The 57,671-nt window shown below is 63.3% G+C and carries 47 protein-coding genes, 2 tRNA genes and 1 other RNA gene (1 of these 50 running past the window's edge); 25 read left to right on the plus strand and 25 right to left on the minus strand.

Features of this window, described 5'->3' with window-relative positions; all coding sequences use genetic code 11:
• Window positions 1–79 precede the first annotated feature (79 nt).
• From AC5RV2_RS00365 to AC5RV2_RS00375, 3 genes are all read left to right on the plus strand, one after another.
• Complete coding sequence (locus AC5RV2_RS00365; RefSeq protein ID WP_494090697.1) at window positions 80–787, plus strand: DUF6541 family protein; 708 nt, start codon at window positions 80–82, stop codon at window positions 785–787.
• A gap of 88 nt (window positions 788–875) precedes the next feature.
• A complete protein-coding gene (locus AC5RV2_RS00370; protein WP_494090648.1) occupies window positions 876–1,349 on the plus strand; it encodes an OsmC family protein in 474 nt (157 codons plus the stop codon).
• Window positions 1,350–1,389: 40 nt separating this feature from the next.
• Window positions 1,390–1,917: a globin gene (locus tag AC5RV2_RS00375; RefSeq protein WP_494090649.1), complete on the plus strand. Its 528-nt coding sequence runs from the start codon at window positions 1,390–1,392 to the stop codon at window positions 1,915–1,917.
• A 28-nt stretch (window positions 1,918–1,945) separates the two neighbouring features.
• Here the strand turns inward: AC5RV2_RS00375 and AC5RV2_RS00380 are convergent, their stop codons facing one another.
• On the minus strand, window positions 1,946–2,623 hold the full coding sequence (locus tag AC5RV2_RS00380) for a DUF8185 domain-containing protein (protein WP_494090650.1): 678 nt from the start codon (window positions 2,621–2,623) through the stop codon (window positions 1,946–1,948).
• On the minus strand, window positions 2,620–3,150 hold the full coding sequence (locus tag AC5RV2_RS00385) for an acyl-CoA thioesterase (RefSeq protein WP_494090651.1): 531 nt from the start codon (window positions 3,148–3,150) through the stop codon (window positions 2,620–2,622). Before AC5RV2_RS00385 ends, AC5RV2_RS00380 begins: the two co-directional genes overlap by 4 nt.
• 155 nt (window positions 3,151–3,305) lie before the next feature.
• On the opposite strand from AC5RV2_RS00385, the gene AC5RV2_RS00390 reads away from it, so the two are divergent.
• Window positions 3,306–4,190, plus strand: a complete 885-nt coding sequence (locus tag AC5RV2_RS00390) for an acyl-CoA thioesterase (RefSeq protein WP_493999890.1) — start codon at window positions 3,306–3,308, stop codon at window positions 4,188–4,190.
• A gap of 91 nt (window positions 4,191–4,281) precedes the next feature.
• Here the strand turns inward: AC5RV2_RS00390 and ettA are convergent, their stop codons facing one another.
• Complete coding sequence (gene ettA / locus AC5RV2_RS00395) at window positions 4,282–5,964, minus strand: energy-dependent translational throttle protein EttA (RefSeq protein WP_493977427.1); 1,683 nt, start codon at window positions 5,962–5,964, stop codon at window positions 4,282–4,284.
• A gap of 90 nt (window positions 5,965–6,054) precedes the next feature.
• The gene (locus tag AC5RV2_RS00400) at window positions 6,055–6,762 is read right to left on the minus strand and encodes a single-stranded DNA-binding protein (RefSeq protein ID WP_494090652.1); all 708 of its coding nucleotides are present in this window, start codon (window positions 6,760–6,762) and stop codon (window positions 6,055–6,057) included.
• A gap of 82 nt (window positions 6,763–6,844) precedes the next feature.
• Here AC5RV2_RS00400 and AC5RV2_RS00405 point away from each other — a divergent pair, with 82 nt between their 5' ends.
• The 7 genes from AC5RV2_RS00405 (at window position 6,845) to AC5RV2_RS00435 (ending at window position 17,136) form a co-directional block, all read left to right on the plus strand.
• Entirely contained in the window at window positions 6,845–7,699 is an 855-nt protein-coding gene (locus AC5RV2_RS00405; RefSeq protein ID WP_494090653.1) for a hypothetical protein, read from the plus strand.
• Between the two features lie 313 nt (window positions 7,700–8,012).
• Window positions 8,013–8,085: transfer RNA gene (locus AC5RV2_RS00410), tRNA-Arg, on the plus strand.
• A gap of 268 nt (window positions 8,086–8,353) precedes the next feature.
• Window positions 8,354–8,809, plus strand: coding sequence for a hypothetical protein (locus tag AC5RV2_RS00415; protein ID WP_494090654.1), 456 nt, complete (start codon window positions 8,354–8,356; stop codon window positions 8,807–8,809).
• A 321-nt stretch (window positions 8,810–9,130) separates the two neighbouring features.
• Entirely contained in the window at window positions 9,131–10,666 is a 1,536-nt protein-coding gene (locus AC5RV2_RS00420) for an endonuclease/exonuclease/phosphatase family protein (RefSeq protein ID WP_494090655.1), read from the plus strand.
• Window positions 10,667–10,862: 196 nt separating this feature from the next.
• Entirely contained in the window at window positions 10,863–12,764 is a 1,902-nt protein-coding gene (locus AC5RV2_RS00425) for a glycosyltransferase (protein ID WP_494090656.1), read from the plus strand.
• 316 nt (window positions 12,765–13,080) lie between these two features.
• On the plus strand, window positions 13,081–15,888 hold the full coding sequence (locus tag AC5RV2_RS00430) for a GH25 family lysozyme (RefSeq protein ID WP_494090657.1): 2,808 nt from the start codon (window positions 13,081–13,083) through the stop codon (window positions 15,886–15,888).
• Between the two features lie 42 nt (window positions 15,889–15,930).
• On the plus strand, window positions 15,931–17,136 hold the full coding sequence (locus AC5RV2_RS00435; RefSeq protein ID WP_494090658.1) for a CDP-glycerol glycerophosphotransferase family protein: 1,206 nt from the start codon (window positions 15,931–15,933) through the stop codon (window positions 17,134–17,136).
• Here the strand turns inward: AC5RV2_RS00435 and AC5RV2_RS00440 are convergent.
• Window positions 17,133–20,495: a CDP-glycerol glycerophosphotransferase family protein gene (locus AC5RV2_RS00440; protein ID WP_494090659.1), complete on the minus strand. Its 3,363-nt coding sequence runs from the start codon at window positions 20,493–20,495 to the stop codon at window positions 17,133–17,135. The genes AC5RV2_RS00435 and AC5RV2_RS00440 overlap by 4 nt on opposite strands.
• A 77-nt stretch (window positions 20,496–20,572) precedes the next feature.
• Window positions 20,573–21,805: a stealth family protein gene (locus tag AC5RV2_RS00445; protein ID WP_494090660.1), complete on the minus strand. Its 1,233-nt coding sequence runs from the start codon at window positions 21,803–21,805 to the stop codon at window positions 20,573–20,575.
• Between the two features lie 531 nt (window positions 21,806–22,336).
• Here AC5RV2_RS00445 and AC5RV2_RS00450 point away from each other — a divergent pair.
• Window positions 22,337–24,358 carry an acyltransferase family protein gene (locus tag AC5RV2_RS00450; protein ID WP_494090698.1) on the plus strand — a complete coding sequence of 674 codons (2,022 nt, stop codon included), beginning with the start codon at window positions 22,337–22,339 and terminating at the stop codon, window positions 24,356–24,358.
• Here AC5RV2_RS00450 and AC5RV2_RS00455 read toward each other — a convergent pair whose 3' ends face one another.
• Window positions 24,359–25,816: a glycosyltransferase family 2 protein gene (locus AC5RV2_RS00455; protein WP_494090661.1), complete on the minus strand. Its 1,458-nt coding sequence runs from the start codon at window positions 25,814–25,816 to the stop codon at window positions 24,359–24,361. It abuts the gene before it with no gap.
• Window positions 25,817–25,912: 96 nt separating this feature from the next.
• On the opposite strand from AC5RV2_RS00455, the gene AC5RV2_RS00460 reads away from it, so the two are divergent.
• Window positions 25,913–27,010 (plus strand): acyltransferase family protein, encoded by a 1,098-nt coding sequence (locus AC5RV2_RS00460; protein ID WP_494090662.1) that lies wholly within the window; start codon window positions 25,913–25,915, stop codon window positions 27,008–27,010.
• Window positions 27,011–27,026: 16 nt separating this feature from the next.
• Here the strand turns inward: AC5RV2_RS00460 and AC5RV2_RS00465 are convergent, their stop codons facing one another.
• Together AC5RV2_RS00465 and AC5RV2_RS00470 are read right to left on the minus strand one after the other, a co-directional pair.
• On the minus strand, window positions 27,027–28,313 hold the full coding sequence (locus tag AC5RV2_RS00465) for a polysaccharide pyruvyl transferase family protein (RefSeq protein WP_494090663.1): 1,287 nt from the start codon (window positions 28,311–28,313) through the stop codon (window positions 27,027–27,029).
• A 117-nt stretch (window positions 28,314–28,430) separates the two neighbouring features.
• Window positions 28,431–28,892 (minus strand): FAD synthase family protein, encoded by a 462-nt coding sequence (locus AC5RV2_RS00470; RefSeq protein WP_494026033.1) that lies wholly within the window; start codon window positions 28,890–28,892, stop codon window positions 28,431–28,433.
• Window positions 28,893–29,006: 114 nt separating this feature from the next.
• Here AC5RV2_RS00470 and AC5RV2_RS00475 point away from each other — a divergent pair, with 114 nt between their 5' ends.
• Complete coding sequence (locus AC5RV2_RS00475) at window positions 29,007–30,905, plus strand: stealth family protein (protein ID WP_494090664.1); 1,899 nt, start codon at window positions 29,007–29,009, stop codon at window positions 30,903–30,905.
• 211 nt (window positions 30,906–31,116) lie between these two features.
• Here AC5RV2_RS00475 and AC5RV2_RS00480 read toward each other — a convergent pair whose 3' ends face one another.
• The 8 genes from AC5RV2_RS00480 to mptB all read right to left on the minus strand — a co-directional run bounded on the left by AC5RV2_RS00480 (window position 31,117) and on the right by mptB (window position 40,518).
• The gene (locus AC5RV2_RS00480) at window positions 31,117–33,846 is read right to left on the minus strand and encodes a bifunctional glycosyltransferase/CDP-glycerol:glycerophosphate glycerophosphotransferase (RefSeq protein WP_494090665.1); all 2,730 of its coding nucleotides are present in this window, start codon (window positions 33,844–33,846) and stop codon (window positions 31,117–31,119) included.
• 163 nt (window positions 33,847–34,009) lie between these two features.
• Window positions 34,010–34,912: a glycosyltransferase family 2 protein gene (locus AC5RV2_RS00485; protein ID WP_494090699.1), complete on the minus strand. Its 903-nt coding sequence runs from the start codon at window positions 34,910–34,912 to the stop codon at window positions 34,010–34,012.
• A 5-nt stretch (window positions 34,913–34,917) separates the two neighbouring features.
• Complete coding sequence (locus tag AC5RV2_RS00490; RefSeq protein WP_494090666.1) at window positions 34,918–35,742, minus strand: CDP-alcohol phosphatidyltransferase family protein; 825 nt, start codon at window positions 35,740–35,742, stop codon at window positions 34,918–34,920.
• A complete protein-coding gene (locus AC5RV2_RS00495) occupies window positions 35,739–36,812 on the minus strand; it encodes a glycosyltransferase family 2 protein (protein ID WP_494090667.1) in 1,074 nt (357 codons plus the stop codon). Before AC5RV2_RS00495 ends, AC5RV2_RS00490 begins: the two co-directional genes overlap by 4 nt.
• On the minus strand, window positions 36,812–37,603 hold the full coding sequence (locus AC5RV2_RS00500; protein WP_493999919.1) for an ABC transporter ATP-binding protein: 792 nt from the start codon (window positions 37,601–37,603) through the stop codon (window positions 36,812–36,814). Before AC5RV2_RS00500 ends, AC5RV2_RS00495 begins: the two co-directional genes overlap by 1 nt.
• Entirely contained in the window at window positions 37,587–38,435 is an 849-nt protein-coding gene (locus tag AC5RV2_RS00505) for an ABC transporter permease (protein WP_494090668.1), read from the minus strand. The genes AC5RV2_RS00500 and AC5RV2_RS00505 overlap by 17 nt, the downstream gene beginning before the upstream one ends.
• Before the next feature lie 85 nt (window positions 38,436–38,520).
• Window positions 38,521–38,949, minus strand: coding sequence for a DUF3224 domain-containing protein (locus tag AC5RV2_RS00510; RefSeq protein ID WP_494090669.1), 429 nt, complete (start codon window positions 38,947–38,949; stop codon window positions 38,521–38,523).
• A 36-nt stretch (window positions 38,950–38,985) separates the two neighbouring features.
• Complete coding sequence (gene mptB, locus AC5RV2_RS00515) at window positions 38,986–40,518, minus strand: polyprenol phosphomannose-dependent alpha 1,6 mannosyltransferase MptB (protein WP_494090670.1); 1,533 nt, start codon at window positions 40,516–40,518, stop codon at window positions 38,986–38,988.
• A 211-nt stretch (window positions 40,519–40,729) separates the two neighbouring features.
• Between mptB and orn the strand changes: the two genes are divergently transcribed.
• The 3 genes from orn to def all read left to right on the plus strand — a co-directional run bounded on the left by orn (window position 40,730) and on the right by def (window position 42,253).
• Window positions 40,730–41,344 (plus strand): oligoribonuclease, encoded by a 615-nt coding sequence (orn, locus tag AC5RV2_RS00520; protein ID WP_493977407.1) that lies wholly within the window; start codon window positions 40,730–40,732, stop codon window positions 41,342–41,344.
• 151 nt (window positions 41,345–41,495) lie between these two features.
• Window positions 41,496–41,568, plus strand: a tRNA-His gene (locus AC5RV2_RS00525).
• Window positions 41,569–41,680: 112 nt separating this feature from the next.
• The gene (def, locus tag AC5RV2_RS00530; protein WP_494090671.1) at window positions 41,681–42,253 is read left to right on the plus strand and encodes a peptide deformylase; all 573 of its coding nucleotides are present in this window, start codon (window positions 41,681–41,683) and stop codon (window positions 42,251–42,253) included.
• A gap of 68 nt (window positions 42,254–42,321) precedes the next feature.
• On the opposite strand, the gene AC5RV2_RS00535 is transcribed toward def, so the two are convergent.
• The 4 genes from AC5RV2_RS00535 to AC5RV2_RS00550 all read right to left on the minus strand — a co-directional run bounded on the left by AC5RV2_RS00535 (window position 42,322) and on the right by AC5RV2_RS00550 (window position 47,073).
• Window positions 42,322–42,522 carry a hypothetical protein gene (locus AC5RV2_RS00535; protein WP_494012272.1) on the minus strand — a complete coding sequence of 67 codons (201 nt, stop codon included), beginning with the start codon at window positions 42,520–42,522 and terminating at the stop codon, window positions 42,322–42,324.
• A 198-nt stretch (window positions 42,523–42,720) separates the two neighbouring features.
• Entirely contained in the window at window positions 42,721–44,181 is a 1,461-nt protein-coding gene (locus AC5RV2_RS00540; protein WP_494090700.1) for a glyceraldehyde-3-phosphate dehydrogenase, read from the minus strand.
• Between the two features lie 258 nt (window positions 44,182–44,439).
• Complete coding sequence (locus AC5RV2_RS00545) at window positions 44,440–45,474, minus strand: acyltransferase family protein (RefSeq protein ID WP_494090672.1); 1,035 nt, start codon at window positions 45,472–45,474, stop codon at window positions 44,440–44,442.
• Between the two features lie 63 nt (window positions 45,475–45,537).
• Complete coding sequence (locus AC5RV2_RS00550; protein ID WP_494090673.1) at window positions 45,538–47,073, minus strand: L,D-transpeptidase family protein; 1,536 nt, start codon at window positions 47,071–47,073, stop codon at window positions 45,538–45,540.
• A gap of 426 nt (window positions 47,074–47,499) precedes the next feature.
• On the opposite strand from AC5RV2_RS00550, the gene AC5RV2_RS00555 reads away from it, so the two are divergent.
• From AC5RV2_RS00555 to AC5RV2_RS00565, 3 genes are all read left to right on the plus strand, one after another.
• The gene (locus tag AC5RV2_RS00555; protein ID WP_494090674.1) at window positions 47,500–48,111 is read left to right on the plus strand and encodes a phosphodiester glycosidase family protein; all 612 of its coding nucleotides are present in this window, start codon (window positions 47,500–47,502) and stop codon (window positions 48,109–48,111) included.
• Between the two features lie 85 nt (window positions 48,112–48,196).
• On the plus strand, window positions 48,197–48,952 hold the full coding sequence (locus tag AC5RV2_RS00560; RefSeq protein WP_494090675.1) for an acyltransferase: 756 nt from the start codon (window positions 48,197–48,199) through the stop codon (window positions 48,950–48,952).
• A 168-nt stretch (window positions 48,953–49,120) separates the two neighbouring features.
• Window positions 49,121–49,297 carry a hypothetical protein gene (locus AC5RV2_RS00565; protein WP_494090676.1) on the plus strand — a complete coding sequence of 59 codons (177 nt, stop codon included), beginning with the start codon at window positions 49,121–49,123 and terminating at the stop codon, window positions 49,295–49,297.
• A gap of 157 nt (window positions 49,298–49,454) precedes the next feature.
• Here AC5RV2_RS00565 and rnpB read toward each other — a convergent pair.
• Window positions 49,455–49,846: RNase P RNA component class A (gene rnpB / locus AC5RV2_RS00570), an RNA gene on the minus strand.
• A gap of 127 nt (window positions 49,847–49,973) precedes the next feature.
• Here rnpB and AC5RV2_RS00575 point away from each other — a divergent pair.
• The gene (locus tag AC5RV2_RS00575) at window positions 49,974–50,738 is read left to right on the plus strand and encodes a YaaA family protein (protein WP_494090677.1); all 765 of its coding nucleotides are present in this window, start codon (window positions 49,974–49,976) and stop codon (window positions 50,736–50,738) included.
• Between the two features lie 76 nt (window positions 50,739–50,814).
• Here the strand turns inward: AC5RV2_RS00575 and AC5RV2_RS00580 are convergent, their stop codons facing one another.
• The 3 genes from AC5RV2_RS00580 to AC5RV2_RS00590 all read right to left on the minus strand — a co-directional run bounded on the left by AC5RV2_RS00580 (window position 50,815) and on the right by AC5RV2_RS00590 (window position 54,369).
• The gene (locus AC5RV2_RS00580; RefSeq protein ID WP_494090678.1) at window positions 50,815–52,416 is read right to left on the minus strand and encodes a LicD family protein; all 1,602 of its coding nucleotides are present in this window, start codon (window positions 52,414–52,416) and stop codon (window positions 50,815–50,817) included.
• A gap of 91 nt (window positions 52,417–52,507) precedes the next feature.
• Window positions 52,508–53,248: a zinc ribbon domain-containing protein gene (locus tag AC5RV2_RS00585; protein ID WP_494090679.1), complete on the minus strand. Its 741-nt coding sequence runs from the start codon at window positions 53,246–53,248 to the stop codon at window positions 52,508–52,510.
• A 74-nt stretch (window positions 53,249–53,322) separates the two neighbouring features.
• The gene (locus AC5RV2_RS00590) at window positions 53,323–54,369 is read right to left on the minus strand and encodes a Nif3-like dinuclear metal center hexameric protein (RefSeq protein ID WP_494090680.1); all 1,047 of its coding nucleotides are present in this window, start codon (window positions 54,367–54,369) and stop codon (window positions 53,323–53,325) included.
• Between the two features lie 97 nt (window positions 54,370–54,466).
• On the opposite strand from AC5RV2_RS00590, the gene msrA reads away from it, so the two are divergent.
• The 4 genes from msrA to AC5RV2_RS00610 form a co-directional block, all read left to right on the plus strand.
• Window positions 54,467–54,991, plus strand: coding sequence for a peptide-methionine (S)-S-oxide reductase MsrA (gene msrA, locus AC5RV2_RS00595; protein ID WP_494090681.1), 525 nt, complete (start codon window positions 54,467–54,469; stop codon window positions 54,989–54,991).
• Window positions 54,992–55,075: 84 nt separating this feature from the next.
• Window positions 55,076–56,011, plus strand: a complete 936-nt coding sequence (cysK, locus tag AC5RV2_RS00600) for a cysteine synthase A (RefSeq protein ID WP_494069616.1) — start codon at window positions 55,076–55,078, stop codon at window positions 56,009–56,011.
• Window positions 55,965–56,648, plus strand: a complete 684-nt coding sequence (epsC, locus tag AC5RV2_RS00605; RefSeq protein ID WP_494090682.1) for a serine O-acetyltransferase EpsC — start codon at window positions 55,965–55,967, stop codon at window positions 56,646–56,648. Before cysK ends, epsC begins: the two co-directional genes overlap by 47 nt.
• Window positions 56,649–56,696: 48 nt before the next feature.
• On the plus strand, window positions 56,697–57,671 hold the 5' portion of the coding sequence (locus AC5RV2_RS00610) for a diaminopimelate dehydrogenase (protein WP_494090683.1). 12 nt of this gene lie beyond the right edge of the window; only the first 975 of its 987 coding nucleotides appear in the window; it begins with the start codon at window positions 56,697–56,699; its stop codon lies off the right edge, out of view.

Here is a 57,671-nt window from a genome sequence, read left to right on the forward strand (position 1 = left end):
CCTGCGCAAGCAGGGGGCCACCGGGCTGCTGCCGTCGGTATGATCTGCTTCACAGATTACCCGGGTTTGGGCAACTCGCCTGAAGCGCGGCCCGGAACAGCGCCCCTTCCGCTGGCTCAGCGGCTTCTGGTACACCGACCCGCCCCGGATCGCCCCGCTGGTCCACACTTTCGGCGTCGTCTTCGCTGCCCTGGCCCTGGAGCGGCTGTGCACGCTCCTGGCCGGGCTTATCCGGACCCGCAACCAGGCCCGCTGGCACCAAGCGGTGGCCGCGGCGCTGGCGTTTGCCGTGCTGGCCGCCGTCTTCGTGACCTCCGGCGGCTTCCGGCACGACGTCCGGGTGGAGGCGGCCTCCATCCGCTACGGCATCACCGAGCACCGCGACGGGCGCGCTTTGATGGGCGACGAGCAGGAGTTCATCAACTCCCTGGAACCGCTGCTGCCCGACGACGCGATCGTCATCGGCGACCCCTTCAACGGCCTGCCCTACATCTACTCCCTCACGGGCCACCGGACCGTCTATTTCCAGAACGTCAGCAGCGCCGGCAGCGCGGACAAGGACTACCTGCGGCACTATTTCCGCGACATCGGGTCCGATCCGCAGGTCTGCGGCGCACTGCACAGCACCGGTGCCACCCACCTGTACGACGACCAGCCGATCCGCGGCTACCAACACAGCGAAAAACACCAGTGGCCGGGATTCCAAGACATTGACTTCTCCCGCGGCTTCCGCCTGATCGCGTCCGACGGCACCGCGGCGCTCTACGAAATCACCGCCTGCCGCTGAGACGTCTGCGCCCGGCAGAGGCGGTCTCCGGGCAGGTGCCGTCCCGCCGGTACCGCCGGTCGGCAGGAGCACGGGGTTTAATGGCGGCATGAACCTTTCCGAGCACCGCTACGCAGTTTCCCTCCACTGGACCGGCAACCGCGGCGAAGGCACCGCCAGTTACCGCGGCTACGGGCGGGACCACGTGGTGCGCGCGGCAGGGCTGCCGGAGCTGGCCGGCACCGCCGACCCCACCTTCCACGGCGACAAGGACCGCTGGAACCCGGAACAGCTGCTGCTCACGGCCCTGTCCCAGTGCCACATGCTCTCCTACCTGCACGTCGCGGTGAAGAACGGGCTGGTGGTGACGGCCTACGACGACGACGCCGAGGGCACCTTGCGCCTAAACCGTGACGGCAGCGGCGAATTCACGTCCGTGATGCTGCGGCCCAGGGTGGCGATCGGCGATCCGGGCCAGACCGAACTCGCCCAGCGGCTCCATGCGGATGCCAACAAGGTCTGCTTCATTGCGCGCAGCGTGAACTTCCCCGTCCACCACGAACCCCGGGTCGTCGCGGGCTGAGACAATGGTGCAAGACAGCATCAGCGAACAGAGACCATCAATGAGCGAAACACCCCAAACCCTCGGACAGCCCGCCGCGCCCCCCGGTGCGGCGCAGCCGGCCGACGGCGCGGCCCTTCCGTCCCGTTTCGGCCAGCCGTTGGCCACCCTGACCCCGGCTCCGGCCGCCGCGAACGCGTTCAAGCAGCCCTCGTACACGGACAACTTCTACGACGCCGTCGGCGGGCACGAGACGTTCGTGAAACTCGTGGACGTCTTCTACGACGGGATCGCAGAGGACGACGTGCTGCGCCAGATGTACCCCGAAGAGGACCTCGGGCCGGCCAAGGTCCGGATGCGGATGTTCCTGGAACAGTACTGGGGCGGCCCCGGAACCTACAGCGAACAGCGTGGCCACCCGCGGCTGCGGATGCGACACCAGCCGTTCAAAGTGGACTTCGACGCCCGCGACCGTTGGCTCAAGCACATGCGCCGCGCCGTGGATGCCCTGGAACTGCCGCCGCTGCACGAGCAGACGCTCTGGGACTACTTCGAGCGCGCCGCCCACTCCATGGTCAACAGCGCCTGACCTGCTCCTGCGACGCAGCCGGCTCCCGCTACAGCGAGGCGCCGCTGCGCACCAGCACGTGGCCGCGCCCGGTGCTGAGCCGCAGCCAGCGGCCGTTCCGGTACACCTCCGCCGGGTTCCCGTCGAGGAAGCCCAGCGTGAGGGCGGCAAACGCCGCCCCGGCCGGGAGTTCCACCGATTCCGGCAGTCCGCCGGCAGCGGGCAGCGGCCGGCTCCAGACGGTGCTCCGCGCGTTGTTGACGATGAGCTGTCCGGGGTTGTCCGGCAACGCCTCGGAAATCTCCCGGATGCCCGCCCGGGCAGCCTCCTCCAACACCTCGGCCTGCAGGCCGCCGACGCGCTCCCACCCGGACCGCGGCGGCAGCACACCCGTCCAGGATTCCGTCACGGTCGTGGGGGGAAGGGCCAGGCCGGTTTCCTCGTTCCCCATCCTGGCCAGCCGGTCTCCAACCGAGGCCAGCGTGACGGTCTCCTCGACGGCGGCCGGCGCCGCCAGCGGCATGACCCGCAGCCCCAGGATCGTCGGCGTCGCCTCGCCCAGAATCCGCGGCCGCATCATGCACACGTAGGCGGCCAGCACGCTGCCGAAGGCCTGCAGGTGGATGGCGCCGTCACCGGCGGCACGGGACCGGCTGACGAAGGTCTTCAGGTCGGCCGCTACCTGGACATCGGCCAGCTGCAGGACGGGTGTTCCGGGGGACATCATTCTGCGGCCTCTCCGTTCGTACCGGCTGCGCCGGCACTGTTGCGGAACGGAACCGGCGGCCCGGCCCACAGCTGCAAGGCGGCGCCGTACGCATCGGGCAGCGGCACCGGCCGTCCCGTCGCGGCAGCAACCAGCACCATGGTCGAGGCGCCCAGCGCATGCACGGTGCCCGGCTCCCCGGTGTCGGCATCAACGACCGCGTAGCCCAGGTCGAAGCTCGAAGAACCGATCCTCGTCACCCAGACGCCGACGTGGACTGGTTCCGCACGGTAGTCCAGCGGTACCCGGTATTCGATTTCCTGCCGTCCCACCAGCGTCTGGTTTCCGTCGCCACCGAGTTCACGCAGCGTCGCACCCGGCTTGCGGCCCGCGGTGGCCGGCAGGTCCGGCCGCAGCCGGTGCAGCAGCACTCGGGCCGTTTCCAGATAGCCCAGGTAGGTCACATTGTTCACGTGTCCGTAGGAATCAATGTCGCTGAATCTCAGCTGGATCGGGAACCTCGGGGCATGGTGCGGAACGGTAGGCATGATGCCATCCTCTCAAAGCGCGGGAGCCGCAACTAACCCGCTGCCGGCCCACCGTCGTGCTCCGGCATGCGGGGGCGCCCCGGAGTTGAGCGGTTGAGCGGTGCCAACTACTGTCGGAGGTGTTCGTACCCGCGGGTAATCGGCAAGGAGACTACATGACCGCCATCGAGGAACACGTCGATCCGACGGCGGTGTTGCTGGAGCTGTTGGACCTCTCCGATGCCGACGGCGCGAATACGGACGAGGAAATCTTCGTCGGCGTTTCCGAAAAGCAGCCGCGCGGCCGGGTCTTCGGCGGCCAGGTGCTGGCACAGTCCGTGATCGCGGCGGTACGGACCGTGGAACCGGACCGGCCCATCCATTCCATGCACGGGTACTTCCTGCGTGCCGGCGACGCCGACCTGCCGATTACCTTCGGCGTCGAACGGCTGCGCGACGGCCGTTCGTTCTCCGCCCGCCGCACCCATGCCTATCAGAACGGCGTGCCGATCCTGTCCATGATCGCCTCGTTCCAGACCCCGGCCGAGGGGCTCGAACACCAGGAAGACTTCCCCGACGGAATCCCGGACCCGGAAACCTTGCCGAGCACCGCGGACTTGCTCGGCAAGGTGGACCACCCGGTGGCGCGGCACATGGCCTACCACCGCCCGTTCGACGTCCGCCATGTCCAGGACGCCCTCTATGTCCAGGCCAAGGGCGAACGGCAGGCGGTCAACGCCGTCTGGATGAAGACCAAAGGGCCGCTGCCCGACGACCAGGGCCTGCACCGGGCCGCGCTGGCCTTCGGCAGCGACTACACCCTGCTGGAACCCATCCTGCGCCAGCACGGCGTCAGCTGGGTCACGCCGGGCATGAGCGTCGCCAGCCTGGACCACGCCATGTGGTGGCACCGCCCGGTCCGGGTGGACGACTGGCTGCTCTACGTGCAGTCCTCCCCCAGTGCCTCCGGCGCGCGCGGCCTCGCGGTCGGCAAGATCTTCAACCGGGCCGGCGAACTCGTCGCCACCGTCGCCCAGGAAGGCATGATCCGGATTCCGTAAGCCGGAGTCGCCCGCCTCACGTGCGACAAAAAACGGGCCAAAGAGAACGGCCGGGCTCCGTAGCGGGGCCCGGCCGTTCCATGTGTCCGTGCTAGTCGCGGGTCAGGCGGCGGTGCGTGACGCGGTGCGGCTTGGCCGCGTCCGGGCCGAGCCGCTCGACCTTGTTCTGCTCGTAGGAGTCGAAGTTGCCCTCGAACCAGTACCAGTTCGCCGGCTCTTCCTCGGTGCCCTCGTAGGCCAGGATGTGCGTGGCCACCCGGTCCAGGAACCAGCGGTCGTGCGACACCACCACGGCGCAGCCGGGGAATTCCAGCAGCGCGTTTTCCAGGCTGGAGAGCGTTTCGACGTCCAGGTCGTTGGTCGGCTCATCGAGCAGCAGCAGGTTGCCGCCCTGCTTCAGGGTCAGGGCCAGGTTCAGCCGGTTGCGCTCACCGCCGGAAAGCACGCCGGCCTTCTTCTGCTGGTCCGGTCCCTTGAAGCCGAACGCAGAGACGTAAGCGCGGGACGGCATTTCCACCTGACCGACCTGGATGTGGTCGAGCCCGTCGGAGACGACCTCCCACAGGGTCTTGTTCGGGTCGATGCCGCCGCGGGACTGGTCCACATACGAGATCTTCACGGAATCGCCGATCTTCAGCTCCCCGCCGTCGAGCGGTTCGAGTCCGACGATCGTCTTGAACAGGGTCGTCTTGCCGACGCCGTTGGGACCGATCACGCCGACGATGCCGTTGCGCGGCAGCGAGAAGGACAGGTCCTTGATCAGCTCGCGGTCGCCGAAGCCCTTGAACAGGTCCTTGGCCTCGATGACCAGCTGGCCGAGCCGCGGTCCCGGCGGGATCTGGATCTCTTCGAAGTCCAGCTTCCGGGTGCGCTCCGCCTCGGCAGCCATTTCCTCGTAGCGGGCCAGACGGGCCTTGGACTTGGTCTGTCGGCCCTTGGCGTTGGACCGGACCCAATCCAGTTCCTCGGTCAGGCGCTTGGCCTGCTTGGCATCCTTTTTGCCTTGGACTTCGAGCCGGGCGCGCTTCTTCTCCAGGTAGGTGGAGTAGTTGCCCTCGTACGGGTAGAGGTGGCCGCGGTCCACTTCGGCGATCCATTCGGCCACATGGTCGAGGAAGTACCGGTCGTGGGTCACGGCGAGGACGGCACCCGGGTAGGACTTCAGGTGCTGCTCCAGCCACAGCACGCTTTCGGCGTCGAGGTGGTTGGTGGGCTCGTCGAGCAGCAGCAGGTCGGGCTTCTGCAGGAGCAGCTTGCACAGTGCCACGCGGCGCCGCTCGCCGCCGGAGAGCACGGTCACGTCAGCGTCGCCCGGCGGGCAGCGCAGCGCGTCCATGGCCTGCTCCAGCTGGGAGTCGATGTCCCAGGCGTCCGCGGCGTCGATGGCCTCCTGCAGCTTGCCCATTTCCTCGAGCAGCGCGTCGTAGTCGGCATCCGGGCTGGCCATCTCTTCCGAGATTTCGTTGAAGCGCTGGATCTTGCCGTAGATCTCGCCGACGCCTTCCTGGACGTTGCCCAGGACGGTTTTCTCCTCGTTCAGCGGCGGCTCCTGCAGCAGGATGCCAACGGTGTAACCGGGGCTGAGCCTGGCTTCGCCGTTGGAGGGGGTGTCCAAGCCGGCCATGATTTTCAGGATCGTGGACTTGCCCGCACCGTTGGGGCCGACGACACCGATCTTGGCGCCGGGGAAGAACGACATGCTTACGTCGTCCAGAATGACTTTGTCGCCAACGGCCTTGCGGGCCTTGGACATCGTATAAATGAATTCCGCCATGCCCTCAAGGCTAGTCGCTGCGCGCCACGATCACATATTCTGCCGCACCGCATCCCCTGTCCCGGCGGCTCGGACACCCCGAGCAACAGATCAACTCGCCCGGGACAGCTGCGTCTCCTCCTGCCGGTCCTCGTCGGCGTGGCCGCCGCTGCCGCCCAGGCCTGGCTCGAGGCCGAACTCTCCGTCGGTTGATTCCCCGGAGCCGGCACTGGCACTGGCCAGGGCCATCGCGCGGTAGTCGGCGCCGCCCTGCCCGGTCTCAGCGGCTTCGCGCGAGGCCGCTGCCGGCACAGCGATCTTGGTGAACGAGGCAGAGCCGCGCCGCAGGTCGTGGCCCACTGTGTCGGCGTCGATCTCGGGAGCGGTGCCGCGCCGCCCGTCGTCGGTTGACCACTGCCGCAGCTTGAGCTTGCCGCTGACCACCACCGGATCGCCCTTCGCCAGGCTGCGCCACAGGTTCTCCGCCAGGCCCCGGAACGCCTGGACGGTGTACCAGTTGGTCTGCCCTTTGACCCACTCGCCGGTCTCCCGGTTCAGCCAGTCCCCCGAGCAAGCCAGCCGGAACTCCGCCACGGCATCACCTCCGTGCGTGCGCCGCTGCTGCACCTCGGTACCGACCGTCCCGCGCACCGTAATGTAGTCGCTCATGCTCTTCTCCCGTCTGCTGTAGCGCCGGCGCCCTGCCGACACCATCGAGCCTCGCCGCTCCAGCACCTGCGGTGAAGCGGTCCACGCGGCATGTGCACCGCGGCGCCGGGCGGTGTCCTTGTGGAGGGCGGGTGTGAGCAGCGTCTCCATTAGACAACGGCCGTGCCGGGAACCGTCCGCGGACAGGTATCGTTACCTATCCGTAATAATCTCCGACCGGATTAGGTATCAAATGGCTGACGACTCCGCTGCCGACGACAAGCGCAAGCCGCTTCTCGGACTAAGTGGCACCCAAACTATTGGCTCGGCGCTGGCCGCGGTAACCTCCGCATTGGTGGGGTCCTTTCTCGGCGTCGCCGGAACGCTCATCGGCGCCGCAGTTGGCTCCGTCGTCGCCACCGTTGGCGCCGCGCTCTATGCCCGGACACTGAGTTCGGCCGCCACTGTGGCCATGAAGAAAATTCCCAAGGCTCGAATCGGTGCCCTGCGGGAGGTCGAAAAGGTGGCCGCCAGCGCCCCGTCGGAAGCGATCGAACCGCAGCCTAAACCCGCCCGAAAGCCCATCGCCCCGATGACGTGGGTCAAGGTTGGACTGGCCAGCGCCGCGGCCTTCGCCATCGCGATGGTCAGCATCACCGCGGTGGAGCTCGGCACCAGCCAGCCGATCTCCAGTCTGGTCTCCTCGACTACGGGCATCGACCATGCCTCAAGCGCCCACAAGACGACCCTTGGCGCCCTGGGCGGAGACAAGGATGCCACGGAGCGAACGGACAAGCCGGTCAAGCAGGACGGGGAGCCCGCGAAGACTGGAGATGGTGCCGCCGACGACGCTGCGACCACTGACGATCCCTCGGTCGGCGGGAACAGTTCAACCGAAACTGAAGAGCCTGGAAATAGCGAATCGAACGGCACCGATCAGGCCCCGGCCCCTGCCCCCGACACAAGCCAGACCGCCGAGCCTGCCCCGCAACCGAGCCAGACACCGGAGCCGAGCCAGACACCGGCACCGGAAGACATCCCGGAACAGGGCTTGGATGGGCAGGGCGGCACGGTCGATGGTGGCGCCGACGCCGGAACCGGCCAGTAGCAAGTTCCTTCCGCGGCTGGGCGCCCGCCGAACGCCCAGCCGCGGGAGTCTGTGCGCGCCCGGCGGCGCAGCCTGGCGATGGCGGCAGGACGAAACGGGGTTAGAACTGTACGTCCTTCTTCCCTGTGGCAGTGCGCCGCAGCCCTGGGCGACGACGGACAGCGCGACCGCGGCCGCCATCGCGCCCGGCCCTGAACGAATTGCTAGACTAAGCACCGACCGCATTGGCGTCCACGAGTGTGGGCACTCGCTGGACACATTTGGAGACTCCGGAATTGGAGTGGACAAGTGAGTGAACAGTAGCCGGTCATCAGCCTCGGTAGCTCAGCGGATAGAGCAGGAGCCTTCTAATCTCTTGGTCGCAGGTTCGATTCCTGTCCGGGGCGCAACAAAAGCGGCTCTGCCCAGGCGTTATGCCTGAACCGGGCCGCTCTTTTGGCTCTACTGAGGGTAAGCGGATTCACCGCTAACCCTCCGGATTCGTTCTACACTGGTTTCTCCGACGGCTCCGCTGAATGCGACCACGCAGGTAGGACGCCCCCCTGCTTATCGATCGGCGGATCGATCCCAAAACTACGCGAAGCACATTCAACGGTTATTGCTCGTCGTCGAATTGCCGCTAAAGAGACTTTGAGGAACAGGAGGCCAAACATCGTGGCGGAACCGGTCTTGATACTGCGTCCCCTTTTCATTTCGCGGGCCTCCCTCTTCGCGTTCGTCTTGTTGTTCCTGGTTGTGGCCTTCTACGAGATGCACACCGGTTCTGTCCGGTTTGGGTCATCAGAGGGGCACGAGGCCGGGCTGGCTTTTGATATTGCCGTAGGGATGTTGCTGCTGCTGGCTGGCTGGCGAAACTGGCGCTTGGGCGTTCGGATATCAGCCTCCGAAGTCAGAGTGCTCGGATTCTTTAGGGACCGCACCGTACCCCGGAGTGCTGTCCGGAACATAACCTTGCAGGCCCAACTCGTGTGGGAAGAGGCGGATGGGCAGTTCCGTGTCACGCCTATCACTGCGTTCTCGGACTTGGGAGGACGGCTTGCAGGTTTTGTCGTCCGCCACAACGAGCGAAGCCTGCGGCAGTTGCGGCGTGAGATCCTCACCGACGCCTAGGCAGCCAGGAATGACAACTGTTCAGCCGGAGTGCCACGTCGTCACTTCGTTCCCGACGATTGCGTGCGCCACGACAAATGCCACTCTGGCGGGCAAAAGCAGGCTTCCTTCCAGAAAATCCTTCAGCGGTGGCAGGCCATTTCCGGGACGTTTAGCCCGCTATTGGTAGGTGATAGCGGTGGGCCCGACGCGACGGATGACAACGCTCGGTTGAATCGTTTCGCAATTCCGGAGAGATAGCTCATACTTTTGTGCGGGGGAAGGCTTCGGGGTTTCGACGTGTGTCTCCTGTAAGAGACCGTTCACTCGCCCAGGAGCGTCATGAAGACCACTCCCCTGCGCCGCACCGCGGCCGCACTGCTCGCCGCGTCCCTGCTCGGCGGATTCGTTTCCGGCCCCGCGGCGGCGGCACCCGCCAGCGCAGAGATCCAGGTGGCTGCCAGCCTGGACAGACCCGAACTGGTCTCCGCCGGCCACACCGGCTTCGCACTGGCCTGGGATCCGGTGTCCGGAGCCAACCGTTACGAGGTCCGCTATTCCACGCGCTCCGACATGGCCGGCGCCCCTGTCATCGAAAAGGTCAACAGCCGCTACCTGGGCGACTTGGATGACGCCACGACCTACTACATCCAGTACCGGGCGCTGTACCGGGAGCCGGGCAGTGATTACGGAGAGTACCTCCGCTCGGCCTGGTCGCAGACGTTGAAGGCGACTACCCAGGCCAACTACCCCGGCGCGTTCACCACCCTGAAGGCGGCCGGCGGCACCGACAGCATCACCGTCTCCTGGAACCGGACCGCGAGCACCACCCACTACACCGTAAAGATCGCGGACAACATGGCCATGACCCTGCGGCCGCGCACCTTCTCCAATGTGACGGGCACCAGTCTGAAGATCACCAGGCTCACGCACGGCTCCCGCTCCTCTATGCCCAGCTTCATCCGCGTCTACGCCCACAACAAGACCTACAAAACCCGCACCTCCACCCGGCTCACCGCCTACCCGGCGGCGCCGGCCGTGTCCGGCACTGAGCCATTGACCGTGGCCAGCCAGAACCTGCTCTGCGCCAGCTGCAAAGTCACCGGCGCCCCGCACTGGAACACCCGCAAGATGACCCACCTGCGGACCATCAAGGCGAAAAGCCCGGACGTGCTCCTGCTCCAGGAGGCCCTGAACGTCAATATCCCGGGCACCGCGAACACGAAAGCCATGACCGACTTCCAGCCCCGGCTCAAGTCGCTCGGCTACGCCCTCGACCGAGCCCCGGAAAAGGCCGGCACCAAGCAATACGTGAACCGCATCGCGTACAAGACGTCCAAGTACACATTGGTCGAACGCGGCACCTTCGCCCTGCCCGTCGCCAGGGGCGAGGGCCCGCGCGGCGCGGCCTGGGTGCTGCTGAAGTCCAAGAAGACCGGCAAGCAGTTCTACGCCGTGTCCTTCCACGTCTCCCCCAAGCTGCCGCTGCGCGGCACTGTGTCGAAGACCTCCACCATGGAGACCGTTAACCGGAAGATGAACGCGCTCAACACCCGCAGGCTCCCGGTCGTCGCCGGCGGCGACATGAACAGCAGCTTTTACCAACTGCCCTCGAACGCGCCGCACGAGGCCTTCATCAAGGGCGGCTGGACCGACAGCGCCTCCTCGGCTAGGAAGACCGATTTCCTCTACCCCACGACCAACGGCTACAAGAAGCAGCAGAACTCCACCTTCGGGCGGATCGACTACGTGTTCACAAAGAACATTGCCGGCACCGTCTCCTATGAGAACGTGCTCGACATTGACGCCGCCGGCCGGCTGCGCTCCACCCCGGGCTCGGACCACAACATGGTCGTCGCCAAGATGAAGCTTAAGTAGGCCCGGCCGCAGGGCACCGAGCATCAGGGGCGTTATACCCGCAAGCCAGCGGCATATGAGCTATGTTGAGAGACGACCAAAACCAGCAGCCCCTGATCGCTTGGTCGCAGGTTCGATTCCTGTCCGGGGCGCAAACTTGCCGGCTCAGCCCTCCTAGGCGGGCCGCTTGAGAACGATGGGGACAACAGCTACCGCAATGCAGACACCTGAGCCGATGCCGACGGCGCACTTCCCGGTCAACACGCTCGCGCTGAAGCGCGGCGGTCTGGTCAAGGCCGTGCGGTCCCGCGCCAGCGCCTTGGCCGAGCAGGGCCGTTTCGCTGATGTCTGGATTGAGGTTCTCGGGTTCCAGCCTCGGCTGGAAGCCGACGTAGCCGAGTTGAAGGCCGACGGCCACCTGCACCCCGACGTCAAGGTCCGCAGCGTGCTGGCTTCATTGGACCCGAGCCCGGATCTCGAGACTAGACCCAGCGTCCAGCCGCCCGGCGACGCCGACTTCGTCCGGTTCCCGGTGGGAACGTCCGGTCGAGCCTTCGCCTACTTCCGCAACGGAGTCCAGGAGCACTACGTCCGGTTCCACGCCAGCGGAATCCCGGCGGCCATCGAGGACCTCGGCCCGGACCGGCTGCGCACCCGCCGCTGGGAACTGGACGAGCACGGCCGCGTCGCAAGGATCCTGGACTACCAGCCCGGCTCCGCCACCCCGGCCGCCCAGCGCTACATCGGCCGCGACGGCCAATGCTTTCTCACCATCCTGCAAAACCCCGGCGAGAAGCAGTGGCGCAAGGCGTACCTCTACGGCCCCGAGCCACAACCCTTCGCGTCGATGGGCCAGCTGTACAGATTCGCCTTCGAACGCCTGCTCGCCGGCGAACAGGCGCCGGTCATCACCTCGGAATTCCGGGAAAACCTGCCCAACCTGCCGGCCGAAAACCTCGACGACGTCGTCCATTCGCTCCGCCACCCCAATCTGGGCAAGGTCGCCGCGGTCCACAGCAACCATTTGGAGCACCCCTACACGCTTGGTTCCGGTGTCAGCCCGAGCTGGCGCCGGCTCCTGGGGACCCTTGGCGGATGGGACTCGGTGGTTCTTCTCACGGAAGCCCAGCGGGAAGACATCCGCTCCGAGTTCGGCCACGGCGACCAACTGGCTGTGATCCCCCAGGTGGCGCCGGCGGCAAGGGAGGAAGACAAGGCGGTCGACGCCGACCGGATCGTACTGGTGGCCCGCACCCACCCGAAAAAGCGCGTAGACGAAGCCATGCGCGTCTTTGCCAAGATTCTCGCTTCCCGTCCCAGCGCCCGCCTGGAGGTGTTCGGCTTCGGCTACAGCGACGACGAGGAAACCCGGATTCAGACGCTGATCGACGAACTGGGCATCCGCTCGCACGTCCGTTTCATGCCGTTCGCCAACAGCCCGGATGACATCTACGCAGGGGCATGCTTGACCCTCCTGACCTCACAATCGGAAGGATTCCCGCTGATCCTGCTGGAGAGCATGTCCTACGGCGTCCCGGTGGCAGCCTATGATGCCAACTACGGCCCCCGAGACGTCATCGTGGACGGAGAAAACGGGTGTTTGGTCCCCTTCGGTGACACCGGGCTGCTGGCCGACCGCGCCCTCGCCCTCATGGAGGACGAGGAGCTTCGCCGGAAGATGGGGGAAAACGCAATCCGGACCCTGGGCCGGTTCAACGCCGAAACCTTCGTAGAGTCATGGCAGCAGGTTCTGGCGGCGCCTCCGCGCGCGGCGCGGGTCACCGGGAAGACAGTGGAACGCCTGTTCGAGCGTGCGTGGTGGGAAGGTGACATCCTCCGCCTTGCTCCCCGGCCGGGGATAGTCGAGGCGGCGGAGGTTTTCGTACGCCGAAGGCGCGATAAGGCGACGACCGCCGCCCACCTTCACGACGGAACCTGGCAGCTTCAAATTCCGGAGTCTGCACCGGGCGACATCTTTGACTTCCACGCCCGCCTGGCTGGGAACGACCAAGAACTGCGGCTCGCCTTCAGCACCCTCGAGGTGGAGGCCGGGCCGTCGTACCGGCTCTACGCCACCAAGCATGGTTCCCTGTCGATGAAGCACAAGCCCCAAGACTGACCCGCCGCCCGCCCCCACATCCCGGCCCAGCGGCTCCCGCCCGGGCTGGCGGCCCTTCCGTGCTGCACGCTGCAACGCACATTAACGGCCGGCTAACAGTTGTCGACTTTCGTGGAAACGCGCGCCCTCACTCAGTGTTTCCGCCCCTGCGGCTGATAACGTTTAACCTACCTTGAGCCGACGCTTCACCTTTGCTGACCGGAGGTTGCGGCTCTCTTGACCCGGCCCGTTCGTGCCCTATTGTCCGGAGCATTTCATGCCCAGCTTCCGCAGCCCCGCAGCCTCTCCCAAACGAAACCAGCGAGCCACTGCCCGTGTGGCCAGCGCAACCGCCGTCATAATGGCGCTGGGCCTCCTGATGGCCCCCGGTGCATCCGCACAGGCCCTGCAGCAACCAGCACCGGACTCGCAGGCGTCGACACCCGACGGTGCCCTGCTGCAGGCCCCCGCGGCCACCGGCCTGGGAACTGCGTCACCTTCGCCCTCCGATCCGGCGCCCGGCGACTCGGCCGGCACTGAGCCCCAGAGCGACGGCGAAACCGGACTGCCGCCGGACCTCGAACAACCTTCGGAGGGGACGCAGCCTTCCTCCCCAGCCGTCGCCACGGAGGAACCGACGGCACAGCCCTCCCCCGAAGCCGGCGACACGAGCCTGACGGAAGACGAGCCGGAATCCGTCGAGGTGCCGGTCGAGGAGCTTAGCCAGGAGCAACTCCGCGAGCTCCTGAAGACCCTGCAGGGCGAACACGGCGCCGACATGGGCCAAGGTCTCCAGCAGCGCCGGGAACGTGAGCGGGAACTGGAACAGCCGGAAGTGCTGGCAGAACTCGACGCCCAGCTGGAAGTCCTCGACATCGAACGCACCAGCGTTGCGGCACCCGCGGGGCTCCCCTCGTTCAGCCGCACCAGATGGAAGCCCAGCGGGGTCCAGGGCATGGACGTCAGCAGTCACCAGCCCAACGTCAACTGGAAAACCGAGTGGAACTACGGGGCGCGGTTTGCCTATGTAAAGTCGACCGAGGCCTTGTCGTACAAAAACCCGTTGTTCCCGTCGCAGTACGCCGGTTCCTACAACGCCGGCATGATCCGGGGCGCGTACCACTTCGCCATCCCCAACGTTTCGTCGGGCAAGGCGCAGGCGAACTACATGGTGAACAACGGCGGCGGCTGGTCCGCCGATGGAAAGACCCTGCCGCCCCTGCTGGACATCGAATACAACCCCTATCCGGAACTGGGCAACACGTGCTACAGCATGTCGCCGACGGCGATGGTCAACTGGATCAAGGACTTCTCGAACACCATCAAGGCTCGCACCGGCCGCCTCCCCGCCATCTACACCACCGCGGACTGGTGGAACACGTGCACCGGCAACAGCACCGCCTTCAAGAACCACCCGCTGCACGTCGCGCACTACACCACCGGCACCCCCTGGCTGCCGGCTGGCTGGAATTCCTACGCTATTTGGCAGTACAGCTCCACGGGCCCCTACTCGGGCGACTCGAACGTGTGGCGGGGTTCGTACACCGACCTGCAAAACTTCGCCTACAACCGGACCGCCACGTGGGATCTCACCCAGCGCTACGCCGCACCGGGCGACTTGAACCGGGACGGCAACGGCGACCTGCTTTCCCGCCGGACGGACGGCTCGCTCTGGTTCTACCCCGGCAACGGCGCCGGCGGTTACAAAACGCCTTCCCGGATCGGCGGCGGCTGGCAGATCTACAACCTGCTCATCGGCACCGGAGACTATAACGCAGACGGGCTGAACGATCTCTTGGCCCGGCAGACCGACGGCTCGCTCTGGCTGTACAAGGGCAAGGGCAACGGGACGTTCCAGCAGCGGGTGCGCATCGGCAGCAGCGGCTGGAACGGCTTCACCCACATCATCGGCCCCGGCGACCTCAATCGCGACGGCACCAATGACCTCCTCGCCCGGCGGTCCGACGGCACGGTATGGCTGTATGCGGCTCCCGGCGACGGCAAGCCCGGCACCCGCAGCCAGATCGGCAGCGGCTGGGGCAGCTACAACAAGGTTGTAGCTATGCGGGACTTCAACGGCGACCGGCACATGGACGTCGTGGCGTCCAAGGATGACGGCACCCTGTGGCTGCATACGGGAACCGGAAGGACCGGCACCGGCACGTTCGCCGCCCCCCGCAAGATCGGTTGGGGCTGGGGGTCCTTCGCGGACATCCTCGGAGTATGGGACAACGACCGGGATAAGAAAAACGATCTCCTCACCATCAGCGCCGATGGCTCGCTGGGCTTCTACAAGGGCACCCAGATGGTCGATTCCGAGGGCTACAACTCCAGGACGCTGGTCAGCAGCACCTGGAAACAGTTCGACACCGTGGTCACTCCGGGCGACTTCACCGGCGACGGCCGAAGCGACCTGATCGGCCGCAAGCCGGACGGGACTCTCTGGCTGATGCGCGGAACCGGCAAGGGAAGCTTTGGGACGCCCGAGCGGATCGGGCATGGCTGGTACATCTACAGCTCCATCGTCGGGGTCGGCGACTACAACGGGGACGGCAAGAGCGATTTGGTGGCCCGACAGACCAACGGAACCCTCTGGCTCTATGCCGGCACCGGTTCAGTCGGCGGATCCAACGAGGGCTACAAGCGCCGTGTGAAGATCGGCACCGGCGGGTGGAACCAGTTCGCGGCTCTTGTGGGCACCGGTGATGTGAACCGGGACGGGACCAACGACCTGCTCGGCGTCAGCCCCGACGGGTCGGCCTGGCTTTACGCCGGCCCGGGCAACGGCCAGCATGGCTCGCGTACACGTATCGACACGGGCTGGCATTACTCGCAGATTGTCGGCGTCGGCGACTATGACCGCAACGGCACCGTTGACCTGGTGGCCGGCAAGTCCGACGGCACTCTCTGGCTGCGGCAGGGACGCACCGCCAAGACTGCTTCGGGAGCGTGGTTCAACGCCGAGCGGCAGATCGGCAGCGGCGGATGGCAACAGTACAAGCAAATCCTCGGACCCGGTGACACGACCTCGGACAACAAGGTGGACCTGCTGGCCACAACCGGTGCCGGCGCCATGTGGCTCTACCGGGGGAACGCGATGACCAACGACGGCTATGCCAAACGGCGCAACGTGGGGAAGCTCTAAGCTGTTCAGGTAGGTCCACCCCTCCGACGTCAGGATTCACCGTTGCCCATCGCGTCCCGCCTTCAGCCTCTCGCCGCCCGGATCCTCACCGAGGCCAACAGCGTGCTGACGGAACGCCGAGTGCGAAGCCGGCTGGCCGACGCCAACAGGGTCGCCGGCAACCGGTTCGACTGCGTCCTGTACTTCGCTGACGGCCCGGACAGTGCCTATCAGGTAAGGCAATGGCTGGCTCCCATGGCGAAGCTGGCGGAGCGCCACCGGGTAGCGGTTCTGGTCCACCGGCCGGCCACGGCCGCGGAGCTGCTTCCCGGTTCCCCGCTGCCGGTGTTCCTTACCAAGGGCATCGCGGAGGTGGAGGCATTCATCGAACGCGCCGGCGCCCGGATGGTGTTCTACGTCAATAACAACCGGGATAACTTCACGGTTCTCCGCCTGCCGGCTCAGGTGCATGTGCACCTGAGCCACGGGGAGAGCGACAAAGTGTCGATGGTCTCCAACCAGCTGAAGGCCTACGACTTCGCCTTCATCGCGGGCCCTGCCTCCCGGGAACGCATCCTCACCGCCCTGCGGCGGTTTGATGAGTCCCATCTGGTGGAAGTGGGACGGCCGCAACTGGACTTCGCCGCTTCTGCCCCGCAAACCAAGAACGACGGCGGACGTCTCACCGTTCTGTACGCCCCCACGTGGGAAGGGGACCGCCCGGCCATGGCGTACGGCTCCCTGGCTAGCCATGGACGGGAGATTGTCGGCTCCATCCTGGCTGATGCCCGCTACCGGCTGGTCTTCCGGCCGCATCCGCGGACCGGCAGCAGGCTCGACGCCCACCGTGCTGCTCTGCACGAGATCAAAAAGATGATCGTCTCCGCGGAAAAGGAGGAGCCAGCGGGCCACCGGGTGGACACGGCTGCCGACTTTTCAGCCGCCATGGCGGAAGCGGACCTGTGCATCTGCGATATCTCTGCCATGGCCTTGGATTGGCTTCCCAGCCGGAAGCCCCTGCTCATGACGAGGCCGTCGGACCCCGGCGCCCACATCGACGCACAGGGCGTGGCCGCCAAGACCAGGCTCATTGACCAGTCCGAGGCGGCACGAACGCCGGCGCTGCTGGCCGAGGCGGCAGCAGCCGGAATCAGCCCCGACCAGCTGCAGCTGATCGCCCACCACTTCGGCGATACCACGCCGGGCGCGAGCACGGCGCGGTTCGTCAGCGCCGTGGGTACGATCCTCTCGGAACAGCCGGCGCCCTAAGACAGCAAGCGGTCCACCACGCGTCCGGCGGCGTTGCCGTCGTCGCGCGGGGCGTACTTCGCCACAAAATTCTTGAGCCTTAGCTCGCGCGCAGGGTCGCTCGAACGGCTCTCGTCTATCGCGTCGAAGAGTTCGTCCTCGGTTTGCGTCACAGGACCGGGCAGTTCGGTGTTGTAGTCCAGGTAGAAACCGCGCAGCGTGTCGCGGTAGTTTTCCAGGTCGTAGGCATAGAAGATGATGGGCCGCTGCAGGATGGCGTAGTCGAAGAAAACGGACGAATAGTCGGTAATGAGGACGTCGCTGGCCAGGTAGAGTTCCTGGATTTCGGGGAACTTGGAGACGTCATACACGCAATCGCCCGCTTCTTCCGGAATCTTCACGGCGTCGCTGACCAACACATGCATGCGTAGCAGCAGCACGGTATCGTCGCCGAAGCGGTCTTTGAAGGCTTCCACGTCGAACGGCAGATCGAAACGGAAGCGTCCCGTGCCGGTCGGCTGGTCGTCCCGAAACGTCGGAGCGTAAAGGACCACACGTTTGCCCTCGGGGATGCCCAGCTTCCGCCGGACGGCCGCGGAGCGCTGCGCGGCGTCGGGTCGCACGAGGATATCGTTGCGTGGGTACCCCAGCTCCACAACCTCGCCTCTGTAGCGGAAGGCACTCCTGAACGCTTCCGTGGCATAGGGGCTGGGTGAAAGCAGCGTGGTCCATTGCTGCACGGCCTCGTCCACGCGTGCAATGTAGCCCGAATCCCGGCCATGCACGGTGTCCAGGTCGTGGACCATTCGCTTGAGCGGCGTTCCGTGCCAGGTCTGGATGAAGACCCCGTCCTTCCGGCGCCGGAAGTAATGCGGGAAATTCTGATTGTTGATCCAGTACTTGGCCTTGGCCAGATACCAGTAGTAGCTCGGCGATAGCCGCTTGACCACCTTGGTGTAGGGATCGGGCGCCGGAAGCTTGCCTTGATAGACCCAAACCTTTCGGCGGGTGTCCCCCCGCCGCACCAGCTCTTCGTAGATATAGCGCGGACTATCGGCGTACTGTTTCCCAAGCCCGGACTCGAACACCATCAGGTCCGTGTCCATGGGCGTCTTCGAGACCAAGGCGAACATCCGCTGCATGGCCGGGAAGTAGAAGCGGCTGCGTCGGAACCTGCCAAACAGCCGTTCGAACAACTCCGGGTCTATGGCTTTTTTCCACCGGGGGTCAGCGGGGCGGGCTTCCGCTACCGCCTCGAAGATCCGCTGGCAGTTGTCGGTATCTCGGAAGGTCAGGAAGCGGCGGGAGCGGGCGACATTCTCGGGCTTGGGGGTGCAGCCGCGCCCCAGCGTGGACTCCAGCTGGTCCAGTACGGCGGACCGGGCAAAAGCAATCTCGCCGGGCAATTCCTCATCCAAGTCCAGGTGGGATCCTTGCGGTCCCAGGAAGCGCTCGCGGTCGAACTGGAAGTAGTGCACCGGTTTCTCAAGAAAACTGAAGTCGAAGCCCACGCTGGAGTAGTCCGTCAGGAGTACAGCACTTTCCTTGAGCAGGAACTGCACGTCCACCTCGCCCTGCGAGATAACACGCGCCGGTGCCCCGGAGAAGTGGTGCCGGAATCGCTGCATGTTCGGATGCAGGCAGAAGATCACCTCGGCGTCGTGCTTCTCCACTAGGGCACGCAGTCGCTCGTCGTGGAGCAGCGCGTTCCAGTCCTGGAAGTACTCGGACTCTTCGAACTCGTCCGGATTCTGGAGCCAGTCCCGCCACGTGGGAATGATCAGGATCTGGTTCGGCCGCACCGACACATCGCCGGCGAAGAGCGCGTCAAACCGTGACAGGCCGGTCACCAGCACGTCCTTGGGCGGATAACCAAAGTCGCTGACGATGTATTCTTTTTCCCGCTCGGAGCTCACCATGAACAGGTCGGTGTCGAATCCGGGAGCTTTTTTGCCGTAATTCGGGACCATCCACTTGGTGCCCATCACCCCGTGCTGCAGGAACACCTTGACGCCGCCCACCGCCTTGCGGAACTGCGGGAGCCACGTGGGATACAGGAAGTCGGGATGGTGCGAGCCAATGAACCGTTCGGCCCGCAGGGCCAGCTCGAAATGTTCCTTGGAGCGGTAATTCACCACGTGGTCCAGCCCGTCCAAGTTGCGAAGGTCCGGCGACGCAGGGTCAATCACGTAGTAGGTGTCGATCTCGGGGTGTTCCCGCCGCATGTAGCGGAAGAAATGCAGTCCGGTGTCTTGGGCCTTGTAAGGCCGCTCCCCCACCAGCCAGACCGGCTTGCGCTCCGTCCGGGCCTCCGGCAGCCGGCGCTTCCGGGTCTGCTCCCGCAAGAATTCGAAGGCGTCGGTATCCAAGAGTTCAACGTGGAAAGACGTGTTTTTCGCTTTGAAGGTGTAATAGGGCGTGATGGCCAGCGTCTTTTCTCCCCGCTTTTGCCATCCGGGACGGGTGAGTTTACGCGTCACGTATCGGGTACGTCCCACGCGCGTACGCTGCGGCTCGGTTGCGCCTACCGCACGGATTTGGAGCCAGGCGTCCAGAATCTCGTCGCGCACTAGTTCTTCATTGGGGACGGCGCGCAAGTCCAAGCGGGCATGCACCTTGTACCGACGCAGCCCGTACTTGCGCCGGGTGGCCTCGGTATCCAAGACGAATCCGGCGGTTGAAGTGTAGCGGGCTCCACTCTCCCGCCCAAGCAGCATCAACTCCACTGCTTCAGCCTCACCGTGACGGGTGACCAGCGTTGCCCGCAGGTCCACTCTTCCCCTGTGCACGGTCAACCGGTGGACGTAGACGGCGTTATAGGGCTTCAGCGGCCGGTTCGCCGCCAGTGACAGCAGCCCGTGCCGGTTAATGTACGGCTCAAACGTGTTTCCTCGGACCGAGACCCGTCGGAGCGAACCGACTTCGGTGTTGGCGAAACGTCCGAATGACGCCCACGCCGTCATGGTGTTGTCGCGCGCCAACGAACCGTCCGCCAACGCGGATTGGATGTCGGCGTACCGTTTTCCGCTTGCCTCCGTCGGGATAGTGCCGGCCGGATCACCGTCGAAGATGTTGGTGCTGAACTTCGGCAGGTCCTTGGCCGCCGCCCGGAACTGGACGAAGAGACCCAGGATTTCGCCGTCCTCGCCCTGCGGGAGAGGTGCTGCCGCCTGCGCAAGGTGCGCCAAGTCAAGCTGGACGTCGTAGCTGCGGCTTTCCCTTCCTGCTGCGGCGGGGGCCTCCGTTACGTCCGCCACCTTTGTCCAGTTGCCGGCCGCATTCTTGCTCCACAGGGAGGCAGGTTGGAGTTTGGTGGAGACACTGAACCGGGCATGCAGAACCGGGCCCCGCTGGTCCAGGCGCAGCGAATGAAAGTCCACCCTCGCCGTCCCGCCGCCTTTGCGGGCGCCCCTGCGGGCTGCGGATACTGCGCCCCGCAGGGCGCCGGAAGCTGGTGTCATGACTTTTCGCTTTCGAAGGAACTAGCGACGGGGAAGTATGCGTTCAGGAAACTGCGGGTCAGTGCGTCCACCTTTCGGGTGTTTATTCCGGTGCTGTCTATCTCGTTGAGGCAGAACACGTCCGCGTCCTGGCGCCGCAGCAATCGCAGCAGCTTCGCCTGGGCCGACGGCTCGTTGATGTCACAGTAACGGTAGGAGAGCTTCCCCGGAACGGCCGCACCGATGGCGAAACCGTAGTAGTGCGCCAGCGAGGACGCCACGGAGAGGTCAGCTGGATCCCTGAATCTGCTGTGCTGCGTCCGCCGCATCTCCTGCGCATGTTCCTGTTCCAGCCGCGACAAGGTGCTGACCCGCTGCGGATGGGCGGCATGTTGGAACTTTCGTTCAACAGTGCGTCCGAAAGCCGCTTCGAGCAGTGCACGGTTGTTCTTGGCCGCGCTGTCCACGGGCAGGTCCTCCGCCGAGCGCGGCTGGTAATCGACGGCTTGCTCGGACAGGAAAAACTTGGCAAGTCCATTCCCGTGGAAGAACAGCTCCGGATCCACCGGCCGCCCGAAGAACACGTCGTCGTTCAGGTAAAGGAAGTGTTCGCTCAGGCCGTCTATGTGGTGTAGCTGGGACTCGATGGCGTGCGAGTTGAACGTGGGCAATGCTGTCGGGTCGGAGAAGATGTCCCGGTGATCGACCACCGTAATCCGGCTGTTGGAGGTATCCAGCCACTGCGGCGTCTGTCCCGCCGTCACCAGATAAACGTGATTCACCCAGGGGGCGAAGTAATCGAGTGACCTGAGGGAATAGCGCAGCTCGTCGCGGGAGGCGTAGCGCGCCGCATTGGCTGCCGTCTTGTTGCGCAGGCCTGAGTCGTCGCCGGCCTGCGCCTTGGCCTTGCTGCGCAGCCACTGCGGGTCGTCGCCGTCCACCCACGTGTAGACCACGTCCACGGGGAAATTAACCGAAGTAAGCAGGTCCAGCTCGGGCAACCCGGCCTCGCGCGGCACCAGCGTCACACCTAGGTGCGGGCCGCTCAGCAGCCTGCTGCCGTGTCCCACCGCTTCGAAAACCACAGACGGCGAGGGCGGCCATCCGTCGGCGATCGGGCGGGTTTCTCCGTCGGCCCGGACATAGAAGGGGCGGGTGCCGGCGGCGCCGGCGATCGCTTCCGCGGCGGAAGACCACTGGCTGGCGGGGAGATCTATCCTGACAGGGATCCCCGCTTGGGTGCGCAGCACCCTGTGATCCACCTGGGCCTGTTCCAGCGCACGGCTAACGAGGGCGCAGGTGTCCGCCGCCACGTCACGTGCTGAAAAGCGGTTGACGCTTGGAAAACCAGCGGCCGGAAATGCGGCCAGACGCGGCCGGGGCGCGGTGGGGCGAATGGGAGCGGTCAGCGCCTGCAACATATTCCGCGGGGCGGTGCCGCGGCCAAGTGCCCGGAATGCAGCACGGATGACACTCTGCGGAACAGCTGCCGCTGCACGGCCCTTGAGTCCGACGCGCATGGGCTCCTTTCACGCAGCATTTTTCGCTGCTCCACGGCCATTGGTGGCGCCGCAGTGCGGCGGCACAACTGGAATAGCTTAGCAAGCTGACTGAGGATTAGCTGAACGGCGCTGCCGCTGCCCGGCACGGGGAATGATGGCGTTCGATAGACTAGCGGCTGTCGTTCCGGCGCAACCCTCAGGAGCAAGACCATCGCTGTAGCAGCACCGCCTCGTACCGCCGCATCGCCGAAGAAAACAGGCAAGGACCTTCGGCTTGATATCCAAGGGCTTCGGGCCATAGCCGTGGCCCTGGTGGTCGTTTACCATCTGTGGCCTGAACGGTTGACCGGCGGTTTCGTCGGAGTGGACGTCTTTTTCGTCATCTCTGGCTTCTTGATCACCTCCCATCTGGTCAAGCGGCCACCGTTGGACTGGCAGGGGCTGGCAGCCTTCTGGGGACGTCGCATCCGCCGCCTCCTGCCGGCCGCTTTTGTCGTCCTCGCCGCGACCGCCGTGGCGTCGAGGCTGGTGGCCCCGCCGACGCAATGGGGGTCTATTGCCAAGGAAATCATTGCGTCGGCTCTGTACGTACAGAACTGGGCTTTAGCCGGCAGCTCGGTCGACTATCTGGCGGCAGAAAACGCCCCTACTCCGACCCAGCATTTCTGGTCCTTGTCGGTGGAGGAGCAGTTCTACCTGTTTTGGCCGGTCCTGGTCTTCGCGGTGTTTTGGGTAGCGGCAAAACGAGGACTGAACGCACGCCGCCTGCTCTTCGGCGCGGTGACTGCCGTAGTGGTCCTTTCCCTGGCGTTCTCCGTCGCCGCAACTGCTTCTGAACCGGGCAGCGCGTATTTTATTACCCCCACCCGTATGTGGGAACTTGGCCTTGGCGGTCTGGTGGCCTTGGCTGCGCCGACCTTGGTGCCATACGTGCCGCAGGTTTTTCGGACCGTCTTGGCGTGGCTCGGCCTCGCGGCAATCGTCGGGGCGGGCGTCCTCTATACCGGGTCCACGCCCTTCCCCGGATATACCGCGTTGCTGCCGGTCATGGGGACAGCCTTCGTGATCTTGGCTCACGCTGAGGGCAGGTTCTCCCCCACTGCCCTGGTGCGAAACCGCCCGGTTCAGTGGCTCGGTGAGGTTTCTTACTCGGTTTACCTCTGGCATTGGCCCTTGATTGTCCTCCTGCCCTTCGTCAGTGGCGGGGACCTCGGCTGGCTAGACAAGTCGCTGATCCTGGCTGCGACGCTGGTGCTGGCAGGCCTCAGCAAGACTTACATTGAGGACCGTTTCCGGTTTCCGTCCAGCAAGCGGGGGTTGGCGCCCACTTACCGGTTCGCGGCAGCCGGCATGGTCTTGCTCACCGCGGTCGGCGGCGCCCAGTTGTTGGAGGTCAACCACCGCGCGGCCCAGGCCGAACAACAACTCGCCGCGATGGTGAGCAACGGTGATCCATGCTTTGGTGCCGCCGCTATCGCGAAGGGGTTTGACGTGTGTGTTCCAGACCCGCAGGCGCCGGTGGTCCCCGAGCCGTCCCTTGCAAAGGACGACAAATCTGATGCTTATGCAGATGGCTGCTGGTCAAACCAGCCTTTTACCGACCGGCCCGTGTGCACCTACGGGGATGGGCCAACGAAGGTAGCGCTGGTCGGAAACTCGCATGCCGGGCATTGGCTCCCGGCCCTGCAGGTGCTGGCTGAACGGAACGACTGGACGGTCTCCACCTACCTGGTCTCCCGGTGCAATCCGACCTCGGTGCCTTTACAGTTCGATACCGAGCAAAAGACCACCAATTGCCTCGCCTACGGAGAGTGGGTCCTGGATGAAACATCCGGCGATGCTTTCGATCTGGTCATCACCTCGGAACGACAGTCGGTGCCCGTCCAGGGGGAATCGTGGGGCACTACCGAAGCTCCCGCCGTCGAGGGCTACCGGGACTACTTGTCCCGTTGGGCCGACAGCGGTGCCAACGTCTTGGTGATCAAGGACCCGCCGTTCCCCGGCAACACCATCGATTCGATTCCGGACTGCCTCGCCGAGAATCCTGGAGCCCCTCAGGAATGCGCGGGTACGCCGGAAGAGTGGCATTGGATGGATCCGGTCACCACTGCGGCCCTCGAACTAAACCATCCGAAGATTCGCGCCGTTGACATGGATGGCTACTTCTGCGCGGACGGTTCCTGCCCTGCCGTTGTGGGATCGGTCGTCACGTACTTTGATGCCTCGCACATCACCGCCACGTACGCGCAAACCCTGGCCCCGTATCTGGAACGCTCCATCCTTAAGGCTTTGCGCAACTAGTCAGCCGCGGAGGTCCAGGCTCAAATTGCCGTGCACGGTGGCATAGGGCCGCTCCCCCTTTGCCCCCTTAGGCAAGGCTGCGTCGGGGGCCACGCCAATTCGCCTCTGGCTCCCAGTCCGGCCTTCGCGGGACAACTCGCCGAAGGCGTCGACGATGGTCCCGCGAAAGCCCGCCAGCACACTTTCGCTGATGTCGAAGTCAAACCGGCCGCGGCCTGCGGCCTGGACATCCGGGATGGACACTTCTTTGCTGCCATCGCGGGTGCGCAGGATGATGGAGACCTGATCGGCCGGCGAGTCCACCTCCAGTGTCATCGTCAGTCGGCTGTCGCTCCACGCGCTCCCGGAGACTCGGGGATCCACCTCAAGTTCCTCTTCCTGGCGGCAAGTCTCAATCATGGCCGTGACATCGCGGCCGCGGATGATGGACGTTTTGCGCTGCATCGCCACGGGCAGCGAGGAAACCAGTTCCTCGGGGACATAGGTATCGACGAAGTCGGCATGTGCCATCACCCAGCGCCGCTGGGTGTCGTCCGACATCTTCAGGTACCGGTGAGGTTCGTAGATGCGCAGGCACTTGCGCCGGTAGAGGTCCAGCACCAAGAGTCGCGCCAGTTCCGGGTCAGGCGCTCCGGACAGGAGGATCTTGGCGATTTCCCCCACAGACCACGTATAACCTTCGGGGATCGTGGCGGCGCTGCTGATATTGGCCCCGTCCGTGCGTGTACGGATGAAGTAGTAGTCATAGTCCGCAAGGACCGAGATCCTCTTTGCTTTCAGGTAGCACTGGGAAATGACCATTCCGTCTTCCAGCCGGACCTTGTCCTCGTGAAAGCGGATGCCGTTCTCCACCAGCAGGTCCCGCCTGATCATCTTTTGCGGCGACAGTGACCGGAGTATGGTGCGCAGGTCTGCGTCTACGACCGTTTCCCGGAACAGCGCGCTCTGCACACGGCGCCCTCCAATGCCCACCATTTTGGGCACCAGCACATCCGTGCCGTTCCGGTCGGCGAACTCCACCATCCTGCGCAGAGCCTGCGGTCCCAGCTTGTCGTCGGCGTCGCAAAAGAACACGTAGTCGGCGTCTGTGCTGGCCATTCCGACATTGCGGGGCTTGCCGGGCCATCCGCTGTTCTGTTGGTGGACAACGCGCATGTTGCCCATCCGCTGGGCATAGGCATCAAGGATCGCGCCGCTGGAATCCGTGGAGCCGTCGTCAACGGTAATGATTTCGAACAGCTCGGGGGCCAGGTCCTGGGCTTCGAGGGAGTTGAGCAGTTCAGTGAGATACGGCATGGCGTTATAGACCGGAATGATCACAGCGACCCGTGCGCTCGAAGCGCTTCCCGAGGGGCCAGTGTCCCGATTCGATTCTTCCGAGTCTCTCGCCCGGGTCGTCAGTTTGCGGGCAACACCCGAAAGCCTGTTGCGGAAAGACATCTGACACCGTCCCTTCATCCGGTCATGAAGCTCAAGCCTATCGGGCCGTCGGGCGGCCGGAAACTCGCGAGAGCAGGTAGCCTTTTACCGATCCGTCACCGACAGTGGAGTACCGTGCCTGCAGCAGAAACTCACCTCAATCCCTCACGGCCAAGACAGACATGGATAGACCAAGCCCGTTGGGCCGCCATCGTGCTGGTGGTTGTGGGTCATTTCATGGGCCAGCTCCGCGGCGAAAGCGGACTGGCGCTTATGGTGTCCAACTTTGTGTATATGTTCCATATCCCGGTCTTCGTGCTCTTGGCAGGGTGGGGCGCCCGCCGTGCAACCGCCAACGGCGAGAATTTACAGAAAATCTTCTGGCAGCTCCTCGCTCCCTACATCGCGTTCCAGTTGATCGCTTTCGGGGTGAACTACGTGGTCGAGGGAAGTACCCCGAGTTGGTCCTTCACGTTCCAGACCTTCGGTCTATGGTTCCTCGTGGCCCTTGCCGGCTGGCGGCTGATCGGGCCGTGGTTCAGCGGACTTCCGCGACCGGTGCTGCTCGCCACGATCCTTGCGTTGCTGGCTGGCCTGAGCGAGAACATTGATGGCTTCCTGTCCCTGTCCCGCATCCTCTACTTTCTGCCGGTATTTCTCATGGGCCCCTGGCTGGTCGACAAGATATCGGTGTGGCGCCAGCAACGCTCCTGGCGTATCGCCGGCGCAACGGCGCTGGCTCTGGCTGCAACACTCACCGCTGTCCTTAAAGAGGACTTCTGGCGGCGTCCGTTCCTCGGCAACGCGGGGTACGAGGCAATGGATCTCGGCCCGGTCGAAGGCATGGCGTGGCGCCTGGGGGCTCTGCTCGTCGGCACGCTTTTAGCAGCAGCTTTCATGCTGGTTCTGCCGGGCACTCCCGGTGCTCCAAGTGCGCCGGGGAGATGGGTGGCGAGTGCCGGGCGCTCGACGATGTACCCCTATCTTCTCCACCTGCCGGTACTCACGCTGGTGGGGGCAGCTTCTCTTGCCGAGGAGGCATCCCCCACCTGGCGGGCGATCCTCTTCATCGTAGTGGCCGCGCTTTTCTGCGTTCTGACCGTGACCAAGCCGGTGAAAGCCGTTGCCCAGCCCTTAGTTGAACCGCATGCCTTCGGATCCAAGCTCTACCCGAACCGCAGGCGCACCTCGAGATCGGACGCCGCTGACCGTTCGAACATCCTGCACAAGTAAGGGATATTGTCTGACGCTACCGTCCGGTCGAAGCAAACCGGCGACCAAGCCTTCGGGCGCCGTTGATCAGCCGCCTCCGCTGTTGCTGGCGCCTTAAGGGTCCCCCATACAGTGCTTCGTGCGGGTAAGCGTCCCAAAGTTGATCGAGATCTACGTTCAAGGCGGGCACTGTGGCGCGTTGGGCAGCCGTCGCCAGGGCAGCGGCGGACAACATCCCGGGGCCCAAAGAGAATCGGGTGACGGACTCAGCGTCAAGCGTCGAGAAGAAGTCCTCAAACTTAAAGTGGTCTCCCGCGAGCTCCTGGCCCTCTATCTGCAGCCAGGTCCACGGGACTCCATAGGCTTGAGCAACAATGAGGCCGTGGAGGGATGTCGCCACCACGTGCGAGGCCATGGCAATTTCGCTCACCACGCTTTGCGCATCCCTTTCCACGTCGATGACCGTGATGTCCCGGTCGAGTCCCGGCGGGAGCAGTGCCTTGTGCTTGTAGTGGGGAATAAACACCGGCTCTGCCCTTTGCGCGGAGGCCTGCGGCTGAAAGATCCGGGGCAACAAGAGAGCGGGGTCTCCGTATACTTCGGGCACGTCCCAGCCCATCCCCCGTACGAGTTCTTGCCTGGTTAATCGGCCCCGTACTGCAGCTACGCGCTTGGGCTTGCGGGCTCGGAGACGTCGCACCGTGCCGCTATGGAGAGGAGCGAGCAGCCCGGATCCCCAGACGTTGTATCCGGGACGTTCCAACATGTTGATGACCGACCCGACGGACATGATGGCGCCAGGATGAGCCAACGTCCCACGGACATTCACCGGCCGCTTGCCGCTAAGTGACGAGACAAGCCAAGGCCCGATGAGGTCGCCGAAGTTGACTCTACCGTTCCACCAAAATGCCGGAATCTCGTCTCGCTTTAGCTTCCGAGTCCTGGCGTCTATTCGCCCCCATGCTGCCGCCCGGATAAGCGAGGCGATAATCTTGTGCGTTTCCCGTGCAATCTGCTCCGCGCTCGCATGCCCCCGCCACGTCTCCAGAAGGTGTTTGTCCCCATCCCGCTCGGCAGACCATGCCATGTTGCGCAGCAAGGAGCGCACGAACGTTCTGGCCGTATGCGTGCGGCCAAAGAGCAGAAGCCGCACTTCCGCCGGTTGCACAACCAGGTCGAAGGCGACGCGGTCCCCGTGCAGCGAAACATCCAAGGCAAGGAGGTTATCCGCTTGTCGCTTGATACGAATGCGATCCGCTCCAGGCATGCTGCTCAGAGCAAGCGCAAGGCGATCGAGGAGGGGCACTTCGGAAGGAATGTTCATGAGAAGTCCTCAAAAAATCTGGTGGCACCACTGTAGAACCAGGCATCTTGGACGCGCCGCAGGACACGCTCGTTATCGGCGAAGTTCTGCCCGTTGGGCGAAGGGGTTGAACCGACGCTAGGACAGTTCCTTGACGATCTGGCTGATGCTGTCCAACGTGCGCTTGAGCTCCTCAACGTGGCGCTCGTCGAAGGCGCTCAAAACACGCTTCATCTCGGTCGTCGATATGCCTGAGGTCCGGGGAAGGTAGACCACCTCTACCCTGTCCTCCAGGTCATCGAACTTGCCTCTCCAGTCCTCACCGATTCCGAAGACATCCGCCCCGTACTTTTCAATGTCTGACCGCTTCTGCTCCCAGTTTTCCTCCGGGATGGCTTCGGAGACGTACCGGATGGAGCGCACAATCTCGATCCGCTGCTCGAACGGCACAACCGGCTTTTTCCCCTTGACGGCATTGAACTCGTCGGTGGAGACCCCGACAATCAAGCGGTCCCCGAGGGCGCTGAGGCGCTTCAGAATATTGAGGTGGCCAATATGGAAGAGGTCGAAGGTGCCGTACGTCAGTACTGTCTTGCCCAAAACGGTCCTTTGGTAGATGCAGAGAGGCGGAAAACTAAGCTCCATTCTAGGCAGTTCTGTTCACTCTCCCTTAACCTAGAGAACGTGGTGAAACGTGCCTGCTAACATTGGCCGTTGGACTCCAGCTCGTCTGAACTCGAAATCTGGGTTGCAACGAGCGAAGGAACAACCGAAGGAAAGCATGTCTCTCAGGGGGAAATACGCAGTACGGGCCAGCGAAACCGCGGCCCGGCACCAGCACGATTCTTTCGCCGTGACTGTCCCAAACGCACCTGGCGCACCCCTATCAACGCGATGAGTTCCCCGACTACAGACGCCCTGCGAAAGCTCATCCGCAAATCCGGAGTTACCCGCACGCTGCGAGGTGCTCTCGGGCCTGAGGCATACCGGCATTTTCACAAGTCCGTTTCTGGCATCGCCTCTTCTGTCGTCGACCGACGCATACCACGGCAGCGGATCATCGCGGAGCAGCGGCTGCTGCAGCTGGACAAGACTCTTTACCGCTCGGACGGCATTCTCCGCCGACCGCTTGATTCCCGGATGCCGGAACAAATCCGGAAACTACACCTGGACCTCGTATCGGGAGCGCTATCCAACGAGGGCGTCGATTGGGCTATCGTCAGGAACGACTCAAAGACTCGCTACACCATCGCTGTACAGGAGTCGAACCGTGCCAGAGTCCTTGACGCCCTGAGTCGCAAATTGCGTGACCAGGCTGTGTACGTTCAAGACGTCAGCGAACTGGCAGCTGACAAACGATTGCAGTTGGCGGGCAGCCTCGATCAGGTGCCCATGGGACAGAGCGCCAAGGTTTTGAGGTTTGCCTCCTTCTTCGAGGACCGCGCGACAAAGTTCCGGACTTCAATGGGGTACGGTTGCGACGTTGAATTCTGGCAGCGAGACAACATGAACCCGGCAAATATGCTCACGCCGCGTCGGAATTCAGCTGCACAGCTGATCACCGTGAAAGAGCTCCGACCGGAAACCGTGACGATTGGCGAAGACGAGTACCCGACCTACTCCATCTTCAACCAACGCATGCTTGACGACATCACATTCCCCATCGATGCCGTGTACACGTGGGTTGATGGTGACGATCCTGAGTGGATCGATTCTAGGCGCCGGCTGGAGGCGAAGCTTCAAGGTGTGGAGTACCACAAGGAAGCCAATCACGCCGCTCGATTCCGCTCACGGGACGAACTGAAATATTCCCTTCGTTCATTAGAGATGTACGCGCCTTGGTTCAGGAAAATATTCCTCGTCACCAATGGGCAAAAGCCGACTTGGCTCAACATTGACCACCCAAAGATCGAACTAGTCACTCATGAAGACATTTACGATGACAAGTCATGCTTGCCCACATTCAACAGCAATTCAATCATCTCGCGCCTGCACTACATCCCGGGTTTGAGCGAACACTACGTCTACATCAACGACGATGTGTTTTTCGGCCGGCCAGTTTCTCCCGACCAGTTCTTCTTGCCCAGCGGATTAGTCAAGGTTTCGCCTTCCAACAACCGCCGCCCATTTGGCGAACCCAGCGTGATGGACGAACCTCACATTAACCTGACCCGAAATATGCGGGCCCTCCTCAAAGACGAATATGGCATTACAGTTTCGCGGGCTATAAAGCATACCCCGCATCCGCAATTGCGCAGCGTGCAGCTTGAGATGGAAGAACGGTTTGAGACGCTGTACCGACGAACCTGGTCAAGTCACTTTAGGCACCACGACGACATTGTTGCGGATCAACTCTTCCACTATTACGCGCAGATCACCGGCAGAGCAGTACCTGCAAACTTGCGATACCACTACATCAACGTCTTGGATGACTCCTACTCCGGGATCCTCAAATCGACGTTGGCCTACCGCGACCGCGACACCTTTTGCATTAACGATGCTCCAGTACTCGGAGCAAAGCCGATAGAGGAAGCGGTCATTTCAGACTTCCTTGAAAAGTACTTCCCAATCCCCTCCACCTTCGAATACGCCTCGAAACCGACCAAGGTTTAGGTTCTCTGCGAGGCAATGACGCCCAAATCACTAGGTGCTCTGACCCTACTGTTCGGCCGCCACGAGTTTTGCCGCCATTCGATTGGCAGGGGGAAGGCCACATCATCAAGGCTTTCACTTGCGGGAATGGTCTTAAGAGAGCAGTACGTGAGCTCAGAAAACCTTCAGTAAAAAGCCCAATGAAAGGTTGCGACCTTGGACGGGATTGCCTTTACCTTGTGATAGCAGCGATGGCCTCCGTCATCCTTCGCGAATTCTCGCGGTCGTTGTGCCGGAAAAACTCCTTAACGCGCATAGTATATTCCTCTTCGCGGAGACAATCTCTTTCGAGGTATGTAAGGACATGGTCATGCAACTCATGCAAATTGCGAGCAACCGGGCCGAATGACTCGCTGGCGAAATCCAGATATCCTGGAGTGGCATGCTTGGACCAAAAGTCCCCGTCATCGAAGCAATAATGGATTATAGGCGTCCCCATGTACGCGATATCAAACATTGTTGATGAATAATCTGTTATAAAAAGGTCGGCTTTCCGCAGGGCTTCTTGAAAAGACACACGCCTTTGGTCCAGAACTTCGACCAGGTCGTCATTTTCATATAGACCAGCAACCACCTCGGTCATCTCATAATGGGGCAAAAACCTGAACTTATACCCATGCTGCTTTAGGGTCTTTCTCAACTCTTCATTGTTTAGCGCCCCCACTAGTGCGTGATAGTACTCGGTCGAGGCAAATTCCGCGCTTAGAACACTTGAACCGCCCGTGCTATAAGAGGGCTTCACCAGATATGACCGCCAAGTCGGCGCGAACAATATGTTCTTCTCACCGGTGATTCGAGTTAGGGAATCAAAACGCGGGAAACCGGTAGCGACCGCGGAGTCTCCGTAGTCTAGTTCGCTAGCAAAATATTCGCGCTCACGGTCACCGACCGTGGTCACAAGATCATAGCCTTGGACGAGGCGATGCAGACCCTTGGACTCCTCACGCCAAGTCACGCCATGCTGCAGAAATACGCGCTTTACGGACAGCCACGGCAAAAGATGTTCAAGGTAGCTGGCCTTATCCCAATCGCGGGGAATCATATAAGTGTCCACATCGAAAGCCGACACCAGGGCCCGCGCATGGAGAAGATTGAATTTGTGCCGAAAGGATCCGTGCGCGATCACTGGACCTATTTCGCGTACCCGATTGTATGCCTCAGACGCGCGGTCGACTACATAGATGGCTTTGATGTCATTTCTAAATTCAGCTAGGTATCGGAACAGGGACACTCCATTGTCCTGAGCTATGTCCCAGCGTTCCCCTATTAGCCAGACCGGCTTTCTGACAAGCGGGCGCGTAAGAAGACGGAGAAGCCGCATCCCGGCGAAAGCCCTTCCGCCCCGATAGTCATGCCAAGAGTCCAATACGGCTCTGAAGAACCTCCTAGCTCGTCTGCTCACCGTAGGCACATCGCCGGATCGGGCCTCGATTACAATTCGGACCTGACTATGTTCATTGGCAGAAAATGAAAACCTTTTATTTCCCGCGTAGACTGGATGAGAGTTTCGAAAGTAGGCGGCAGTCTTGAAAGCACGGGTAGCGATACGTCCTCGCTCGCTCTGCAATTGCACCAGAACGCGATGTTCGCCGGTCTTCCACTTACTGACTGGGACGTCAACGCGAAATCCCGACCAAAGGCCCTCTGTGTGTCGTTTGTCCTGCCTTGCAAACCATTCCCCAGGAAATTGACTTTTGCCAAAGCGGACACTGACCTCGACCTCTGGTTTGACGTCCGCCTTCAGTCCTACAAAGGAAACACGTCCTTCAATGCGGACGGCCTGCTTACCATCAATTGCCCTGATCGACTCAACGTAGGCGCGAGCTCCCCTCCCGCCTCGTCTGATCACATTTGTAGTGCTGCCTGGTGTGTATCCAACGTATGCGGACTTTCCAACTATACTGATCGGACCCAGAACGGATACGTCATTCTTGTAGGTCGCTTCAGTCCTGTCTATCAGATTGGCGAAGGGTATCCGATGTATCAATCCACTGGCGCTCTGTCGAGCAATTACAGGATCAACATCCTCGATTACCTTTTTTGACCGCAGCAGAAACACATGAAGGTCCTCCTCCTGCAGCATCGACGCTGATCGCACCAAAAATCCTTGAAATCCGCGCGTGATGAACCTGTCTACCAGAGTTCGCTGACTACTCGTCAACTCCTGTTTTAGGTTGGCAAGAAATTCGATAAGTTCGAGATAGTCCCAGTAATTCTTGACGGAAGAAAACAGGGAGTCCATAATCGAATCGCCGCTGAGACGCTTCCTGTAATGGTAAACGACTTCATCAAGAATGCCTATGAGGGGACTTCTCAGTAGCATTGGAAGAACGAAGTATGCGTCCTCGAAGTAGACTCCTTCACGGAATCTTGCTTGAGCTTTCTTCACAGCTTCCATCCGGAAGACCTTGTTGCAAGGGCCAGCCGCATGGACCATGTCAGGAATCTCTGCCAACCCCTGTTCGCGACGTGTTCCGGCACGAAAGTACTTAGCCCAGACATAGCTTGTGGTCTTAGGAAAAGTCTCCTGTCTACCAATGGCAACATGAACCTCAGGGTCGTCAAAGAACTTGATCAAGTGTTCATATGCAGTTGGCTCCAAGACGTCATCAGAATCCATAAAGCCAACATAAGGGGCAGTCACCAAGTCTAGGGCTCGGTTACGAGCAGCACCCGGCCCCCGGTTCTCTTGGCGGATGAAAGTCACGTTGTGGTGTCTGTTCGAAAACTCTTCAGCCAGCATGTCGCTGCCATCAGTGCTTCCGTCATCCACGAGTATGACCTCGAGGTCCGCAAAAATTGATTGCTGGCGAATCGATGAAAGCGCTTCGGATAAGTAATCCACCACGTTGTATATCGGCATGATCACAGCAACTTTGGGCTTTTCCCCAACGATTGGCACGGAACGATTCCAATCTCTCATAACGAATCTTCTCAGCTTAACTTGTGCATTTTTGCCGGAGCTTACTCCATGGCGGGAAGCAGAAGCACTGTAAGTGCCCTTGGATCCGCCAGGCAAAATTTAAACAATTTTACACTATCGATTTAGCAAACTATCCGGTGACTCAGATGACCGGCAGACGCCCAGCAAGTGTCATACGGAGTACCGTGCGCCAATGCAGTTTTTTTAGATTCTGATTTGTGAGTTGCGCAGGTGACGTGGTCCATCCAGAGAGCCATCCAGCAAACCATGGACGCAGCTGAGAAGGGTCAACTCGCGCACGTGTCACTTGGACTACCGTCCAGGAAAAAACATAAGTCCAAGACAACGGCCAAGGGAGGTTCCGTCTCGCCAGCCAGACTCGGTTGCGAGCGTTAAGTCGGTAGAACTCTTCGTGCCGGCGGGGATCGATGACCGGATGCCCGGCGCGCAGGTTTCCCGCATACCACGTCCGAAACCCGGTGTCCCAGACGCGCCATGCGAACTCGATGCCTTCGTGGGCGTACCAAAAGGTCGACGGCCATCCGGGAGTCTTATCGAACACGTCCCGCCGCATGGCGATGGCCATCTCCACTACGGAGAAGACGTTGCTGGAGTGGTAGGGGCTTCCCTTGCGCAGCCTGGGAATCCAACGCTGGGGTGCATTAGGACTCTCGGGATCCTCGATCCGCGGCTGGACCATGCCGATGTCCGGTTGCTCCTTGAACAGCTTGGCGCATTGGGCAAGGAAATCGTCATCAAGGAGCCAGGCGTCGTCGTCGAGGAAGAAGAGGTACTCCCCTTTGACATGCGGCACGCCGGCGTTCCGCCCAGCGGGGATGCCTATGTTCTCTTCGATGTGCAGCGTCTTGAAACCGGCCGGGACGTCTTCTGGGTCCCAGCCATTGCCGACGACTACGACATCCAGTTTCACCCCTTGCTGGCGATGCAACGATTCATATCCCCGTTGCAGTTCGACGGGGCGTGTGCCCTGAGTAAGGATGACTACCCCGAAGGTCGGTGCTTGGGGGCTCGTGTCTTGTTGCATGGCGCTCACTTCCGCAGCCTAGGCGAGGCCATGATGGCGACGAAATGGCCGATATTTACGAACAGGACTGCGGGCACCAGGACGTATAGCAGCCAGCGCTCCCCCAGCACTTGTTCGCCGACTACCAACGACACGATGGCCGCGGCCAGAACCAATAGACTCATTTCGACCGAATGCAGTACCCGGTGGAAGGGGAGGAAACGAGCGAGGCGGCGGAGCTTGCCAACCACGGAAGAAGCGGGAACAGCTTTCGCTGCCGCAGTATCCGGGAGCTTGTCCATCCCTGCCAGAGCCCGGGAAGCATGCACCATCTCGTTTTGGGCCTTGTTGAGGACGATGAGGAACGCCAGCATAGCGCCGAGGAAAAGATACAAGTATGCCGCCCCCGGGTCGCTGCGCAGCAGGCCCAAATCTCCCAGGCACCGGAGCCCCAAGGCGACGGGTATCAGGCCCTCTGTGGTGTAGTGGCCGATCTTGTCCAGGAAGATCCCTTTGGGACTCTGTGTTCCGCGCCAGCGCGCTACTTCCCCATCGCTGCAGTCGAAGTACAACTGCAATTGCGAGAAGAAGACCGCGAGCAACGGCCCCCAGATTCCCGGAACCAGCAGCGATGCGGAAATTGCCCACCCCGACAGAATCATGAGGCCTGTGACGCCGTTCGCGGAGATCGGGGTGCGGACCAGGACGCTGGTGAGGTAGATGGAGATGTGCCGGAGATAGAGCTCGGCGGTCCAATGCTCAGCGTTTTTTCTGCTCCGGACCTCTGGCGGCTGGGCCACGGAGCGGAGCTGCTCCAGGGTGGGGCGCGCCGGCCGCTGAACGGCTGTCACGACTTCCTCCGGCTGGTATCTACGGTGCCTGCCGCTCCGAACAGTCGTCCGCGGAGATACCCCAGCCCCCAGCTGATGTGGATTCCTGGCAGCACCGCCAGCAGCCGTAGTCGTTCGGGTCGACCAAGGTCGCCTGGCATGCTTGCGGAGGCGTACGTGACGCCCGCCCCGTAAAACGCGGGGACGGCGGCCACTGCACCCGCCAGAAGCCGCAGGCTTGCCGGCCACGTCTTGGCCGTGCCGGTGGCGAGCATGCTGGCGGAGGCAACGCCGACGCTCAACGCGGCCACCAGTACTGGCGGCAGGAAGTGCCTGACGGATTTTCCTTCCTTGTGCCGGTTAGCCAGCTCTGCCCGCCAGATGCCCGCCGCGTAGAACTGCCGGACCAGTTTTCCCCACTGCGCGCGCGGCCAATAGACGACCTTCAGCTCGGGGTCGAACCAGACCGTGTAGCCGGCTTGGCGCAGGCGAAGGCACATGTCCCAGTCCTGGCCCCGCCACAGCGTCTCCTCGAATAATCCGACCTCGTCGAAGACCTCGCGTCGGAAGACGCCGAGATAGGCGGATTCCGCCGGGCCCTCCGGTGCCCCGCTGTGATACGCCGCACCACCGAGTCCCCAGGGCGATACATAGGCGGCTGCGACTGCCCGCTGAAAGGGAGTCTTGCCTCGGGCGGCCATGAGCCCCCCGACATCAGCCGCACCGGTCCGTCGCAGCGTTGCCACCCCGCGCTTCGTGTAGTGCGGCTCTAGTTCCGTATGTGCGTCCACCCTGACAACGACCGGATGACTCGAGGCTTGAAGGGCAAGATTCAGTCCGGCCGGGGTACGGCCGGTGGGGCTGTTGACGCTGCGTAACCGCGGTTCCCGCGCCTGCAGGTCCGCCACGATCCGGTTAGTCTCATCCGTTGAAGGCCCCAGCGCCAGAACCACTTCCTTTGGCCCGGGGTATTCCTGGTTCAGGATGCTGCGGACCGCGTCCTGGATATGCGCCGCCTCATTGAGGACGGGCATGATGTAGGACACGCCAGGGTACTCCTCCAGCGGAGGCAAGACGGATGCCGAAGTCACTATTTCCTGGACTCCTTGTAGGCGTCCACGACTTCTCTCGGGTCGCCGTCCATTTCCAGCACGCCTTTATTGATCCAGATGACCCTGCTGCAGGTATCCAGTATCGATTTCATCGAGTGCGAGACAAGGAAGACGGTACCGGCGTTCTCGCGTATCTCACGGATGCGGGCCTCGCTCCTCTGCCGGAATCGTTGGTCACCGACCGCAAGTGCTTCGTCCACGATAAGGATCTCGTGTTGCTTGGAGGCGGCGATGGCGAATTTCAGCCGCGCCTGCATTCCGGATGAATAGGTCCGCATGGGAAGGTCGATGAACTCTTCCAACTCGGCAAACTCGACGATGTCGTCCCGGAGCCCGTTGATTTCCTGCTTGGAGAACCCGAGCGCGAGCCCGCCCAATTGGATGTTCTTTTCCCCCGAGAGGTCCGGGATCAAGGCCGCCCCCACGCCCAGCATGTTCGGACGAGAGGAGGCGTAGACGGCACCCTGCGCTGGAGGCGTTAGCCCGACGAGCGTGCGCATCAGCGTGGATTTGCCGGATCCGTTCGAGCCAATGACCCCGATGGATTCATTTTCGTAGGCGGTGAAGGAGATTCCCTTCAGGGCGTGGACTGTACGGAGCCTGCCGGCTCCCCGCTGCAGCAGCGATCGCCCGGTGCCCTTGACCGGCTTTCCGCCGGCATGGACGTAGTACTTGACATGCAGGTCATCGACGACGACCACGGGTTTACGGGCGGCGCCGGCCGCGTCTGTGCCCATCAACGCTTCTCCAGTCTTAGTCGACTCGGCCATACCGCTCCTCAGCTACCCAAAAGAACAAGACTCCGGCAACGAAGACCGCTACGGACCAGACGGAAAAGTAGAGCCAGTAGATCGGATCGTAGTCCATACCCGGCATGAGAATCCCTCGGGCGATGGAGAGGATTTCATGCAGCGGGTGGAAGTCGAACAGCGCGATGGCCCAAGGATGCGATGCCAGGATGCGGTCGATGGAAAACAGAACGCCGGAGGTGTAAAAGAGGATCCGGGTGACGAGCGGGAGTAACTGGGTCAGGTCCCTGACGTGGACCGTGAGTCTGGCGCCGATCAGGGCTACGCCCAGGTTGAACACCGTGAAGATAGCAACCAGCGGAATGATCAGCAGCCATTCCACACTGATCGGCGCACCCAAGATCAGGATGTACACGAACATCACGGCAAGCATTGGCACGAGTGTCATCAGCTGCTGGATCACGGTGGAGACGGGCAGCGTTATCCGTGGGAAGGCCAGGGACTGCACCAGGGCGCCGTTTCCTGTGATCGATTTGGCGCCGTTGTTCATTGAGGTGGAAAAGAACTCGAAGAGGAACACGCCGATCACCACATACATCGGGAAGTTCTCCGGCCGGCTGGCCCCCTGCAAGATACCGAAGATCGCGCCGTACAGGAGAGCGTTCAGTGTGGGTTTGATGAACACCCAGAGCATGCCCAGTCGGTTGCGCTGGTTCGACGCCTCGATCTTGTACCTCGCCATGGCGATGGCGAAGTCACGACGGGTCCATGCTTCCGCGAGATAGCGGAAAAGCGAAGGGCGGGCACCGACTCGGTGGAGGCGGTTCTCGCTCGCATATTCGGCAAGGCTCATGCCAGGTAGTTTCCCTTACTTACAGGTGGACGGTGGCGTCGCCACCCCTGAGGGACCGGCGGTGCACCTACCGAGTTTAGATGATTCAGCCCCGAACCGCGGATTCGCCCTCCCGGAAGAACACGCGCAGTTCAAGGCTGTGCTGGCCCGCGGCGTCCTGGACGTAGATGGCTTTCCCCCCAATTCCCTCCAGCGCTCCCGTGCCCGAGCCCGGAATGATGTGCCCGTCGCTCGCGGCAGCCTCGCCCTCCGCGAGGCCCCAGTGCTGGATCACCATCGTGCCTTCGCGGCCGTCCACGGAGCCGGTGAACACTTCGGATGCAACGTATCCGGCTCCGGTGCTGTTACCGGCCATCAGCAGTTCTGCCCGGCTGGTGCCTGTGATCAATCCGTCAAATACTTTGGTCACCCGGACGCGGCTCAGGTCCGAGCTTGTTCCCTCGATTTCGTAGGGTTCCGGCACCCAATCGGTGACGTCGAAGTCGGCGGCGATGATGTGTTCGGCGTCGTTCATGATGCCTTGTTTCTCCTAGATCGGTTGCCGAGCGCGTCAGAAGAGTCGCTGGTCGTGTGAGTCGGCGTATTTCTTGCGGAAGAGCTTGCGCGTTTTTGGATCCAGAAACACCAGGTACAGCGCGAAGGCGACGGCAACGATGCAGGCGAGGAGCCGCGCCATGTCGAGGTCGAACTCGATGTAGGGGAAGATGTCCAGCTGGTCGGTGATCGCGTAGATCATCAGGAAGGACGTCACTGCGTAGACGGTCTGCACCTGCCAGTCGTTCCGGATCCCTGTGGCCGCAAACAGCGGCAGCAGCCACACGATGTACCAAGGCTGGATCATCGGGCCAAGCAAGACCACGGCGGCCAGCGCCAGCGCGAGCCGACGAACAATCCGGTCGTAACTGCCGCGGAACATGGTGTAGAGGACAATCAGCACAGCCAGGATCCTGCCGCCCGTGTAGACGGCGGACTGCACCATCGCCCCGTCGAGCCCCAATCCGCCGGACACCAGTCCCAGGAAGATTCCCAGCAGCCCGACCGGGGCGTACCAAATCATCAGGCCGGCTCCTTGCTGGCTGAGGGCCCCGACCCAGCCGAATCCCAGCCCGTTGATCATCCCCAGAATCGCCAGCAGCCCGAAGGAAATCCCGGCGGTCAGTGCCCAGTATCCGAATTTGCGCGGCCAACTGGCCCCCTTGCCCGCCCATAACAGGCCGACGAACGGCAGGAAGATCAGGGTGATCGGTTTGATGCCAATCGAGAGTGTCACCAGCAAGATGCCCAGCAGTACGCGTCGGTTCGCCGCGTAGTAGAGGCCGGCAAGTGCCAGCCCCAGCATCAGGGCATCGTTGTGGATGCTGGCGATGAAGGTGGTCAGGAACAACGGATTGGCGCAGGCCAGCCACAACGCCCGGTTGGGATTAATGCCGTGCAGTTCGGCAAGTTTCGGTCCGTAGTAGACGCACATCGCGGCACCGGCGATGGCGAGGATCCGGAACATGATGATGGAGTATTCCGGGTGGCCGCCCGTGAGCCAGACGATGAACTCTTCCATCCAGAGAAAGATCGGCCCATAAGGCGTGGGGCTGCGTGCCCAGAGGTCGTCGGCTCCGGTCTGCAGATAGTTCTGCAGTTGGTCGTACCCGTCCACGTACGGATTGAGGTTGTTGACCATGACTTTGCCTTGGGCAATATAGGCGTAGACGTCACGGCTGAACAGCGGGATACACAGTGCCAGCGGAGTGCCCCAGGCAACAATGGCGGTCAGCGTTGCCCGCCGCGCGGACCGGCCCCAGACGGTGAACTGCTGGCCGAGCCGCAGCCAGGCCCGGACCAGGATCATGCCCCCGAGGGCGAGCAGGATCACCGAGAGGATCACACCGACCAGTTCCACCCGCAGGAAGATCAGCAGCGGCCAGCGCCGCAGTTCGGACACCGAGGCCAGCCACCCCACCCCCAGCGACCCGAGGAACATCATGATCGAGCCGATGGCGCCCTCGAGGATGCTCCGGGTAGACCGTTCCTTGACGACGCTTCCGCTGCGTGAGCTGGAAGGTTCAGTCGCGGGTCTTTGGGCAGTCATCGTCTCGGCGGTCCAATCACTCCGGGGTCAGTACACCCTGGTCCGGTGCGGCGCGTGCCGCGGGGGTGGTCTGCACGCCTCGGAACGGTCAGTCGAAGGCAGCGTGGGAGGCACGCCTGCTTGAGGTGCTCTCTGCATGTTAGCACCGGGCCGAAGGCATTCCCTGCCGCCTCTCCCGCGCGCCAGCGCGCCGACGCGATACATTTATCGGGTGCCAATCTCTAATGAACATATTGTCTGGATCGACTGCGAAATGACCGGACTGGACCTCGAAGCCGACGCGCTCATCGAGGTCGCAGTCCTGGTCACCGACTCGGAACTCAACATCCTGGGGGAAGGAGTCGACGTCGTCATCAAGCCCACCGCAGAGGCCCTCGCCCAGATGAACGACTTCGTCCGCACCATGCACACCACCTCCAAGCTGCTGGACGAACTCCCGCACGGCATGACGATGGCCGAGGCCGAAGACAAGGTGATGGAATACATCACGGCGTGGGTTCCCGAACCCCGCAAGGCGCAGCTGGCAGGCAACTCCGTTGGCACGGACCGGACCTTCCTGGCCCGCGACATGCCCCGCGTCATTGATCACCTGCACTACCGGATCATCGACGTTTCCACGATCAAGGAACTCTCGCGCCGCTGGTTCACCCGGGCCTACTTCCAAGCTCCGGCCAAGAGCGGCGGACACCGGGCACTGGGCGACATCAAGGACTCCATTAATGAGCTCCGGTACTACCGGCAGGCCGTCTTCGTCCCCTCCCCCGGCCCGGATTCGGCCACCGCGAAGAAGATCGCCGCAAGCATCGGCGCCACGTCCGGGGACTAGGATGTTAGCTGCGCCACTTTCACTGCGGGAATCGCCTAAAGTGGCAAAAGCCAGATGAAAAGCATGTAAACTAGTCTGCGTTGCCTTACTGGTTGGAGACCGGCAGGAACCGCTGGAGCGGGGCCCGTCGGGAGGAACAAGAGGGCACGTGGTGGGTATAGCTCAGCTGGCAGAGCGCCTGGTTGTGGTCCAGGAGGTCGCGGGTTCAATCCCCGTTACTCACCCCGAAGGTCCGGCAGCAGCCGGCAGGCAGAGCCGTCCCGACGCCGGGGCGGCTCTTCGCATGTCCGGCCGCGACGGCGGCGCCCGCGCCGACATCCTGAGCGAAGGAGAGAAATGACCGTTCGCCCCGTCACTATCACCGGCGAGCCGGTGCTGCACCGCCGTGCAGCCGAGGTCGAGAATTTCGACGACGAGCTCCGCGCGATCATCGCTGACATGTTCGAGACGATGGACGAGGCCCACGGCGTAGGGCTGGCGGCTCCGCAGATCGGGGTGGGACTGCGGATCTTCACTTATGAATTCGCCAACGACGACGACGTCCCGCCGCGGGGCGTCCTGGTCAATCCCACCCTGGTTCTCGGCAAGGTCTCGGGTGCGGAACCCGACCCCGACGAGGAAAACGAGGGCTGCCTGTCCGTGCCCGGGCACAGCTATCCCCTGAAGCGGGCCGAGTGGGCCCGCGTCCGGGGGTTCGACGCAGACGGCAGCCCGGTGGATTTCGAGGCGACCGGCTGGTTCGCCCGGGTGATGCAGCACGAGTACGACCATTTGGACGGCAGGCTGTACATCGACCGGCTCAACGACCGGTGGGGCAAGCGCGCCCGCAAGAACATCAAGAAGGAAGGCTGGGGCGTCCCCGGCAACATGTGGCTGCCGGGAGTCGACCCGGATCCGTTCGGCCACTAGCGTCCGCCCTGTAAGGAAGCGAGATCTTGATCCTTCGAGGTCTCAAGCCCCCAGCGGCACGGTTCGGGTCAGCTGTCCGTGAGACTGGATCGATGGTCCTTTTCGCAGCGGTGCAGATCCTCCAGCGCGATGTCCCGAAGCCGTTTGAGTTCGTCGATGCGCTTCGACGTCACATTGCCGCGGGCGTACGCGTCGTGCGCCGCGTCCAGCAGCCGCTGGGCCTCCTTGTAATTGACCTGCGCCCGTTCCCAACGCGTCATCTCTACCATGCGGCCATTGTAGGAACGGCGTCGCCGCAAAGCCATAGCGGCGGCAGTGGCGCGGGCGCCCACAGCCGGCTTGGCCGTTTGGATCGCTACGCCCACAAACCAGCATGAGGTTTCCGATGCCACCGGCCGGTTAACGACGGAAGCCGGCGGCATTCGCATGCCGCCGGCCCCGTCGTCGTTATTGCACTCTAAGGGCGATCAGACCGTCTCGGCTACCGGTTCCAGAACGGCCGGGAAGATCTTCGGGTTGACGCCGGCGATCTCCTCGAGCACGCGGACCACCTGGCAGCTGTAGCCGAACTCGTTGTCGTACCAGACGTAGAGCACGGCGTTCTTGCCGCTGGCAATCGTGGCCAGGCCGTCCACGATCCCGGCACGGCGGGAGCCGACGAAGTCGGTGGAGACGACCTCGGGAGAGTCGATGTAGTCGATCTGCTTCCGTAGGTCCGAGTTCAGCGACATGCCGCGCAGGTATTCGTTCAGGCTTTCCTTGGTGGCGTCCTGTTCCAGGTTCAGGTTCAGGATGGCCATGGAAACGTCCGGGGTGGGGACGCGGATGGCGTTGCCGGTCAGCTTGCCTTCCAGCTCCGGCAGGGCCTTGGCCACTGCCTTGGCCGCGCCGGTTTCGGTCAGCACCATGTTCAGCGCAGCGGAGCGGCCGCGGCGGGATCCCTTGTGGAAGTTGTCGATCAGGTTCTGGTCGTTGGTGTAGGAGTGCACCGTCTCCACGTGGCCGTGGGCAATGCCGAACTTGTCGTTCAGCGCCTTCAGGACCGGCGTGATGGCGTTGGTGGTGCAGGAGGCCGCGGAGACGATCTTGTCCTCGTCGGTGATGTCTGCGTGGTTCACACCGTGCACGATATTCTTCAGGCTGCCCTTGCCCGGGGCGGTGAGGAGCACGCGCGAGACGCCGGGGCACTGCAGGTGCTGGGACAGTCCGGCCTCGTCGCGCCACTTGCCCGTGTTGTCCACCACGATGGCGTCCTGGATGCCGTACTGGGTGTAGTCGACGGACGCGGGGTCGTTGGAGTAGATGAACTGGATCAGGGTGCCGTTGGCCTGGATGGTGTTGTTTTCCTCATCCACGGAAATCGTTCCCTCGAAGGGGCCGTGCACCGAGTCGCGGCGCAGCAGGCTGGCGCGCTTGACCAGGTCGTCGTCGCTGCCCTTGCGGACTACGACGGCGCGGAGGCGCAGGCCGTGGCCGCCGCCTGAGTGGCCCACCAGGATCCGGGCCAGCAGGCGGCCGATGCGGCCGAAGCCGTAGAGCACCACGTCGGTGCTGGTGCGCTCGTCGGCGCCGCGCTTGCCGACGATGTCCGCCAGCTCGGTGCGGACGAAGTCCTTCAGTTCGGCGCCATCACCCTCGTTCTTGAACTTCACCAGCAGGCGGGCCAAGTCCACGGAACCCGCGCCGAGGTCCAGCTCGCTCATCGCCTGCAGCACCGGGAAGGTCTCTTCCAGCGGCAGTTCGGCGTCGTCAATCTGGCGGGCGAAGCGGTGCGCCTTCAGGATGCCCACCACGGACTGGTTGATCAGGCTGCGCCCGTGGATGGAGGTGACTACGTTGTTTTCGCGGTACAAGCGCCCGATCATGGGGATCATCGCTTCGGCAAGTGCCTCGCGGTTGGTCCACGTATCCAGGGCCGACTCTGACATCTGGTTCACAGAATTACCTTCCTACATCAGCCGGGTTCTCCCTCGAGCCCGGTTGTCACCGCCGTGGATTTTCACGACGACGCCGTATGGCCCGACAGTCTGTCCGGCCACACGGCACGCCACCGCCAAGTGCCGGCGGGAAGCTTGCGGATCGGCCCGTTCCCGTCGTCGACCCTCGATCGGCGGCGGCTCACGCCTATCCGTTACCCATTCTAGAGACTACGCGGAGCAGGGACGCACCGTTACAGGTGAACTGCCTCACGTTCGGATGCGTTGACCTTTTTGGCCGCTGGTCTCTTCGACCGTCCCTGAGTAGCCCCTAACGACATGGGCGGATGCGCGGCGAATCGCGTTCTCGAAGGCGGGCAAAGCCAGCAACATGACGGTTGCTGCGCTCAGCGCAAGGCTGAGTGCCAGGACCCCGATGCTCCCCCACACCCCTTGAAGCGGGGGAAGGAACGCTCCTGTGGCCAGGACAAGGAATCCGTGCAGCAGATAGATGGCCAGGCTGTGCCGACCCCACCGTGCGAGCGTGCCGTCCCGATCCGGGGACACGCTGGTGAGGGCACATATTGCCACGACGGCCACAAGAAGTAGTCCCATTCTCGTCGCGATCCCTGCGGCATCCCCGACTTCCAGCCTTGCGAAGCCGAAGGAGCCGTAGAACCACTGGTGCGGAATCTCCAGGCTGTACACCAGCCACCAACCGGTCAGGCCTGCCAGGAGCGCAATCCCTTTCCACGCCGTCGGCGCCGCGGCCAGCGCCGCCACCAGACGCTTGCCGTAGGCAGCGCCCAGGACGAAGAACGGCAGGAACACCAGCGTCCGGGATGCCGACAGGGTATATCCGAGCTCGTCCAAGCTTCCGGCACACACTGCAATGGCGATCGACGAAAGGACCGCAGCCCGGGGGAACCGCAAAACAACGGGGAGGAGCAGAAGCCACCACACCATGCCCAGCAAAAACCACAGAATCCAGAACGGGGTATCAAGGGAGAAGTTCCGGTCGAGATCCAGCAGCCGGACGAAAACAAAATACGCGGCCTGGAAGGCCACCAGAATCACCGCGAACGTTCCAAGGCGCTGACCCAGCCGCGTGGTCTTGGCCGTCACGCCGGCCAGGAACACGAATGCCGGCATGTGGAACATATAGATCCCGGTCAGCGCCAAGCGCGTCCCGTCCGCGCGCCAGCTACCGGTAGCTTCCAGGAAGTGCCCAAGAACTACTGCGAAGATCAAGAGTCCCTTGGCCGTGTCCAGTCGGTGGTCTCGCAAAGGCGGCGTGGCAGGCATCCGGACATCCTACAGGCGGTGCTCCCCCGCTCCGGGAAGCACCGCCGTCGGCCGTTTCAAAGATCAGGCTTTGAAGATGTCCTGCCGGACTCCCATGATGATTCTGTCGCCGGGGTCGGCGGTCTTGAGGTAGCGGACCACGTTCTGGAGGTCCAGTGCGATGCAACCCGCCGTCGGTACGGGATTGGCGTGCAGGAAGATGGCGAACCCCGCGCCCTGCTTGATGGTTTGCCCCGGTCCGCGGTTGTAGTCGATCACAGCGCCTTGGCGGTAGTCGCCGGTAGGCAGGCGCATGTAAAACCACATGTTCTCGTCCGGCCACCGTTCGTAACCCACGGAACCGGCTTCGTAGTACTTGTTGTAGGAGGAGCCGAGCGTACCGGACCATCTGGACCGTTTGTTCAGCTTCTTGTACTTGAGGTCCGTGCCGGGGTTGCCCTCACCGAATGCTTCATGGACGGTGAAGCTGCCCTGCGGGGACCAGCGGTACTGGGTGTGCCCGGATGCCACTCCCGGGCGCTTGAACCCCTTGAGTCCCACGGTCGCCTTGCCCGTTTTCCATTCCTGCTTGTAGACGGAGCCAACCCGCACGCAGTTGATGAAGCTGGCCTTGTAGGTTCCGTACGTCTCCGCGATGGTGAAGGAGATGCGGTTGGCCCAGTTGTGGGCATAGCGGGTCTTGTTCGCGCCGATCGCCCAGCACTCATTCTTCGGGTACATCACGGCGCCCACGCGGGCCGCCACTAGGGAGCCACCCTGGAAAACCTGCGTGGTCTTGCCGCTGCGATTTACGGCGTCCTGCAGGGGGTAGCCCAACGTGCCGTTCTGGCTGCCGCGGGCCTTCCAGCTGTAATTCATCTGTGCAGTCAGGATCTTGGCGCCGGTCGACGGCGAGTACGCGATCGTCCCCTTGTGGAAGATCTGGACACATCCCTTGGACTTCAGTCCGCACTTCAGGTCGGCCGTCGGGTACCCCAAGGTCCCGCGTTCATATCCTGCGGCCGCGAACTTCTTGTAGATCGGGTGCTGGAGGTCCGTGCTTCGTGCCCCGGTTTTCGCCGTCCAGTAGATGCCGATGCGCTTGGTGCTCTTGGAGGACGGCTGGTAGGTACGGACGCACCCGTTGCCCACCAGGCGGCAGTTGAGATCGTTGACGGCAATCAGATTGTGCAGTTTCGCCTTGGCGTCGATGGCCTTCCTGCCGGCGACGACGTGCGGGGGCGTGTAGCTGATGGTGCCGCCCTGAAATTGCTGCGAGGCGCTTCTGTCGGAGGCAACCTTCATGTCTGCGATGGGATAGCCGTACTTGCCGTTTTCGTACTTGGCCGCTTGGAAGGCCTTGTAGATCGGATGCTTCAGGTCAACGGCGTAAGCGCCCGTTGGCGACGACCAGTAGATACCGATCCGCGCCGCCCCGCCGCTGTCCGTGTACGTGCGGACGCATCCGTTGTCCTTGAGCGTGCAACGGAAGTCGTTGACCGGGCTAAGCCTCAAGGCCATGGCCTTCGCCGCAATTGCCTTCTGCCCTGCTGCTACATGCGGCGGCTCTGCCACCGGCTCATCTGTCGGCGGAGTTTCCTGCGGGTCGCTCTGCTGCACGAGCGCCTTAGAACGCTCCCCTGGTGCTCTTCCCGGTTCTGTGGGCAGCACCGACGGCGTTGGGGTCGCGGGAACGGCTGTCTCCTCCGACGCGCCGCTGGATGGGTCCGCCGAAGTCGAAGGCGAAGAAACAACGTTGGTTGGTGTCGGCTGGGGTTCCGGACTCGTTTCGCCGACCGGGCCCTCGGTCGGGACGGGGCTTTCGAAGTCGTTCGGCAAGGTGTCCGCCGTTGGATCGACGGGAGCGGGCGCTTGGGAAGACTGGACGGCCGGTGCCGCCTCCCCGGAAGCGAAGGCTGGCAGCGTCGAGGCGAGCAGCGTCGTGAGGACTGCTGTTGTCAGGCCAACGCGCAGCATGGAGCGCAGCGAAGCAGGCGACAGCGAAGGGCGGTTCATAGTTCCCCCGGCGAGAGATGCAGGCTGGCGATGGAACCAGCTGAGACTGTATCGACCACTGTCGTCTTCGGCCCGCGAGATGTAAGGAGAACGCCGGAAATGATCTCGGGCTGCGACAGCTGCTCGCTCTGGAAGACGGCCGCCAACTGGGGAGAGCGGGCCGGGAATGCCCCCTCGGGCGTGTCTGGCGCTAGCGGGCCAACGTATCAGGAGGTCGCGGACCTCATCGCATTCATAGGAGTATGGCCCGCCATACCCCTCGATGGTGGCGGGTCGGCGCAGACCCTTATCAACGGGCAGTACACGCACCCGTCGTCGGACTCGGGCGGGCCGCGCATCATCGGTGGGAGCTTCCTGCTCGAGCCGGCTCGCGCCATCGGTGACACCGGGACCAGTTGGCATGCACTCACCGGACAGAACGGGTTTACGACGACCTACGCTGCCGTTTGGGTCAAGGATGGGGAGGCCGTTTACCGGGGGTCGCTTACCAATCCCACTGCAACATCCGTCACGACCGCTTTCACTGCCCCGTGGTGGGCTCGACCGCTCATCCTCTCACGGTTCAGCAACACACTGGTCGAAACACTGGCGCAGGATTACGACGCCCTGCCAGACGATCGGTTCAACATGACCTCATCGTAGGTCAAGCCGGCCCCGTGCTACCTGTCGAACGTCAGATACCCCGTCAGCTAAAGAGGTGACAGTCCATGCCGGTAGGCTAACCGGCATGGGTAAAGTCACCGAACTAGCCGAGTACGCGGACGAAAACGGCAACAGCATCACCTACACCGAGGAACCACTCGGGGGCGATATCGCGATCTTCTTTAAGGGCAAGAACAACAGGATCATCGCCCCGGAAGGCGTGAAGGTCGGATACCTGCGCGTCTACTTCGACTGTGACAACGGAACCCTTATCCTCGGGGCCAACCCCAATGTGGGCGGCGTCCAAGCGGTTATCCGCATCGGCCAGGACGCCACCGTGAAGTTCGGTGACAACATCAACATGACCGGACGTTGCATAATCACCGCCATGGAGGGCCGCACCGTTTCGCTTGGTGATGATGTGATGATCGCCCAAGAAAACCAGTTCCGCACCGATGACGCCCACCCCATCTTCGACGTGACGACGGGCAAGCGCATCAACCCGGCACGCGACGTGACCATTGGAAGCCATGTGTGGTTCGCCAACGGGGCGGTCGCATTGGCTGGCGCGCAGATTGGTGACGGGTCCGTGATCGGGTTCCGCAGCCTCGTCACGGGGAAGATCCCGAACAACTGTGTCGCGGCCGGCACACCCGCCAAGGTGACCCGTCGCAACATCGCATGGGAGCGCCCGCACCTGTCACTAGTGCCACCGTTCTACAAGGACGATGCTTCCACGGTCACGAAATCGGACTACTGGAACATGACAGAAGAAGCGCCGACAACAAAACGAACCGTGAAGCATCGACTTCGCCAAGCAATCAGCGCCTTGCTCGGCTAGCCCGAACCAACCAACCATCTGAAGGCATCCCGCACGGGGTGCCATCAGTCATTTAACTCATTCCGAACCGTTCTTGCGGGGCAGCCATTGCATAGCCCGATAGGAAGTGACCACGAGTGTGGAGCAGAAGCGAACGGGATTCTCGGCTCGCGGCTCGGTCAGCTCGGAGTGTTTGGCCTCATCCTCGCCCTGCTCATCGGGTTTGTGCTCCTGCGGATGCGCGAGTCCCGCACCGTGCGCCAGGACATGGCGGGCGCGATCGCCCGGAAAGCCGGGGACCTCAACCGAAAGAACGCCGGAAGTTCCGCTGCGTGCGCGTATATGCGCACGCAGCGCGATAAATGAAATGTTGTGCCACTAATATCCAACGTCCTTCTCCCAGCGAGGATCCAGGAAGAAGCAAGCATCAGAGCTCCATAGATACGAATCAACACAACGAAGTGCCCAAGCCCGCAGCCGAGGGCCGAAACAGGCCTCTCTCCCAGTTGATACAAGGGAGAGTGGGACGGGTTGGTCTGTAAGCCGGGTTCTGTCACCTGCGGCAGTTGCCCGCCGCCGGGTGGCGATCATCCATCTAGGAGCACCGTTGCCGGTACCCTCAAGCGGCCTACCCGGACACTCGGGCGAGCAGCCCTCGATCGTGCCCTGTCTGGCCTTGCTCCGGGTGGGGTTTACCTAGCCGTCCCGGTCGCCCGGGTCGCTGGTGGTCTCTTACACCGCCGTTTCACCCTTACCAGGCCCTGCCGGAGCAGTCCTGGCGGTCTGTTTTCTGTGGCACTTGCCTGCGGGTTTCCCCGAGTGGGCGTTACCCACCACCCTGCCCTGTGGAGCCCGGACTTTCCTCGGCGGACTCGTCCTCGCGGACCAACCCGACGCGATCGCCCAGCCAACCCGTCCCGCCTTCAGGATACGGCCTGCCCACCCGTGACCCGTAATCTGGCACATCTGCCGCTTCCCTTCGGGGACGACGGCGGCGGGCCGCCTGTCGTTCGGCACCGCCGTCCGACGGTAGGCTCTTACGGTGCTGATTCTTCTTCCGCCTTCCGAAGGGAAGACCGCTGCCGCCAAGGGACACCCGTTCGCGCTGCAGGACCTGCAGTTTCCGGAGCTGAACCCGGCCCGCGAGGCTGTGCTGACGGCCTTGGCCCACGTCAGCCGGAGCCCGGAGGCGCTCACCCGACTGGGCGTCGGCGCCTCGCTGGCCGCGGAGGTGGAACGCAACACCCGGCTGCACAAGGAGCCCTCCGCCCCGGCGCACACCATCTACTCCGGTGTGCTCTACGACGCCCTCGGGTACCGATCCATGACCGCGGCTCAGAAACGCAAGGCGGACGCCGCCGTCGTCGTCATCTCGGCGCTGTGGGGCGCGATCGGTTTTGCCGACAGCATCCCGGCCTACCGGCTCTCCATGTCCGTGGGCCTGCCGGAAACAGGGAAGCTAGCCTCCTATTGGAAGAAGCGGCTGCCCAAGGCGCTCGAGGCCCATGCGGAGGGCCACCTGCTGGTGGACTGCCGCTCGAGCACCTACGCCGCCGCCTGGACTCCCGATCCCACCCGTACGGTCGTGGTCAACGTTTTCCAGGAGCGCAACGGCAAACGCACGGTGGTCTCGCACTTCGCCAAGCACACCCGTGGCGAACTCGCCCGCCACTTGGTGACGAGGCGCGGCAAGGCGCCCGAGACGCCGGCCGCATTGCTAAAGGCAGCGCAGGAAGTTTGGCAGGCGGAACTGGTTGCTGGCACGGCACGGAAAGCCAACGCCCTGAACATCATCCTGGAGCCGTAGGCTCAACTCACCGGGCCCCCTGCCGTGACCCTGGGGCGGCTACCGTACCCGAACACCCCGCTGACGCAGGAAAGTCTTAGCGCTTGCGGGCCAGGACCCTTGCGATCTCCGGGTCTTCGCGTTCAAACTTGGCCAACCCTGTCCCGGACTGCTGCTCGAAGACCTCGAAGCCGAACTCCTGAAGCTTCCGCAGGGTTTCAGCTGCCGGGATGAACCTGCGGAAGGACCGGAACCGGGCCTTTTTCCGACTGGCGTCCAGTTCGGTCCGGTGTTCCAGAGCGACGACGTCCCCGGGGACCGCGGCCGATGCCAGTTGTTCGAAAAACCGCTGCCCCTCGATCTCCGTTAGGCCGTTCAGCAAGAATCGCGCGTAAAACAGCACGGCGCCGCTGTGGTGTACTCCGTTCCGGAGCGCTGCCAACCGGCCGTCCTCCAGCACGTCCCCCTCGATGACCTCTACTCCCTGCCGGATGCCAACATGGGCATGCGCTGCAGCAACCGCGTAAGTGCTGGCGTCGATCGCAGTCACTGGCAATCCATTGTCAGCAAAGAAGACCGAGTCGCGGCCGTTTCCGCTGCCCACGTCGATGACGGACCCGATGCCGGTGGCGGCCGAATTTACCCACTGCGCAAAGCCGGATGGCGAGGTGACGGCGTCGTGCGCGTAGAAATCGTCCATGGCGAGGCGCGTCCGGTCCGTGTAGCTCAACAGAGCTTCGGAATCACGTCGCCTTCGCGCATCTTTCCACCGGAAATCCGGGTTTGGAATGCGCCAGTCGTCGCCGTACACGTGTGCCACGATGCGTTCCGGGCGGTGCGGCACGTTCACCGGGTGACCGCTCAGGGTCGACTCCTGCACCGGCAGAAAGTCCGTTGCGGGGACTTCCTCGACTCCGACCGTGCCGAAGGGGAAGCCGACAAACCCGTTGGGTTTGAGAAATAGGTGGGCGATGTCCACCATGTCGCGAGAACCGTGCCTGTCACGAACGGCGATGCATGAAGCCTTTGGCGTCACCTGATATCCGGCGGCTATGAGTGCCCTGCCCACCCGTATGAATTCCTCGCGGGCTTCATCAGCCGTGGCTGTCTGGCTCAGGTAGGCGCAGTCCATGTCCTTGTCATGAGGAATGAACCCGTTTTCGCGGACGTAGCCAAGCAGTGTGCCGCTGTAGAGGAACGCCCGGCTGCCGGTCACGTCCTCGATCACTTTGGCAACTTCCCGGTACAGACTCAGGACTCCGTCCTGCCAAGCTATGTCCTCATTTTTGGGAAGCGGCCTTATTTTGCCCGCCCTGTCGAAGGCTTGTCCCTGCGCAAACCTGCGCTTCAGGGCCTCAACGTCTTCTTTACCGTTTCGCAGGGACGGATGAGACCTTCCCCCTGAGGGCATTCTTAATGCCTTGCCGCCGTACCGAACCGAGAGCTTGTCCGACTTCTGCGCGAATCGCCAGAGGTCGTACACGCCGAACTCGAACGTTCCACGACCGTCAGAATCCACTTGCACGGGAGCACTCATCACCCGCAAGTCGTTGATGTAGAGCGCGACGTGGTCCTCGGTTCCCGATCCTGCGCTGCCGGGACTGACCTTGCCAACGATTCCATCAATGGCGTACTTGGTTACCTCACCCACATCTGAATGGAGCAGCTGCTGGTAAATCCTTTTCGCCCTCTGAATCATCGGACGAGTATACGACACAGGCTCGCCGGTCTCGACGGGCTCCGCGACCTCCGAGATGCCTGCAGCGACCGGCTCACGCCCCTCCCGCCTGTTAGCTGCCCCACTCCTCCGAGCGGATCAGGATGCAGCCGGAGTCGGGGCAAAAGACGATGTCGTCCGGTGCGGCCTTGCGGATGTCGGCCAGGTCGCCGGGGCTGAGCTGCATGCCGGAGCCCTCCGACTTGCCGTGGAACAGCCGAGCGGCGCCGATGCCCCGGTGGGCAAGCGTCTTTTCGTAGACGGCCAGCAGGGAGGCCTCGAAGCTGCCGGCCATTTTCTGGCGTTCAGCGGCTGCCGCGGCACGTTCGCTTTCGATGCCGGCGAGCTCTTCGTCGCGGGCGCGCTCCAAACCGGACAGTTCTTCGCGCAACTGATCGTTGGCCTGCTGGTGCTCGGCCTGCCGGGTGCGGAGCCCCTCGAGGCGCTCCATCACTTCCAGCTCCACGTCTTCCAGGTCGCCGCGGCGCTTGTTCAGCGACACCAGTTCGTGCTGCAGCGCGGTCAGGTCCTTGGGCGAACCCGCTCCGCTGTCCAAACGCTTCTGGTCGCGTTCGATCCGCGACTGGACGGTTTCCACGTCGCCTTCGGCGCGCTTCAGCTCGCGTTCGGTGTCCGCAATCTCCGTGTTAAGGGCGACCAGAGACGAGTCGGCGGCCGCCAGCTTCTCCGCCAGCGCGTCGATGTCGGCGTTCTTGGCGGTGGCTGCAGCGCGGCGGCTCAGTTGGGTGAGCTTGCCGTCCAGTGCCTGCAGGTCGAGCAACCTCAGTTGCTCGGAAGCCGGTGCCTTCGCCATGTACGTCCTTTCAAAACGCTGCGGAACCACTGCGGTTCAGCCTCGTCCAAGCCTACAGTCCGGACGACGCGCTGCTACCCCGGCGTCAGGACGAAATCCCACGGATCGGTGTTGGTGACGCTGACCTTGACTTCCACCGAGTAGCCCTGGTCGGCCAGGACATTGTCCAGCGCCACGGACGCCGGCGTCAGCCACAGCCATTCGCTGCCGAAATGCGAGACGTCGATGAGGTACGGCCGGCCGTCCACGGCTCCCTCGCGCGCTTCCGACGCCGGGTGGTGGCGCAGGTCGGCCGTGACGTAAACGTCCGCCCGCGAGGCGCGGACCTGATCGAGCAGCGAGTCGCCGGCACCGCCGCACACGGCCACACTGCGGATGATCCCGTTGCGGTCGCCGGCCACCCTCACTCCCCCGGCGACGGCCGGCAGGATGCTGAACACCTGCTCGGCGAACTCGCCCAGCGTCTTGGCTTCGGCCAGCTCCCCCACCCGCCCGATGCCTTCTTCCGGCAAACCGTTGTCGGCCGGTGAGAGCGGCCGCACGTCCCGCAATCCGAGCGCATCCGCGAGCACGTCGGAGACGCCCCCGACGGCGCTGTCCGCATTGGTGTGAACCGTGACCAAAGCGCAGCCGCTTTCGATCAGCCGGTGCACGGCGTCTCCCTTGAAGCTGGTGGTTGCGACCGAGTTGACCGGCTTCAGCAGCAGCGGGTGATGCGTGAGCAGCAGGTCGGCACCCCACTCGATGGCCTCGGTGATCACTTCGGTTGTCGGATCCACGGCGAACATGATCTTCCGCACGGTGGAGGAGGGCCGGCCGACGACGGGGCCCACCGCATCCCATTGCTCGGCCAGCGATTCGGGCCAGAGCTCTTCGATGGCCAGGAGCACATCGCCCAGCACCGGCGTCGTCGGCCGCGCTTCGTCCTGCTTTGAGGATCCGGTTCCCTCGGCGGCTTCGGTTCCCTCGGTAGCTTCGTTTCCTTCGGGGCTTGCGCTTCCCTCGGGGGCTTTGGCGCCTTCGGATGTTGTGCTTCCCTCGGCGGCTTGGGTTCCCTCGGGGGCTTCGGTGCCTGCGGGGGCTTCGGCATCCCCGGTGCGGAGCTGTTCGTCGTCGACCATGAATCCTTTTCTACCCCATCCGCGGTGGTCCGCCCACCAGCCGCCGCCCGCGTTCGCGGCCCGGGAACATTCGAGGGGTCCGTGACATTGTTAAGCCATGAAGACTTTTGTGCTTGGCGGTGGCTGCTTTTGGTGCCTGGACGCCGTCTACAACAGGACGCGCGGTGTCACGGAGGTGGTTTCCGGCTACACCGGCGGCCACGTGAAGAGTCCCTCCTACGAAGCGGTCTGCACCGGAACGACTGGGCACGCAGAGGTGGTGGCCGTGACGTTCGACGAAACGGTGGTGCCCGAAGACATCATCCTGGGAATGTTCTTCGCCTCGCACAACCCCACCACCCTGAACCGCCAGGGCTACGACGTCGGGACGCAGTACCGCTCGTCCATGTTCTACGTCGACGACGAACAGAAACAGACCTTCGAAGCGGCCATCGAGCGCGCGCAGGCCGACTGGCAGGACCCCATCGTGACCGAGGTTGTGCGGCTGCCCGAGTTCTACCCGGCGGAGGAATACCACCAGAACTTCTACGCCAAGCATCCCGACGCCGGCTACTGCCAGGTGATCATCAATCCCAAGCTGGCCAAGGCCCGAAAATATTACGCCGAATGGCTCACCGCTTAGCCCACCACTCGCCGCGCTGACTAGTGTGGAAGAAGTTTTGTTACTCCCATCTGTAACGGCCCAACGGCCAGAAGGCAGGAAAACATGGCCCCGATTTACGACGACGTCACCCAGGTTGTGGGGCGCACCCCGCTGGTGCGCCTGAACCGGCTCACCGAGGGCCTGCCGGCCCAGATCGCCGTGAAGCTGGAATTCTACAACCCCGCCAACTCGGTCAAGGACCGGATCGGCGTGGCCATCGTCGACGCCGCCGAGAAGGCCGGAGCGCTGAAGCCCGGCGGCACCATCGTGGAGGGCACCTCCGGCAACACCGGCATCGCGCTGGCCATGGTCGGTGCAGCCCGCGGCTACAAGGTGATCCTGACCATGCCGGAGACCATGTCCACCGAGCGCCGGGTCATGCTGCGCGCGTTCGGTGCCGAAATCGTGCTTACCCCGGGTTCCGAGGGCATGCGCGGCGCAGTGGAGAAGGCCAAGGAAATCGTGGCCAACACGGAGAACTCGATCTGGGCGCAGCAGTTCGCCAATGAGGCCAACCCGCTGATCCACCGCAACACCACCGGCGAGGAAATCTGGGCCGACACCGATGGCCAGGTGGACATCTTGGTGGCCGGCATCGGCACCGGCGGCACCATCACCGGCGCCGGCGGCCTGCTGAAGGAGCGCAAGCCCGGCGTCCAGATCATCGCCGTCGAGCCGGAAGACTCCCCTATCCTCACCGGCGGCAGCCCCGGCCCGCACAAGATCCAGGGCCTGGGCGCCAACTTCGTGCCGGAGGTGCTGAACACCAGCGTCTACGACGAGGTCCTGGACGCGCCGACGTCGGCGTCGGTCGCCGTCGCCCGCGATCTGGGCATCAAGGAAGGCATCCTCGGCGGCATCTCCTCGGGTGCTGCCGTCTGGGCGGCGCTGGAAGTCGCGAAGCGCCCGGAGAACGCCGGTAAGCTGATCGTGGCCGTGGTGCCCGACTTCGGTGAGCGCTACATTTCCACTATCCTGTACGACGACATCCGCGGCTAAACCAGCTTTCCTTTGCCGCCGAGCGGCGCTGTTCAAGCAGAAAGAGCACATGGGTTTCCTAGCGCGACTGCGTGAAGACCTCGAGGCCGCCCGGTCGCACGACCCGGCGGCCCGGGGCCACGTGGAGAATTTCCTGGCCTACTCCGGGCTGCACGCCATCTGGATCCACCGGCTGACCCACAGGCTGTGGGCCAAACCGTCGCTGCGGCTGCCGGCCCGGTTGATTTCGCAGGCGGGACGCTTCCTGACCGGCATCGAGATCCATCCAGGCGCGACCATCGGACGCCGGTTCTTCATTGACCACGGCATGGGCGTGGTGATCGGCGAGACCGCCGAAATCGGCGACGACGTGATGCTCTACCACGGCGTCACGCTCGGCGGCCGTTCGCTGGACAAGGTCAAGCGCCACCCCACCATCGGCGACCGGGTGGTCATCGGTGCCGGCGCCAAAGTGCTGGGCCCCGTGGTCATCGGGGCCGACAGCGCCGTCGGTGCGAACGCCGTGGTGGTCAAAGACGCTCCGCCGGAATCGATCATCACCGGCATCCCGGCCACCTTCCGGCACCGCGATCCGATGCGCGAAACCAAGCCGGCCGTCGACCCGGCCGAATACATCGACCCGGCGATGTGGATCTAACCTTCCACTGCTGCCTGATAAACGTTGAACCTGACGAGAGGACAAGCCGTGGGCGAATCGATCCGCATCGGCATAGCCGGCTACGGAAACCTGGGCCGCGGCGTGGAGGCCGCGGTAGCCAAAAACCCGGACATGGAACTGGCCGGGGTCTTCACCCGCCGGTCCCCCGGCGACCTTGCCACGCTGCGCGAGGAGACTGCCGTGTACGCCATGGACGACCTGGCCGCCCACGAAGACAGCATCGACGTGCTGATCCTGTGCGGCGGTTCCAAGGAGGACCTCCCGCAGCAGGGACCGGTCATGGCGGCCCGCTTTAACACGGTGGACAGCTTCGACACGCACGCCCGCATTCCCGAATACTTCGACGCCGTTGACGCGCCGGCGCGGGCGGCGAGCAAGACGGCGCTGATTTCCGCCGGTTGGGACCCCGGGATGTTTTCCATCAACCGGGTGTACGGGGAAGCCCTCCTGCCCGACGGCGACACCTACACCTTCTGGGGCCGCGGGCTGAGCCAGGGGCACTCCGACGCCGTCCGGCGCGTTCCGGGTGTCGCTGCCGGCGTGCAGTACACGCTGCCGTCGGAGGCCGCGATTGAACAGGTACGCGACGGCAGCCGCCCGCAGCTGGAGACGCGGCAGAAGCACACCCGTGAATGCTTCGTGGTGCTGGCAGACGGCGCCGACCCCGACGCAGTCCGCGAGGCCATCGTGACCATGCCGCACTACTTCGACCAGTACGACACCGAGGTCCATTTCATCTCGGCCGAGGAACTGGCCCGCGACCACAGCGCCATGCCGCACGGCGGGATGACCATCCGCAGCGGCAACACCAGCGACGAACACGCCCAGGTCATCGAGTACGGACTCTCGCTGGAGAGCAACCCGGAGTTCACCGCCAGCGTCCTGGTGGCCTACGCCCGGGCCGTGCACCGCCTGCACCAGCAGAGCCAGTTCGGCGCAGTCACCGTCTTCGACGTACCGCCCGGCCTGCTCTCCCCCAAATCGGCGGCCGAACTGCGCGCT

The organism is Arthrobacter sp. Y3225116, assembly GCF_059091245.1.

Coding starts and splice junctions, on each gene's coding strand:
- AC5RV2_RS00370 (WP_494090648.1), top strand. CDS start 876: ATGAACCTTTCCGAGCACCGCTACGCAGTTTCCCTCCACTGGACCGGC.
- AC5RV2_RS00375 (WP_494090649.1), top strand. CDS start 1,390: ATGAGCGAAACACCCCAAACCCTCGGACAGCCCGCCGCGCCCCCCGGT.
- AC5RV2_RS00380 (WP_494090650.1), bottom strand. CDS start 2,623: ATGATGTCCCCCGGAACACCCGTCCTGCAGCTGGCCGATGTCCAGGTA.
- AC5RV2_RS00385 (WP_494090651.1), bottom strand. CDS start 3,150: ATGCCTACCGTTCCGCACCATGCCCCGAGGTTCCCGATCCAGCTGAGA.
- AC5RV2_RS00390 (WP_493999890.1), top strand. CDS start 3,306: ATGACCGCCATCGAGGAACACGTCGATCCGACGGCGGTGTTGCTGGAG.
- ettA (WP_493977427.1), bottom strand. CDS start 5,964: ATGGCGGAATTCATTTATACGATGTCCAAGGCCCGCAAGGCCGTTGGC.
- AC5RV2_RS00400 (WP_494090652.1), bottom strand. CDS start 6,762: ATGGAGACGCTGCTCACACCCGCCCTCCACAAGGACACCGCCCGGCGC.
- AC5RV2_RS00405 (WP_494090653.1), top strand. CDS start 6,845: ATGGCTGACGACTCCGCTGCCGACGACAAGCGCAAGCCGCTTCTCGGA.
- AC5RV2_RS00420 (WP_494090655.1), top strand. CDS start 9,131: ATGAAGACCACTCCCCTGCGCCGCACCGCGGCCGCACTGCTCGCCGCG.
- AC5RV2_RS00425 (WP_494090656.1), top strand. CDS start 10,863: ATGCAGACACCTGAGCCGATGCCGACGGCGCACTTCCCGGTCAACACG.
- AC5RV2_RS00455 (WP_494090661.1), bottom strand. CDS start 25,816: ATGAAGGGACGGTGTCAGATGTCTTTCCGCAACAGGCTTTCGGGTGTT.
- AC5RV2_RS00465 (WP_494090663.1), bottom strand. CDS start 28,313: ATGAACATTCCTTCCGAAGTGCCCCTCCTCGATCGCCTTGCGCTTGCT.
- AC5RV2_RS00485 (WP_494090699.1), bottom strand. CDS start 34,912: ATGCAACAAGACACGAGCCCCCAAGCACCGACCTTCGGGGTAGTCATC.
- AC5RV2_RS00500 (WP_493999919.1), bottom strand. CDS start 37,603: ATGGCCGAGTCGACTAAGACTGGAGAAGCGTTGATGGGCACAGACGCG.
- AC5RV2_RS00505 (WP_494090668.1), bottom strand. CDS start 38,435: ATGAGCCTTGCCGAATATGCGAGCGAGAACCGCCTCCACCGAGTCGGT.
- AC5RV2_RS00510 (WP_494090669.1), bottom strand. CDS start 38,949: ATGAACGACGCCGAACACATCATCGCCGCCGACTTCGACGTCACCGAT.
- mptB (WP_494090670.1), bottom strand. CDS start 40,518: ATGACTGCCCAAAGACCCGCGACTGAACCTTCCAGCTCACGCAGCGGA.
- def (WP_494090671.1), top strand. CDS start 41,681: ATGACCGTTCGCCCCGTCACTATCACCGGCGAGCCGGTGCTGCACCGC.
- AC5RV2_RS00535 (WP_494012272.1), bottom strand. CDS start 42,522: ATGGTAGAGATGACGCGTTGGGAACGGGCGCAGGTCAATTACAAGGAG.
- AC5RV2_RS00540 (WP_494090700.1), bottom strand. CDS start 44,181: ATGTCAGAGTCGGCCCTGGATACGTGGACCAACCGCGAGGCACTTGCC.
- AC5RV2_RS00545 (WP_494090672.1), bottom strand. CDS start 45,474: ATGCCTGCCACGCCGCCTTTGCGAGACCACCGACTGGACACGGCCAAG.
- AC5RV2_RS00555 (WP_494090674.1), top strand. CDS start 47,500: ATGGAACCAGCTGAGACTGTATCGACCACTGTCGTCTTCGGCCCGCGA.
- AC5RV2_RS00560 (WP_494090675.1), top strand. CDS start 48,197: ATGGGTAAAGTCACCGAACTAGCCGAGTACGCGGACGAAAACGGCAAC.
- AC5RV2_RS00580 (WP_494090678.1), bottom strand. CDS start 52,416: ATGATTCAGAGGGCGAAAAGGATTTACCAGCAGCTGCTCCATTCAGAT.
- AC5RV2_RS00585 (WP_494090679.1), bottom strand. CDS start 53,248: ATGGCGAAGGCACCGGCTTCCGAGCAACTGAGGTTGCTCGACCTGCAG.
- AC5RV2_RS00590 (WP_494090680.1), bottom strand. CDS start 54,369: ATGGTCGACGACGAACAGCTCCGCACCGGGGATGCCGAAGCCCCCGCA.
- msrA (WP_494090681.1), top strand. CDS start 54,467: ATGAAGACTTTTGTGCTTGGCGGTGGCTGCTTTTGGTGCCTGGACGCC.
- cysK (WP_494069616.1), top strand. CDS start 55,076: ATGGCCCCGATTTACGACGACGTCACCCAGGTTGTGGGGCGCACCCCG.